The organism is Embleya australiensis, assembly GCF_051903075.1.
In the GTDB taxonomy this organism is placed as follows: Bacteria; Actinomycetota; Actinomycetes; order Streptomycetales; family Streptomycetaceae; genus Embleya.
In genome coordinates this window covers 2,982,923-3,040,593 of the sequence record NZ_CP182422.1, presented here as the reverse complement: position 1 = coordinate 3,040,593, position 57,671 = coordinate 2,982,923, and the positions used below count along the sequence as shown (strand labels likewise).

Genomic DNA, 57,671 nt, shown 5'->3' with positions numbered 1-57,671 from the left:
GGGCGAGCAGATCCGCGATCGCCTGCCGCTCCGCGGCCAACGCCTGTACCCGCTCGCGGGCCCGGGTGAAGCGCCGGACGGCCTGCTTCCAGGTCTCCCGACCCAGTGGCGCCACCGCGTCGGCTTCGGGATTCGGGTCCGGGGTGCCCGGAGCGTTCGGAGCGTTCGGTGTGAACGGGGAGCGGTGATAGCCATGGAGATGTTCGCTCTGTAACTGCAGCATCTTCTGCAGGCCCAGAGGCGGTCGTTCCTCGCCCGCGTCCGGCCTCGGCCCCGGCTTGCCATTGCCCTTGGCCTGCTTGCCCCACCAGAAGCGCTCGACGAAGTCGGAGCGATTGCTGCGCCGCCCCAGGCGGGCGGCGATCGCGCCCCACGCCTCCTCCTCCAGTGCCAGCCCGGCCGGCCCGGCGAGGTAGTCGGCGCGTCCCCGCCATGCGTCGCCGATCGCCCGCGCCCCGGGGACTTCCAGGGTGACGTTCTCCACCGCGCCGTTGTTGGAGGAGGCGATCACGATTTCGAAGCCGGTCAGCTCGGGGATCAGGGGGTGGATGATGCGCGGGTGGGTCTTGCCGGCCGTCTCCTCCGTGCGCCAGGTGCGCGGCTTCTTGGCGAAGGCGTCCTCCGGCCGTTTCAGGGCCGCCAATCGTTCGGCCCGCCGCACCACCACGGCCGCGATCAGGTCGCGCAGCATGGTCGTCTTGCCGGTTCCGGGTGGCCCGTTGACCGCGTAGAGGCCGCGGCCCTCATCCTGTCCGAGACTCGTCATGATGCGGTTGACCGCGAACTGCTGGCTGAGTACGAGCGGCTTGTCGCTGTCCGCCGGCCACCGACCGAGGGGCATGCTCGACGGCTGCACGCCGTCCAGCACGACCTCGGGCAGGCGTCGCACGTCGAAGCGGCTCATCGCGTCCAGATCCGCCTCGGCCGTCAGGTAGTCCCGGAGGGCCGTACCGGCCGCTCCGGATCCGACGACCTTCGCGACACGTTCCAGATCGTCGGCGTAGAAGCTGTTGAGGAAGGTGTCCCCACCCACCTCGTCCGCGTGCCGGGCCGAGACCTGATAGCTCTTGACCCGGATCGCGTCGGGTCGGAGCGCCCCCGCGACGCCGAGCCGCTCGGCCACCCACCGGGTGATGGCGGCCAGGTCGTACACGTCCAGGACCTTCGTGCCCACCTCGGCGGGAGGACTCTCCGACTCCTCCCGCGCGCCGCCGTCCGGATCCGGGTCCGATACCGCGCCGTCGCCGTCGGTGCGGTCGCCGAACCGGGAGGCGGCCGCGTCGATCAAGGCACCGCCGACCTGCTCGATCACCTGCGCGGCCAACGCCCCGGCCACCGGCCCCAGCCCGCCGCTCACCGCGCCGAGCCCGGTCTTCGCCGCGTCGACGACGAGGCGGGACGTCAGCCCCGCGACCGGCCCGAGCCCCGAAGGCACCGACGGGGAGCCCGTGACGGGCCGCGGATCGACGTCGATCTTCCCGTCGCCGAGGTCCAGCAGCCACCGCAGCAGTTGTGTGCAGTCCTCGTCGAAGCCGGTCAGCCACCGCTCGTGCTGCGGTCCGAGGCTCAGGGTCCGCCCGACCGCCCAGGCACACGAGGACAGGGTGGCACTGTCCTTGATCAGGAGCCCGTCCTGGTTCACGGTGAAACAGAGCACGGCGCTGTCGCCGCCGATCCGGCCGTCGAAGTCCTCCTCGGAATCCGGCGTCCGGAACGCCTGCAACAGGACGTCACGTACCTTGTCGACCGCGAAGATGCCCGCGTAGACGGTGTGCTGCCACACCAGGTTCGACCGGGACCGCGTCCGACCGAGGTCCGAGCCGGGTTCCCAGGGCAGCGGCCGGTTCGGCCGCACGGCGAAGAGATTCTTGCGTGGATTCACCGGATCGACCTTGGGCGGGGAGAAATACTCCACGGCCCGCCAGTAGCGCAGAATCCGCGCCCGACGCCGCCGCTCGCCCGTCGATCGATTGACGGCCCCCACGCGTTCCCCCCGAGATCGCCGATCCCGGGCACCGTAGCAGAGCCGAAAGCTGCGCGATCCCGTTTGCCCGGGAACGAATCGGGGTCCGACTCCGACGGTGCCCCGGCCCGACCGCCGCCACCCGCAGGTCGGCGACTACCGCGCCACGGCCTGCGGAAACGTTGTCCGCCCAAGCGGTCAGTAGTGGTACCGAGCCGCGAGGACGACGATCTCCTTGTCCGTGACCAGGTAGACGAGGCGGTGTTCGTCGTCGATCCGGCGTGACCAGGCCCCGGGCAAGTGATACTTCAGTGGCTCGGGCTTGCCGATGCCGGTGAACGGGTTCCGCTCGACGTCCTCGATGAGCTTGTTGATCCGGGCGAGCACCTTGCGGTCGTGCCTGAGCCAGGAGGTGTAGTCGTCCCAGCCCTGATCCTCGAAGACGAGCCTCACTCGGCGCTCTTGCCGGTGTCCGGTGACTCGGGGTCGAGCAGTTCTCGCTCCGACACATCGACGTGAGCCAGAGCGTTCTCGTAAGCCTTGAGCAGTCGACGGGCGTTCGCCGGTGAGCGCAACAGGTACGAGCCCTCGCGTAGCGCCGCATAGTCCTCGGCCGATACGAGCACGGCGTTGCCATGCTTGGACACGATCTCGATCGCCTCGTGGTCGTCGTTGACCTTCTTGATCAGCGGAAAGAGCGCCTTACGGGCCTCGCTCGCAGTTATGGACACGGCTGACTCCCAGCATCAAGTGGTACCGAATAATGTACCACTCATGGCTCGTGGGCACGCCAAAGGCCGGCCTCCACAGAGGCCGGCCCGCTGACCTGCGAACTCGACGAAGCGATCGGCGCGCGGCGCCGAAGCGCGGTCAGACGTTGAAGCGGAATTCGACTACGTCGCCGTCCTGCATGATGTAGTCCTTGCCCTCCATGCGGGCCTTGCCCTTGGTGCGGGCTTCGGTGCGGCCGCCGGCTTCGACCAGGTCGGCGAAGCCGATCACCTCGGCCTTGATGAAGCCGCGTTGGAAGTCGGTGTGGATGACGCCGGCGGCCTCGGGGGCGGTGGCGCCCTTGGCGACCGTCCAGGCGCGGGCCTCCTTGGGGCCGGCCGTCAGGTAGGTCTGCAGGCCCAGGGTGTCGAAGCCGACGCGGGCCAGGATCGACAGGCCGGATTCCTCCTGGCCCAGGCTCTGCAGCAGCTCCAGGGCCTCGGCCTCGTCCAGCTCGATCAGCTCGGACTCGATCTTGGCGTCGAGGAAGATCGCCTCGGCCGGCGCGACCAGCTCGCGCAGCTCGGCCTTGAGCGTCTCGTTGACCAGCTCTTCCTCGTCCACGTTGAAGACGTACAGGAACGGCTTGGCGGTCAGCAGGTGCAGCTCGCGCAACGGCTCGGGGTCCAGGCCCGCGGCGAAGACCGTGGTGCCGGCCTCCAGGACCTCCTTGGCCTGCTGCACGGCGGCGGCGACGGCGATCTTGTCCTTCTGCAGCCGCGAGTCCTTCTGCAGGCGCGGGAGCACCTTCTCGATGGTCTGCAGGTCGGCCAGGATCAGCTCGGTCTCGATGATCTCCTTGTCGTCGGCCGGCGAGATCTTGCCGTCGACGTGCACCACGTCGGGGTCGGTGAAGACCCGGATGACCTGGCAGATCGCATCCGACTCGCGGATGTTGGCGAGGAACTTGTTGCCCAGGCCCTCGCCCTCGGACGCGCCGCGCACGATGCCCGCGATGTCCACGAAGTCGACCGTGGCCGGGATCTTGCGGGCCGACCCGAAGATCTCCGCCAGCTTGTCCAGTCGCGGGTCCGGTACGCCCACCACGCCCACGTTCGGCTCGATGGTCGCGAAGGGATAGTTCGCCGCGAGCACGTCGTTCTTGGTCAGGGCGTTGAAGAGGGTCGACTTGCCGACATTGGGCAGGCCGACGATTCCGATGGTGAGCGACAACTGGATTCCCTGGCTTCTCGGCGATCGATGTGGCGCGCTGCGGACATACAAGCGCCTCCGGGAAGTGTAGGCGGTGGCCCGCGGCCAGTAGCATCCCTGGTTTCGTACGCCGGACACTCGACGACGGGGACATCGATGAGCCGCACCTCGAACATCAACCTCAACCGCAGGCAGCTCATGGACGGCGTCCTGTGGGAGGCCAAACCCATGCGGGTCCTGCTGGTCACCGCGTTCGTTCCGATCGGGCTCGGCCTGCTCGACCTGGCCGAACTCGGCCTGTCGACCCTCTGGAGCGTCGCGCTGTGGGGCGGGCTGACCCTGTTCGCACTCCTGGGCTACGCGCTCTATCAGTACCGAAAGTTGTCGATCGGCCCCAACGGCCTGGTCTTCCACGGGCTGTTCCGCACCCGCGGTCTGCGCTGGGAGGAGATCGGCGCGGTGGAGGCGAAGCTCAAGGTCGGTACCGCGGACACCCACAGCTATGCGGTGGTGCGCTGCACGATGCGCGACGGCTCCCGGAAGCAGCACACGATCAACTTCCTGGACAAGGACACGTTGGCGTATCTGGCGGTGGACCTGCGCTGGTACGCCGCGCCGCGTGGCATCGCGGTCCGGGTGCTGAGTACCGACGAGGTGGTCCGCGCCGTCGACCTCGTGGAGAGCGGCGCCCGGGGGTGACGGGCCACCCGCCCGATTTCGCCCGTCCGCCGAATTGGTCGGCCGATTCCGCCACCGATTCCCGCCCCGCGAGCGTCCTCCCTGGTGAGCCCGCCCGGATCGGGGGCACAAGCACAACGATCCACGATGATTCACGACGATCGAGGACGGACAATCGAGGACGAAACGGCGACCGGGCGCACGGTTCGACACGGGCGGGGTGAGGTTTTTCGTGTTCTTGGACGGTTTTGACCGTGATGCGGCAATACCTTGTGGGGATGGAACAGCGCAGCCGAGCGGGAGTGCGTCCCGTCCCGCCCCGGAACCCACCGAAGCGGTCTCCCGTGCCGGCGCCGGGACGAGGTGAGCCGGTGCGTCGTCGACCGCCGACCGGACCGCCCCCACCCACCGCGGGCCCACCGCCGGCCGAGCGCGGGCCGGTGGAACGCGCCGCCCAGCCCCGACGCGCCCACCCGCAGCGGGCCGCCCGCCCACAACCGCGTCCCGGCCCGTCCCGGCGCCCGCCCGGTGCCCCCGGCGCGTACCGACCGGCCCACACCGGCGGCCTCACCGCCGCGGGCGCGGCCGTGTTCGGCCTCGGCGGCACCCTGCTCGGCGGCCTCGTCGACCACCTGGCGACCGACGGCCTCGGCGTCGTGTTCGGCCTCGCGTTCCTGATCAGCTCCGTGTTCGTGGCCTGGAAGGTACGCGCGCAGGACTGGATCGCGGCCATCATCGCGCCGCCGATCGCCTTCGCCGTGACCGTCGTGCTGGTCAGCACCCTCCTCGGCGGCGACACGCACGAGAGCTACCTCACCCGGGTCGGCCTGGACCTGCTCACCGCGCTGTCCTTCAAGGCCGGCCTGCTGTGGGGCGGCACCGCCCTGGCCGCCGTCGTGGTCCTGGCCAAACGCCGCCTGACCGCCCGCACCTGAGCACGGGCCCCGAGCGCCCCGCCCGCGCCTGCCGAGCCCGCCACCCAAAAGGGCCCGCCCGAGCGCACCCGGACAGGCCCCACACCTCGCGCCCACACGCCACCGCTCAGGAGTTGCGCAGATCCCGCCGCAACTCCTGCGGCAACGCGAACTGCAACCGCTCCTCGACCGACCGGTGGATGTGCACATCGCCGAAGCCGCGCTCGGCGAGCCAGGCCAGCACGCCGTCGACCAGCACCTCGGGCACGGAGGCCCCGGAGGTGACGCCGACCGTGCCGACCCCCTCCAGCCACTCCTCCTTCAGCTCCTCCGCGTAGTCGACCAGATACGACGCGCGCGCACCCGCCTCCAACGCGACCTCGACCAGCCGCACCGAGTTGGACGAGTTGGTCGAGCCGACCACGATCACCAGGTCCGACTCGGCGGCGATCTGCTTCACCGCGACCTGGCGGTTCTGCGTCGCGTAGCAGATGTCGTCGCTGGGCGGGTCGATCAGCAGCGGCAGCCGCTTGCGCAGCTCCTTGACGGTGGCCACGGTCTCGTCCACGGACAGCGTGGTCTGGGACAACCAGGCCACCTTCGACGGGTCGCGCACCTCGACGTTGGCGACGTCCTCGGGCCCGTCCACCAGGTGGATGTGGTCGGGCGCCTCGCCGGAGGTGCCGATCACCTCCTCGTGGCCCTCGTGGCCGATCAGGAGGATGTCGTAGCCCTCCTCGGCGAAGCGCACGGCCTCCTTGTGCACCTTGGTCACGAGTGGACACGTGGCGTCGATCGTGCGCAGCGAGCGGGCCGCCGCCTCCTCGTGCACCACGGGGGCCACCCCGTGCGCGGAGAAGACGACCGTGGCGCCCTCGGGCACCTCCGCCGTCTCCTCCACGAAGATCGCCCCACGCTTCTCCAGCGTCTCGACGACGTATTTGTTGTGCACGATCTGCTTGCGCACGTACACCGGCGCACCGTACAGATCGAGGGCCTTCTCGACGGTCTCGACGGCTCGGTCGACGCCCGCGCAGTAGCCCCGGGGGGCGGCGAGCAGGACGCGGCTGGTTGACGACATGGGTCCATCGTACGGGCGCCGATCGGTGATCCATCGGCGTCCGAGCGGCAAAGCGCGCGTAATAGGGTCCTTTGGTCGGGGCCGGTCGCGGATCTGCCGTACCCGTGCCCGCCCACGCCGTCCACGGGAAGACGTCGGATGCCCTTCAGCTCAGCGGAACGGCCCGAAAACGACACCTCGGCCGATCGGACACCCGCGAAACGGCGCCGGGTCAGCTGGGATCTGCTGCGGGTGGCGTTCGTGTCGCTGGTCCTGCTCTTCCACGGCACCTACCTGGCCCGCCAGTGGCATCCCGAACTGGTCGCCCGCCCGATCGTGTTCCCGTACCAGCTCGGCGCGAGCCTGCTCCTGGTCGTCTCCGGCTACTTCGCGGCGCACTCGCTGCGCCGGGGGGACGTGGTCCGCTGGTGGGTCGGCCGGATGGCGCGGATGGTTCCCGCCTTCCTGGTCGGCGTCCTGGGCACCTCGCTGTTCCTGAGGTTGGCCGCGCCGCCGGGGTGGTACGCGCCGGACCTGCGCGACGTGCTGGCCAATCTGGCCATGTTGTGGAACTGGAAACCGCAGACCTACACCTATGTGGACGCGGCCTATTGGACGATTCCGCTACAGCTCCTCTGGTTCACCGCGATCTTCGCGCTGTGGCGTTGGCGCCGGGTGCACGGCGACGCGACGGCCCGGGCGTTGTGGACGGTGCTGCTGATCGAGATGTTCCTGCTGCCGATCCGGCTGCACCTGCAATCGGAGGCGTTCCGCACCCTCTACGACGGCTTCGGCCTGTACCGCGTGCACCTGTTCGTGGCGGGCATCGTGGTGCACCTGTGGTCGCGGCGGCGGGTGCGCGGCGCACACGCGGTACTCCTGCTCGGCACCTGTACGTTCGCGCATCTGTGCCAGACCCGGCAGGTGTCCTGGAGCGTCGGACTGGCGGTCGGCATCGCCGCGATCTGCCTGGCGGCGCTCGGCCCGGACTGGAACCGCTTCCTGCCCGGATGGGCCGGCCGCGTGCTCGAATGGACCGCCGGCATCACCTACGCGGTCTACCTGGTGCACCAGTCGATCGGCTACGTGGTGATGCGCCGCCTCCAGGACCACGGGGTCGGCGCGTGGGGCCAACTCCTGGCACTCGGCCTGGTCGCGATCGGCCTCGGCTGGCTGCTCACGGTGCTGGTGGAGCGCCCCGCGCATCGGGCGATCATGCGGGGCTTCGACCGGCTGCGCCCGCAGTCCTCAACCTGACCGCCCCGCGCCGCCTCACCGCGTGCAGCCGCCTCACAACGAGTACTTGGCGAAGAAGGCCCACATCAGGTCGTTCGCCGAGATCTCCTGGTTGATCCGCCCGAAGCCGCGCACCTCGACACCGGCCGCGCCCGGCCAGGTGTGCCCCGCGTCGGACTGGGTGTACAGGACCACCGTCGTGCCGCCGGCGCAGTCGCCGTACGTCGTGCGCTCGACGTGCCGGGACACGCGCGTGCGCACCGGCTTGCCCGGGCAGCCGTCGATCCCGGCCCAGCGCCGCGCCGCCTCGGGCACCGCGTACGTCCAGCGCGAGGCGGGCCCGCCGTCGTAGGGGTTCGCCTGGTCGGCCAGCCCGTGGAAGGTCAGCACGGGGACGGGCCGGATCGGCCGACACGGCGCCGGCCGGGCCCCGTCCGTGCCGTCGGCGCGCAGACCCGCCACGGGGGCGATCGCCGCTATCCGCCGACTGAGCGTGCACCCCAGCAGCGACGTCATCCGCGCACCGCCGGAGAACCCGGTCGCGTACACCCGCCGATCGTCCAGGCACAACGAGCGGTCCAGCGCGTCCAGCGCGGCGCCCACGAAGCCGACCTCGTCCCGACCGCCCGCCGCGGCCGGATGCCCGCCGTACAGCGGCACGCCGGGGATGTTCCAGGCCCGCCCGGGACCGCTGCCCGGATACTTCAACCCGCCCTCGGGGATCGCGACGACGAAGCCGTGGCGCTCGGCCGACGCGCCCATCCCGGTGATCGCCATCTGCGCCGCGCCGGTGCTGTTGCTGCCGTGCAGGTTGAGCACCAGCGGCCGGGGTTCGGTGCCGTCGTAGCTCTGCGGCAGGTACGCCTGGACCCGAAAGGTCTCGCCGGAGAAGGACACGGGAACGCTCACCCACCCCTGCCGGTCGCGCCCGTCGCAGCCGACGTCCACCGCGGCGGAGCGGGCCCGCGCGGCGGGATCGCTCGCGTGCGCGGTCAGCCGGGACAGCGCGAACACGGCGAGTACGGCGGCGACCGCGGCGAACACCGCGAGCGCGCGACCCACCCCCCGCAGGCCCGGGTACCGGGATCCCGCCACAGCCCACCCCACCTCGCTCGGCGACCCGGGTCCGGATCCGGTCCGTTCGGGAAGCATGTCCCCGAAGACAGACGCTCGCGAACCGACAAAGGTTGCCTGCTGCGGCGCCCGCGCGGCACGTAGAGTTGTCCGCCATGACCGGGACCCGCATCGTCGTCGGCGCCGCGATCCTCCACCGGGGACGCCTGCTGGCCGCCTGCCGCAGCGCGCCCGCCGCGTTGGCGGGCGGTTGGGAGTTCCCCGGCGGCAAGGTCGAGCCTGGCGAGGACGAGACCGCCGCGCTGGTGCGCGAATGCCGCGAGGAGCTGGGCGTGACCGTGCGCCCGGTGCGCCGGTTGCCCGGTGCGTGGCCGCTCGGGAAAGGGTACGTGTTGCACGTATGGCTCGCCGATCTGGTCTCGGGTGTGCCGCGCCCGCTCCAGGACCACTCGGAAGTGCGCTGGCTCGCGCCGACCGCGGTGGCGGACCTGGACTGGCTCGCGGCGGATCGACCGGCGGTGGACCTGGTCGTGGCGGTCATGGCCGAGTCGGCTACCGGAAAGCAGGTCATAGGCGACGAATCGCTGCCAATGCCTGGATAAGGTCGACGTGGCCGTGCCCGGGGGCCGGGCTTGAGATGGTGATCAATCGGGAAAACGGTCCGGAGTAGCAGCGACAAAGGAATCCGCCGTCCATGGAGCAGCGCCGAGAAGTCGACCGGAATCCGGGGGACCCGGCCCGGCGTTCGACGGCGCCCGGATCCCTGTTCGATCTGGTCCCGTCGGCCACCTGGGTACTCGACGCCGAGGGCCGGATCGTGATGTGGAGCGCCGCCGCCGAGCAGCTGTTCGGCTACCGGCGCGAGGACATCCTCGGCGCCCGCGCGGTCGACCTGGTGCATCCGCCGTTCACCCCCGAGCAGCAGGCGGCCACGACCGACGCGGTGGCCGGCGTCGACGTGTTCGCCGGGCTGTACACGATGCGTCGAGGCGACGGCACACTGTGCACGGTCGAGTCGCGGGCCGCCTTCGCCGAGGACCTGGACGGCAACCGGTTCGTGCTGATCACCTCGATGGACTCGGCGGTGGTGCACAAGGTCGAGGCCGACCTCGCGATCCGCGAGGCGCTGTTCGACCAGTCGCCGATCGGGGTGGGTATCTTCGACGCCGACCTGCGCTACGTCGCGGTCAACGACGCGCTCGCCGCGATCAACCGCATGCCGGTCGAGGCGCACATCGGACGCCGCCTCGAAGAGGTCCGCCCCGGGATGGACACCGAGCGGGTGCGCACCATCCAGCAGCGCGTCCTGGAGACCGGCGAGCCCGTGGTCGACTCGCGCATCTTCGGCCCGATCCCCGTCGACGGCAGCCCGCGCACGGTGTGGTCGATGTCGTACAACCGCCTGGAGGCGCCCGGCGGCCGGATCCTGGGTATCAGCTGCTCGCTGATCGACGTGACCGAGCGGCACTACGCGATGGTCAAGGTCGACGCCGCGCGCAAGCGGCTCGCGCTGCTGAACGAGGCCGGCACCCGGCTCGGCGCCACCCTCGACATCCCTCGGATCGCGGAGGAGCTGACCGCGTCGGTGGTGCCCGGATTCGCCGACCTGGCCGCGGTGGACCTGCTGGAGGCGATCGTGCAGGGCGAGGAGATCCCGCCCGGCGCGCACGCCGAGAAGGCCCGCCTGCAGCGCGTCGCCTCACGCGGCGCGCGCCCGGGGCGGTACACCGACGAACTGCTGCGCCAGGGCAGCACATTGGTCTACGCGGCCGACTCCACGTTCGGCCGCTGCCTGCGCACGGGCGGCTCGTACCTGATGCGCAACGTGCAGGACGAGATGTACGACGAGCTGATCCACGACCCGACCCGGGCCGAGGCGGCGCGGGCCCTCGGGCTGCATACGATGATCGTGGTTCCGCTCAGCGCCCGGGGCGTGGTGCTGGGCACGCTGTTGCTCGGGCGCGGTGAGGGCCGACCCGCCTTCGACCCCGACGACCTCACCCTGGCCACCGAACTGGGCTCGCGCGCGGCGGTGTCGGTGGACAACGCGCGGCTGTACCACCACCAGCGCGAGACCGCGGTGATGCTGCAGCGCAGCCTGCTCCCGCAGAACCTCCCGGACCTGCCGGGCATCGCGGTCGCGCACCGCTACCTGCCGGGCAGCTCCGTCACCGAGGTCGGCGGCGACTGGTACGACGTGATCCCGCTGTCCGGCGGCCGGATCGGGCTCGTGGTCGGCGACGTGATGGGCCACGGGGTGCACGCGGCGGCGGTGATGGGGCAGTTGCGCACCGCCGTGCGCACCCTCGCGGGACTGGAACTGCCGCCCGCCGAGGTGCTGGGGCATCTGGACGACATCGTGGTGGGGCTCGGGGAACTGCACTACGCGACGTGTGTCTACGTGGTCTACGACCCCGTCGCGCGTACCTGCGAGTTCGCCAGCGCGGGCCACATGCCGCCGATCCTGGTGCCGCCGACGGGTCGGCCCAGGGTGGTCGACAACCCGCCGGGCACCGTGCTCGGCGTGGGTGGACTGGGCTTCGAGCAGGGCGACTTCGCGGTCGAGTCGGGCAGCACGCTGGTGCTGTACACCGACGGCCTGGTGGAGACCCGGGACCGCTCGCTCGACGTCGGCATCGGCCTGCTGTGCGACGCCCTGGCGGGGCCGCCGGGGACCCTGGAGCGCACCGCCGACCGGATCGTCGCGGACGTGCACGAGGAGCCCGGATTCGACGACGTGGCCCTCCTGGTGGCCCGCCTGGACGCCCTCGCCGAGGACTCGGTCGCCTCGTGGTGGTTGCCGGCCGAACCCGCCGTGGTCTCCCGGGCCCGCGAGCTGAGCCGCAAGACGCTCACCGAGTGGGGCCTGGACGCCCTGGTCGACATCACCGAGCTGCTGGTCAGCGAACTCGTCACCAACGCCCTGCGCTACGGCGCGGGCCCGATCCGGCTGCGCCTGCTGCGTGGTCGCGCTCTGTTGTGCGAGGTCGCCGACGCGGGCACCACCCTGCCGCGCATGCGCGAGGCCGACGACACCGACGAGGGCGGCCGGGGCCTGCAACTGGTCAACCAGCTCGCCGAACGCTGGGGCAGCCGGAAATCCGGCCACGGCAAGACGGTCTGGTTCGAACTCCCGCTCCCCGAATAGCGGTTGCCGCACCCCGGGAGCGTCGCCCACACCGACCGTACCGGCGCGGGCGACGCTCCCCTCAGGCCCGGCGCGGTTCCGGAGTCGACTCGCGCATCCGGGCGATGCCCCGGACCAGGGCCCGGTTCAGGACCCTCGCCAACGGGCGTTCGACCACGCGGTGCAGGAGCCACGCGGCCACGATCATCACGAGGGTGACCGCGCCCAGGACCACGAAGGCCGAGCGGCCCGGGCGGTCGAGGGCGTGGATCAGGGTCCAGCCGATGTCCTCGTGGAGCAGGTAGAGCGGATAGGTGAGGGCGCCGAGCGCGGTCAGGCCGGACCAGGTGATCCAGTCGAGCAGACCCAGCGCGAGGGCGATCATCACCCCGTAGAAGGCGGTGACCACGCCCATGCAGATCGTCGCGGACAGGTGCGGGTGGTTCGCGTCCACCTGGCGCGGGATCTCCACGACGATCGAATGCAGGGCCAGGAACCAGGACATGCCCACGATGCCCCACAGCAGCGGGTCCGGGCCGAACCGGCGGACCAGGTAGAGCGCGACGCCGCCGATGAAGAACGGGGCGAACTTCGGCTGGACGACGGACTCCAGGAGTTCGTCCCCGGTCGAGGTGACCACCACCGCGGCCACCGTCCACGTCACGCAGAACAGCACCGTGCGCCGGTAGGTGACGCCGCGGCCGAGCCCGACCACGAGGGCGAAGAGCAGGTAGAAGCGCAGTTCGGCCCACAACGTCCAGTACACGCCGTCCACATGCCGCACGCCCAGCGCCTCGTGCAGCATCGTCAGGTTGGTCAGCACGTCGCCCGACTTGGGCGCGCCGCGCACCGTCGGCCACAACCGCAGTACCACGGCCGTCACCAGCACCGCGGCCCAGTAGGCCGGGTAGAGCCGGACCACCCGCGAGCGGAAGAAGTCGCCCAGGGCGCGCCCCCAACTGCTCATGCAGATCACGAAACCGCTGATCAGGAAGAACAGTTCGACCCCGAGCCAGCCGTACGCGGCGATCCCGGACACGGTCGGGAAGAGCACCGCCGTGGACTTGCCGTTCCAGGCCCCGTTCCCGATGCCGCCCGCGTAGCCGGCGTAGTGGTACAGCACGACCATGAGCGCGGCGAGGAAGCGCAGCCCGTCCAGGGCGGCCAGGCGCCGCGGGGATCCCGGCGTCGCGAGCGGGGCGGCCGGCGGGCCGACCGGGCCGGGGGCGGTGGCCCCGGTGGCCGGCCGCGGCCCCCGGGAATCCGGTCGGAGTCGAAGCGACTCGGCTATTTTCACAACCTGGAAACGTACACACCCGTTCGATCCGTTGTGCGAGTGGCCGTGTCGGTGCCGAGCCGCCCGTCCCGCCTCAGTCCCCGGCCCCCCGCCGGCGGATCTTGTTGCCCAGCCAGACCAGCGGGTCGTACTTGCGGTCGGCGACCCGTTCCTTCATCGGGATCAGCGCGTTGTCGGTGATGTGGATGTGCTCCGGACACACGTCCGTGCAGCACTTGGTGATGTTGCACAGGCCGAGCCCGTGCTCCTCCTGCGCGGCCTTTTGCCGGTCCGCCACGTCCAGCGGGTGCATGTCCAACTCGGCGATCCGCATCAGGAAGCGCGGACCGGAGAACGCCGCCTTGTTGTCCTCGAAGTCGCGGATGACGTGGCAGGTGTTCTGGCACAGGAAACACTCGATGCACTTGCGGAACTCCTGTGAGCGCTCCACGTCGACCTGCTGCATCCGGTACTCGCCCGGCTTCAGCCCCTCCGGCGGCGTGAACGAGGGCACCTGCCGGGCCTTCGCGTAGTTGAACGACACGTCGGTGACCAGGTCGCGGATCACCGGGAAGGTGCGCATCGGGGTGACCGTGACCACCTCGTCCGGCGCGAACGTGCTCATCCGGGTCATGCACAACAACCGCGGCCGGCCGTTGATCTCCGCGCTGCACGAACCGCACTTGCCCGCCTTGCAGTTCCACCGCACCGCGAGGTCCGGGGCTTGGGTGGCCTGGAGCCGGTGGATGATGTCGAGGACCACCTCGCCCTCGTTCACCTCGACCTTGAAGTCGCGCAGCTCGCCGCCGTCGGTGTCGCCGCGCCAGATGCGGAAGTCCGCCTTGTGGGTCATCAGCCGTCCTTCCCGGGAAGCTCCGCGTCGGTCAGGTACTTCGTCAGCTCGTCCCGCTCGAACAGCTCCAGCAGGTCGGCGCGCATCGGCACGGCCTCGCTCCTGGTCAGCCGCACGGACAGGGTTTCCGCGTCGGGGTCGACGATCGAGCACGCCAGCACCACCCGACGCCACTCGGCGGACATCGCCGGGAAGTCGTCGCGGGTGTGCCCGCCGCGGCTCTCCTGCCGCTCCAGGGCCGAGCGCGCCACGCACTCGCACACCAGGAGCATGTTGCGCAGGTCCAGGGCCAGGTGCCAGCCCGGGTTGTACTGCCGGTGGCCCTCCACGCCCGCCTTGGCCGCGCGCGCCTTGAGCTCGTCCAGGCGGGTCAGCGCCTCGGTCATCTCGCCCTCCCGGCGGATGATGCCGACCAGGTCGTTCATGGTCTGCTGGAGCTCCTGGTGGACCGTGTACGGGTTCTCCGCGCTCTCCACGGCGAACGGTGCCAGTGCCTCGGCCTCGGCCGCGTCCAGCTGCTCCTGCGGGGCCTCGCGCCGTGCCTCGCCGATCTCCTCGGCGTAACGCGCCGCGTGTTCGCCCGCCCGGCGGCCGAACACCAGCAGATCGGACAGCGAGTTGCCGCCGAGCCGATTGCTGCCGTGCATGCCGCCGGCGACCTCGCCGGCCGCGTACAGGCCGAGCACGCCCGGGGTGGCCGCGGTGTCCGGGTCCACCGCGATCCCGCCCATCACGTAGTGGCAGGTCGGACCCACCTCCATCGCCTCGGCGGTGATGTCCACGTCGGCGAGTTCCTTGAACTGGTGGTACATCGACGGCAGTTTGCGGCGGATCTCCTCGGTGCCGCCGGCCATCCGGCCGACCACGGTCAGGAACACCCCGCCGTGCGGCGAGCCCCGACCGGCCTTGACCTCGGAGTTGATCGCCCGCGCCACCTCGTCCCGGGGCAGCAGCTCGGGCGGACGCTTGTTGTTCTCCTGGTCGGTGTACCAGCGGTCGCCCTCGGCCTCGGTCTTGGCGTACTTCTCCTTGAACACGTCCGGGACGTAGTCGAACATGAAGCGTTTGCCCTCGGAGTTGAGCAACACCCCGCCGTCGCCGCGCACCGACTCGGTGACCAGGATCCCCTTCACCGACGGCGGCCAGACCATCCCCGTCGGGTGGAACTGGATGAACTCCATGTTGATCAGCGGCGCGCCCGCGAGCAACGCGAGCGCCTGCCCGTCGCCCGTGTACTCCCACGAGTTCGAGGTGACCTTGAAGCCCTTGCCGATCCCGCCCGTGGCCAGCACCACCGCCGGCGCGTCGAAGACGGTGAACCGGCCCGACTCGCGCCAATAACCGAACGCGCCCGCGATCCGGTTGCCCGCCTCGGAGCCGGCGTCGGGCACGGTCAGCAGCCGGGTGATCGTGCACTCCTGAAAGACCTTCAGCCGCGCCTCGGCGTCGCCGAACTCGCGTTCGTCCTCCTGCTGGAGCGCGACGATGCGCTGCTGGAGGGTGCGGATCAGCTCCAGTCCGGTGCGGTCGCCGACGTGCGCGAGGCGCGGATACTCGTGGCCGCCGAAGTTGCGCTGGCTGATCCGGCCGTCGGCGGTGCGGTCGAACAGCGCACCCCAGGACTCCAACTCCCAGACGCGGTCCGGGGCTTCCTTGGCGTGCAGCTCGGCCATCCGCCAGTGGTTGAGGAACTTGCCGCCGCGCATGGTGTCGCGGAAGTGCACCTTCCAGCCGTCCTGCGAGTTCACGTTGCCCATCGAGGCGGCGATGCCGCCCTCGGCCATCACCGTGTGGGCCTTGCCGAACAGCGACTTGCAGACCACGGCGGTGCGCAGGCCGCGCGTGCGGGCCTCGATGGCGGCCCGCAATCCGGCGCCGCCCGCGCCGATCACGACCACGTCGTACGAATGACGTTCCACTTCGGACACGAGTGCCACTCCTGTACTGGGCTGGGACGTTGGTGCCGGGGGCGAAGAACCGTGCGGGGGGATCGCTCAGAAGAAGCGGGGATCGTGGAAGACCTCGCTCGCGACCAGGTACACGTACAGGTCGGCGAGCGCGACGCCGAACAGCGAGGCCCAGGCCAGTTCCATGTGCCGGCCGTTGAGCCGGCTGACGAAGCCCCAGAGGCGATAGCGCACGGGGTGCTTGGAGAAGTGCTTGAGCTTGCCGCCGACGATGTGCCGACACGAGTGGCACGACAGCGTGTACGCCCAGATCAGCAGCACGTTCGCGAGCAGCACCAGGGTGCCGAGCCCCATGTGCCCCCAGGCGCCGTGCTCGTCGCGGAACGCGATCAGCACGTCCCAGGTCAGGATCACCGCCACCACCGCCGCGAACCAGAAGAAGTAGCGGTGGATGTTCTGCAGGATCAGCGGGAACCGGGTCTCGCCCGAGTAGGAGCCGCGCGGCTCGGGGACCGCGCACGCCGACGGCGACGCCCAGAATCCCCGGTAGTACGCCTTGCGGTAGTAGTAGCAGGTCAGTCGGAAGCCGAGCGGGAAGATCAGGATCAGCAGCGCCGGGGACAGTCCCCACCAGTCGCCGAACAGCGGCGCGTTGGCGCTCATCGGCATGCTGTCGCACTTGGACGCCAGACAGGGCGAGTAGAACGGCGACACGTAGGGCTCGGCGAAGTAGTCGTCGTTCGCGAACGCCCGCCACGTCGAGTAGACGATGAACGCGGACAGGATGGTCACGGTCACCGCGGGCGAGAGCCACCAGCGGTCCGTGCGCAGATGTCGCGCCGGGATTTGTGCGCGGCCCGGCGCGTTGGTGCCGGTGCTGCCCGCCGGCCCCGTCGTCCCTGTAGCCAAGACGTCACCTTCCTGTCCGGCGCTGCGGTCGCATGCCGCCCACGCCTTCGTCGTCCGCGTCCGCGAAGATGACCGGGTCGTACGGCAGATCGGACATCACTTCGCTCGGCGTGGGGACGGGCACGATCACGGGTTCGGCCTCGGCGATCGTCTCGCCCACGAAGCCGAGACTGCTCCGAGCCCGCTCCACGTCGTCGCAGAGCCGACGGACGCCGTACGTATCGCCGAGAGTGCGGCGCAGAGTGCGCACCGCGCGTGCCAGTTCGTCGAGCCTGCGCCGGGCAAGGGCCAGGTCCTCGTGCGCCCGAGTCGTCAAGATCGCGCTCACCTCCTGCTTTTCCGGCGCCACGTCGTCGGGGGCCGGGGGATGGGGATGGTGTTGCGGACTTGCCATGGATTCCCGAGGTGGGAACGTCGGCAGTCTGGCGCGAACGATCAATCGATGGAAAGTGTTTCGCGGATCTCGTCGGTCACAGATCGGGAAAACGTGATCGGGGACGGAAAGATCACCGGAATTCGATCTTCGGGAAAGAAGATCGAATTCCGGTGATCAGGGGGGATGGGCGATAAAGATCTTCGCTCGGGCCGGCCGATCGAGGTTTAACGATCTTGTCGATGTCCGCCGATTGCCGAGTTCGGTGATCGGGTGGACTCAGCGATCGTCGAGGCGCATCGTGGCGGCCGGGCTGGATTCCACCCGGGCGCGGGTCGCGGCGATCCGGGGCCGGCCGGGAAGAATACGTTCCGCCTCGGCCAGCGCCTCCCGGGCGGAGACGATGTCGCCCTCGGCGCATACACACAGCGCGAATGTGCACAATGCGTCGGCATGCCCGGCGCGGGATGCCCGCTTTTCGGTGTCCACCAGGCGTTTGGCGGCGCGTACCGCTTTCGCGGCGTTTCCGTGCAACACCATCAGCAGCGGCTCGTCGTCCTCGGCCTCGAAGCGGATCGTCGCGCCCGACGGGTGCAGGTACGAATCGCCCGGCTTGCGCAGCGCCTCCTCGGCGGCGGCCAGGTTGTCCGCGAGCGGCACCGTGCCCATGATCAGCGCCTGCACCATGACCTCGCCGAACAGCGCGCGGGCGGTGTCCCAGGCCGGATGGCTCGGGCCGATCCGGTCCAGATAGGCCCGGGCGACCGCGGCCGCCGCGGCGTCGTCGGCGTGCGCCTCCAGGGACTGGACACGCGCGAAAGTGCGATAGGGCTCACTTTCCGGCCCGTCGGGGATCAGATCCGCCAATTGTTCGACCAGGGCGACATCTCCGTCGCGATAGGCCTCGGTGGCCCGCTCGTACAGCACCCGCGCCCGCCCCTCGGGGGTGCCCTGATCCGACGGGGCGGGCGTTTCGTCCGCCCCCATATCGGTCGGAACGGGCCCAAAGGTTCCGTCCCGCCGTTCCGCGGCCCGCCGGGACCACCGCTTGCGGATGCGTTCGTTGAAGGACTCGCCAGACTCGCTCACACCTACGGATTGTGCCCTGTACGCCCCCCGAACGGCTTCTCGCGGGCGCCGGCACCGAGCGGCGCGCGTTACTCCCCGTACGATTGACCTTGGCGCCGAGGAGGCAGGCCGGTTCGCGCGATGCCCATCGCACGACCGAGGAGGCCCGCGGTCGCCGGCCGTCCGTAGCATCCCCGACCGAAGCCGAGAGACACGCAGCCGTGCCCACGCGCCATGACATCCGCAACGTCGCCATCGTCGCCCACGTCGACCACGGCAAGACCACCCTCGTCGACGCCATGCTGAAGCAGGCGGGCACGTTCAGTGCCCACCACCAGATGGACGACCGGGTGATGGACTCCAACGACCTGGAGCGCGAGAAGGGCATCACCATTCTCGCGAAGAACACCGCCGTCGCCTATCACCCCAAGGACGGTGGCCCCACGGTCACCATCAACATCATCGACACGCCCGGCCACGCCGACTTCGGCGGAGAGGTGGAGCGCGGCCTGTCGATGGTGGACGGTGTCGTGCTGCTCGTCGACGCGTCGGAGGGACCGCTCCCGCAGACCCGCTTCGTGCTCCGCAAGGCGCTCGCGGCGAAGATGCCGGTCATCCTGTGCATCAACAAGGTCGACCGTCCCGACTCGCGCATCTCCGAGGTCGTCGACGAGACCTACGAGCTGTTCATGGACCTGGACGCCACCGAGGAGCAGATCGAGTTCCCCATCGTCTACGCGTGCGCGCGCGACGGTGTGGCCACGCTCGTCCGCCCCGCCGACGGCACCGTGCCGACCGACAGCGACAGCCTGGAGCCGTTCTTCCAGGCCATCCTCGACTCCATCCCCGCCCCGGAGTACGAGGAGGGCGCGCCGCTCCAGGCCCACGTGACCAACCTGGACGCGTCCAACTTCCTCGGCCGCATCGCGCTGTGCCGCGTGCACCAGGGCACCATCCGCAAGGGCCAGCAGGCCGCGTGGTGCCGGCACGACGGCACCATCGAGCGGGTGAAGATCACCGAGCTGCTGATGACCGACCAGCTCGAGCGCAAGCCCGCCGAGGAGGCCGGCCCCGGCGACATCATCGCCATCGCCGGCATCCCGGACATCATGATCGGCGACACCATCGCCGACCCCGAGGACCCGCGTCCGCTGCCGCTGATCACGGTGGACGAGCCCGCGATCTCGATGACCATCGGCACCAACACCTCGCCGCTGGTCGGCAAGGGGGGCAAGGGCCACAAGGTCACCGCCCGCCTGGTGAAGGACCGCCTGGAGCGCGAGCTGGTCGGCAACGTGTCGCTGCGCGTGCTGCCCACCGAGCGCCCCGACACGTGGGAGGTCCAGGGCCGCGGCGAGCTGGCGCTGGCGATCCTGGTGGAGACCATGCGCCGGGAGGGCTTCGAGCTCACCGTCGGCAAGCCGCAGGTGGTCACCCGCGAGGTCAATGGCAAGATCCACGAGCCGGTCGAGCGGCTGACCATCGACTCGCCCGAGGAGTACCTCGGCGCGATCACCCAGCTCCTGGCGTCCCGCAAGGGCCGCATGGAGACGATGACCAACCACGGCACCGGCTGGATCCGGATGGAGTTCGTGGTGCCCGCCCGCGGTCTGATCGGGTTCCGTACCGAGTTCCTCACGGACACCCGCGGCACCGGCATCGCGCACAGCGTGCACGAGGGCTACGAGCCCTGGTTCGGTGAGATCCGGACCCGCAACAACGGCTCCCTGGTGGCCGACCGCGCCGGCGTCGCGACGCCGTTCGCGATGATGAACCTGCAGGAACGCGGCCAGATGTTCGTCGAGCCGACCACCGAGGTGTACGAGGGCATGATCGTCGGCGAGAACTCGCGCGCCGACGACATGGACGTCAACATCACCAAGGAGAAGAAGCTCACGAACATGCGCTCGTCGACCTCCGACGAGACCGAGAAGCTGATCCCGCCGCGCAAGCTGTCGCTGGAGCAGGCCCTCGAGTTCTGCCGCGAGGACGAGTGCATCGAGGTGACCCCGGAGACCGTGCGCATCCGCAAGGTCGTCCTCGATCAGAAGGAGCGGGGCCGCTCGGCCTCGCGTGCCAAGCGCTGATCACGCGAAGGGCGCCGTTCGGCGACCCGAAACGAGCCGGTGACCTGCGGTCGAACCCGCAGGTCACCGGCTTTTCGCATGCTGAGACCAACTCGATATCTTTGCCCGGTTATATTCGTTATGTTTCCAATGCGAGTAACATTTTCGAGCAAAAATCGATCAGATGCGAAAGTTCTAACAAACATAAATGACGAATATCTTTCGCTCTCGGGTTTAGTATGACTGTCCTCTTGACGACACGGTAATTGGGTTGCGAGAGTCCGTGCGGCCACCAAACCAAACGGAATCCGGTCGCACTCGACCGCGACTCGGGGGTATTTGCAGTCATGACCATGCAACCCCAGCTGGTCCCGGAGGCGGGAGGATCCCCGAATCCGGGAACGCCCGACTCACCGCTCTCCGAAGCGGGGGTCGCGGCGGCACCGCAAGAGGTGGTCGGGCGATCGCCCGGCCAGCTCGCCTGGCGGCGTTTCCGCAAGGATCGCAGCGGCGTCATATCCGCGTCGATCGTGATTTTCTTTTTCTTGATCGCTTTCGCTGCGCCATTGATCGAAAAGCTGTACGGAAAGGACCCGTACACACGTTACGGGCAGATCCACCCGGGCCTGCTCAACGAGGTCGGCGCGCCCATCGCGCCCAACGGCGGCATCTCGGGCGAGCACTGGTTCGGCATCGAACCCGCGGTCGGCCGGGACGTGCTGATGCAGCTCGTGTACGGGATCCGTACCTCGCTGCTGCTGGCCGTGGTCGTGGTGATCATCGTGACGGTGGTCGGCACCGTCCTGGGCATCACCGCCGGATACCTCGGCGGCAAGGTGGACTACGTGATCAGCCGGGTGATCGACACCCTGCTGGCGATGCCCTCGCAGTTGTTCTTCATCGCGTTCACCCCGATCGTGCTCGCGCTGTTCGTCAGCGAGCGCGAGACGACACCGACGATGCTCCGGGCGACGGCCCTGATCATCGTGCTGTCGTTGTTCGGCTGGACCCGGATCGCCCGCATCCTGCGGGGCCAGGTCCTGTCGATGCGCGAACGCGAGTACATCGAGGCGGCGAAGGTCAGCGGGGCGGGATCCGGGCGGATCATCTTCAAGGAGCTGCTGCCCAACCTGTGGACCCCGATCCTGATCGTCGCCACGCTCGACCTGCCGACATACGTGACCACCGAGGCGGCGCTGTCCTTCCTCGGGGTCGGCATGACCGAACCCACCCCGGACTGGGGTCGGATGATCAACAAGGGTTTCGAAGGCATGCAGAGCGACGTCACCTACCTGGCCTTCCCGGCCATCGCGATGGTGATCTTCGTGCTCGCCTTCAACCTCCTCGGCGATTCGGTACGCGACGCGCTCGACCCCAAGTCGAACCGATGACCGGCCGGGGTCCACGCGCGGGCCGATCGTGCCCGTCGTGACCCCGGAGCCTGCGCAACCGCTCCTGCGTACGTCCCACCCGCCGCGGCACCTGGGCCCGGTGAACGGTTTCTTGATGAGGGGATCACATGACATCGACGGGGAAGCGCCGATTCGTCGCGCTGTTCGCGGTAGGGGCCCTCGCGGCCTCGGCCTCCGCGTGCAGCAGCGGCGGCGGAGACAAGAAGGACAACACGGCGAAACCCTCCGCCAAGACGGCGTCCGTCGTGATCGGCACCGCAGCCGACTCGAAGGGCCCGGCGGCCGAGGTACCGGGCGCCAAGAAGGGCGGCGTGGCCGGCGTCCTCAACCGCACCGGCTTCTCGCACCTGGACCCGGGTCGCGCCTACGTCAGCAACCTGATGACGGTGTCCGAGCTGATCTCGCGCCGGCTGACCACCTACAAGCGCGAGGGTGACAAGACCACCCTCGTCGGTGACCTGGCGACCGACACCGGCACCACCACCGACGGTGGCAAGACCTGGAAGTACACGCTCAAGGACAACCTGAAGTACGAGGACGGCACGCCGATCGTGGCCGCCGACGTCAAGTACGGCGTCGAGCGCATGTTCAACAAGGCGTGGAACGAGGGCCCGGTCTGGATCCAGGGCTGGCTGACCGGCTCGGACAAGTACTGGGAGGCCTACCCCGGTCCGTACGACGGTGCCGAGCTGCCGAACGACAAGATCGAGGTGCCGGACGCGAAGACGATCATCTTCCATCTGGTCTCGCCGCAGGGCGACTTCCCCTTCGCCGCCGCGATGGGCACCACCGCCCCGATGCCCAAGGCGAAGGACACCAAGGAGCAGATCGACACCAAGCCGTTCGCCAGCGGCCCGTACAAGATCACCACGCACGAGCCGGACAAGCAGCTGATCCTGGACAAGAACCCGAACTGGGACCCGGCCAGCGACTCGGTGCGCCACCAGTACGTGGACCAGTTCAAGTTCGAGATGGGCATCCCGGGCGCGACGCAGTTCCAGCGGCTGACGGCCGCGGCCGGCAGCGACGCCGCCGCGTTCACCCTGAACGAGCGTCCCGACGCCAACTTCGCCCAGCAGATCGCCACCGACCCGGCGCTGAAGAACCGGGTCACGGACGGCATCGGCCCGTACGCGAACCGGTTCGACATCAACAACCTGCGGATCACCGACGTCAACGTCCGCAAGGCGATGGCGATCGCGTTCCCGCGCCAGTCCGCGCGACTGGCCGAGGGCGGCCCGACCGCGGGCGACTTCTCCACCACGATCGCCTCGCCCACCCAGCTGGGCTACGCGCCGTACAAGAGCCTGTTCGACGGTCTGCCGCCGGACGGCGACCAGGCCAAGGCCAAGCAGATGCTGGAGGCCGCCGGCAAGGTCGGCCAGAAGGTCGTGCTGTGCATCAACACGACCAAGGTCCAGCAGGAGCGCGCGCTGCCGATCATGGACATGCTCGGCAAGGCCGGCTTCCAGATGGAGCGCAAGGAGATCTCCGACAAGGAGTACTACGACGTCATCGGCAAGCTCGACACGCCGTGTGACCTCTACTGGGCCGGCTGGGGAGCGGACTGGCCGACCGGATCGACCGTCTACACCCCGGTGTACGACAGCCGCCAGGTGCTCGACAACGGCCAGAACTACGCCAAGTACAAGAACCCGGCCGTGGACGCGGAGATCGACCGCATCCTGAAGATCACCGACACCAACGCGCAGGCCGTCGAGTGGATGAAGCTCGACGAGAAGATCATGCAGGACGTGCCGTCCATCCCGTACATCTACCAGCGTCACCGCCTGGTGTACGGCCCGCAGATCGGCGGCGCCGCGCTCAACTCCAAGGGCGCGATCGACCTGAACAACATCTTCATCAAGTAGCCGTCAGGCCCGTCGGCGGTCGATCCGCCCGTCGGTCGGTCGGTCCCGGGAGTCGTGCATTCGACTCCCGGGACCGACCGGTCCGACCGGATCGATCGCCGGGGGCACATCGCGGAGGAAGACCGGCCTCATGCTTCGATTCCTGGTCCGGCGGCTGCTCGGCGTAGCGGCGATCCTGCTTGTCGTCAGCCTCATCACGTTCTACCTGTTCTTCGCCGCCTCCGGCGAGGACTCGGTCGTGCGCCTGTCGTGTGGCAAGAACTGCACGCCAGAGATGCGCGAGACGGTCCGGCACAACCTCGGCCTGACCAAACCGCTCCTGGAGCAGTATTGGATCTTCATATCCGGGATCTTCGCCGGCCGTAACATCGGTGAGAAAACCTGCAACTTCCCGTGTCTGGGCTACTCGTTCGCCAACAACCAGAACGTCGCGCACACGGTGGCGGATCGCTTCCCGACCACGGTGTCGCTGGCCATCGGCGCGGTTGTGCTGTTCATGACGCTGGGTATCGGCCTGGGCATCCTGGCCGCGATGCGGCGGGGCAAGAAGACCGACAAGGTCGCCACGGGCTTTGCGCTGCTCAGCGGTTCGGCACCGATCTACGTGCTCGGGCCCCTGTTCATCTATCTCTTCGTCCAGCAGTTGGGCTGGATGGATCGACCGCAGTATCACCAGTTCACCGACGATCCGTTCCAATGGGCGTCGGGACTGCTGTTGCCGTGGATCTGTCTGATGACCATCCACATGGCCATGTACGTCCGCCTCACCAGATCCACGATGGTGGACGTGTTGTCCGAGGACTACGTACGAACACTCAAGGCCAAGGGCCTGTCCGGACGCAGCGTGTACATCAAACACGCCTTCCGGGGCGCGCTCAGCCCGATCGTCACCGTGCTCGGCGTGGACATCGGCGTGCTGATGAGCGGCACGATCATCACTGAGAGCACCTTCAGTCTGCACGGCATCGGCATGCTCGCGGTCACCTCGGTGACCGACTCCGACCTGCCGATGATGATGGGCGTGGTGGTCATCGCGGCCAGCTTCACGATGCTCGCGAATCTCGTGGTGGACCTGTTGTACGCCGTCATCGATCCACGGGTCCGGCTCGCGTGAGAGGGCGGCGTCCGATGAGTCAGCGTCACCGTCCACCAGCCGCAGGGGCCGAGGAGCAGGGCATGGCCGCGAGTACCGATACCACCGCCGATCAGCCGACCGGCAAGGCCGAGACCGCCGGGAAGGCGGGGGCTTCCGCCCGCGCCGACGGCTCGGACGCGTTCTTGTCGGTGCGCGATCTGCGGGTGCACTTCTCCACCGACGACGGCGTGGTCAAGGCCGTGGACGGGTTGTCCTTCGACGTCGAGAAGGGCCGCACGCTCGGCATCGTCGGCGAGTCCGGCTCGGGCAAGTCGGTGTCCTCGTTGACCATCCTGGGGCTGCACAACCGGGAGAAGACGAAGATCGAGGGCGAGATCCGGTTCGACGGCCGCGAGCTGATCACCATGCCGGAGCGCAAGCTGCGCGACCTGCGCGGGCGGCGGATCTCGATGATCTTCCAGGACCCGCTCACCGCGCTGTCGCCGTTCTACACGGTGGGCGAGCAGATAGCCGAGTCCTATCGGCGGCACCTGGGCGCCAATCGCAGCGACGCGCACGCGCGGGCGATCGAGATGCTGGACCGCGTCGGCATCCCGAATCCCAAGACCCGGGTGAACGACTACCCGCACCACTTCTCCGGCGGCATGCGCCAGCGCGCGATGATCGCGATGTCGCTGGTGTGCGACCCGGACCTGCTGATCGCCGACGAGCCGACGACCGCGCTCGACGTGACGGTCCAAGCGCAGATCCTGGATCTGCTCCGCGACCTCCAGGACGAGTTCGGCACCGCGATCCTGTTCATCACCCACGACCTCGGCGTGATCGCCCAGATGGCGCACGACGTGCTGGTGATGTACGCGGGACGCAGCGTGGAGAAGGGCACCGTGCGCGAGGTGCTGAAGAATCCGCGGCACCCGTACACGTGGGGGCTGCTGTCCTCGATGCCCAATCTCTCCGGTGACGTCGACATTCCGTTGCGGCCGGTGCGCGGTACGCCGCCGAGCCTGCTGGCGCCGCCGTCGGGTTGTCCCTTCCATCCGCGGTGCGACTACGCCGACGTGGTGGGCGGCGAGCGGTGCCGGACCGAGCCGCCGGTCCTGGCGCTGTCCGAGGGGCGCGGGTCGGCCTGTCACCTGAGCGCCGAGGACAAGCAGCGGATCTTCATCGACGACGTCCGCCCGCTGCTCGGTTGATCGCCGAGGCTCGGCCGACGGCAGAAAGCAGGAGAACGACGATGACCGAGACGATCAGCGAGACCCCGGCGCCGGCTCCGGACCCCGCGCCGAAGTCGCCCGGCGAACCGCTGCTCGACGTACGGGGGCTGGTCAAGTACTTCCCCGTCAAGGGCGGCGGCCTGGTCCGTCGCAAGATGCTCAACGTGCGCGCGGTGGACGGGATCGACCTGTCCGTCGCGGCGGGGGAGAGCGTGGGCCTGGTCGGCGAGTCCGGGTGTGGCAAGTCCACCACCGGTCGGCTGATCAGCCGGTTGCTCGAACCCACCGGCGGCACGATCCACTACGACGGCAACGACATCACGCACGCGACCCGCAAGCAGATCGCCCCGATCCGCAGCCAGATCCAGATGATCTTCCAGGACCCGTACTCGTCGCTGAACCCGCGACAGACAGTCGGCGCGATCGTGAGTTCGCCGATGGAGGTCAACGGGATCAATCCCGAGGGTGGCCGGAAAAAGCGGGTGCAGGAGCTGTTGGAACGTGTCGGTCTCAACCCCGAGCACTACAACCGTTTCCCGCACGAGTTCTCCGGCGGCCAGCGGCAGCGGATCGGGATCGCCCGCGCGCTCGCGCTCCAGCCCCGGTTGATCGTGGCCGACGAGCCGGTCTCCGCGCTCGACGTGTCCATCCAGGCGCAGGTGGTCAACCTGCTCCAGGGCCTGCAACGGGACATGGGCATCGCGTTCGTGTTCATCGCGCACGACCTCGCGGTGGTCCGGCACTTCTCCCAGCGGGTGGCGGTGATGTACCTCGGCAAGATCGTCGAGATCGCCGACCGCACGTCGTTGTACGCGAACCCGCACCACCCGTACACGCACACGCTGCTCGCCGCGGTGCCGGAGACGGACCCGGACAAGAGCGGAAACCGGACACGGGTGCACGCCTTCGGCGACATGCCCAGTCCGATCAACCCGCCGTCCGGCTGCCGCTTCCGGACCCGCTGTCCCAAGGCGCAGGACGTGTGCGCGAACGAGGAGCCCCCGTTGATCGGGATCGACACGCTGCTCGCGGGCCACCGGGTGGCGTGTCACTTCCCCGGTCCGCTGGAGGCGACCGCCAAGGCGGAGGAGACGATGCCCGAGGAGCGGATCGAGGCCGCGCTGGAGGCGGGCATCACGACCGACCCGGAGTAACGACGCGTCGCCGCGACGGCGGATCGTCATACCGCACCCGAGAACGGGATGCCACCGATTTGGTGGCATCCCGTTTTTCGTGCTTTCCTGCAGGTCAGCTACGCGCGTTGAACCCCATGCGACCGGTCGGTCCGCGCCATCTCGGCCGAGCGAGTGCCGTCACGCTCCGTAGCGTTTCTCGCTTTGTGAGACGAGGTAGGGGCGTCTTATGGGTGTTCGTTCATCGGACTGTATGCTCCGGGCAGCGGTACATGGTGTCCGTTTGATACGGCTTCGTTACTGGTCTCATATGTCTGGGTTTCGAGATTGATCACGGATTTACGTGATCAAACTGAAACCTGCAGGGGATTGGTCGCGGCCAATCGGTGACGGATAGTGGATCCGCTTGTGCTCGGAACCTGGTCACGCGCTCGGGGGCGCCGACTCTACGAGCAGCTGTGACGGATGCTTCCCGCTCGGGTGGCCCCGTTGCACTTCACTTCGGTAGTGATTCCATGAGGAGGCAACCCATGCGCGGAACAACGCGCGTGAAGTGGGTCGTCGGTGTGGCCGTTCTGGGCCTGGCCGCGACTGCGTGTGGCAGCAGCAGCGACGACAAGAAGGACGACAAGGGCGGCGGTGGCGGCAACAACGGCCTGCCCGCCGGCTACTACTCGGCCTACAGCACCGAGCCGCAGAACCCTCTCCAGCCCGCGAACTCGAACGAGAACGGCGGCTTCTACCCGCTTCAGCTCATGTTCCGCGGCCTGTACACGTACGACTCCAAGACCGGCCAGCCCGTGCCGGCCATGGCGGAGTCGGTGGAGTCCACGGACTCGATCAACTACACGGTGAAGATCAAGTCCGGGTGGACCTTCCACAACGGCGAGCCGGTCACCGCGAAGTCCTACGTGGACGCCTGGAACTGGGGCGCCGTCTCCACGAACAAGCAGATCAACGCGAGCCCCTGGTTCGAGAAGATCGAGGGCTACGAAGCGACTCACCCCAAGGAGGGTGAGCCCACCAGCAAGGAGCTGAGCGGCCTCAAGGTCGTGGACGACAAGACGTTCACGATCAAGCTGGTCCAGGCGTACTCGTCCTTCAAGGCGAGCCTCGGCTACGTGGTCTACTCGCCGCTGCCGCAGGAGTTCTTCAAGGACCCGGCGAAGTACGGCGAGGCGCCGATCGGCAACGGTCCGTTCCAGCTCGACACCGCCAACGGTGGCTGGAACCACAAGAAGTCGCTGACCGTGAAGAAGTACGACAAGTACGCCGGTACGGACAAGCCGAAGTCGAACGGCGTGCAGCTCCAGTTCTACACGTCCTACGACGCCGGTTACACCGCGCTGCGTGACAACAAGCTCGACGTGATCGACCAGATTCCGACGTCGGCGATCGGCAGCTTCAAGAAGGACCTGGGCGAGCGCGCGATCGAGGCCCCGCAGTTCTCGATCCAGAAGATCGGCTTCCCGCTGTACGACGCCGGCTGGGGCGCGCCGGGCAAGGAGAAGGTCCGTCAGGGCCTCTCCATGGCGATCGACCGGGCGAGCATCGTCAAGGCGATCTACAAGGGTGCCGAGCAGCCGGCGACCGACTGGCTGGCCCCGAACATCCCGGGTTACAGCAAGGACATCACCGGCGAGCTGACCAAGTACGACCCGGTCAAGGCCAAGCAGTTGGTCAAGGACGGTGGCGGCATCCCCGGTGGCAAGCTCACCATCGCCACCAACGCGGACGGCCCGCACAAGGAATGGGTCACCGCGGTCTGCAACAGCATCAACGAGGTCATCGGGCAGGGCTCCTGCGAGCCGAAGCTCTACCCCGAGTTCGGTGTCGCGCGCAAGGACATCTCGGGTAAGAAGATGACGGGCGCGTACCGTACCGGCTGGCGCGGCGACTACCCGTTCCCGGACAACTTCCTCGCCGACATCTACCAGACCGGTGCCGCGTCCAACGACGCGGGCTACTCCAGCCCGGTCTTCGACGACCTGGCCAAGCGCGCGAGCGCCGCTTCCGACCAGACCGAGGCCATCAAGCTCTGGCAGGACGCCGAGCGGCAGTTGGCGAAGGACGTCCCGTCGATCCCGCTGTGGTACTACGTGACCAAGGGCGGCTCCTCGACCAAGGTCTCCAACGTTCAAATCGACCCGTACGGCAACCCGGTCTGGACCGAGGTCACCGTCAAGTAGCGATCCGGATATGACCCGGCATCGTCCACGGTCCGGCCGCACCGCAATCGGTGCGGCCGGATCTTGGCGGTGACGGGCCGGGCCGGCGACGTGCGATCCACGACGCCGGCCTGGGTCCGATCCTCGCTTCGGGCCGACGACGACAGCAGGAGGCTGGCATGGGGCGATATGTCGTACGGCGACTGCTCCAGATGATCCCGGTGTTCATCGGGACCACGTTCTTGATCTATTACATGGTGTACCAGCTGGGTGGCGACCCCATCTCGGCCATGTTCGGCGACAAGGGTGCCGACCCTGTCTTCGTGCGCCTGAAGCGGGAAGAGTTCCACCTGAACGACCCGCTGATCGTGCAGTACTGGTACTACATCACCGACCTGCTCCAGGGTAATTTCGGGACCAGCTTCAACGGTCGTCCCGTCTCCGAGGAGCTGAAGCGCGCCTTCCCGGTGTCGATCCGACTCGCCATGATCGCCTTCGCGATCGAGGTCGTCCTCGGTGTCGGCCTCGGCCTGCTGTCCGGCCTGCGCCGCGGCAAGCTGGCGGACACCGTGGTCCTCGCGGGCACCCTGGTGGTCATCTCGATCCCGGTGTTCGTGCTCGGCACCGTCGCGCAGTTCTGGCTTGGCAGCGAGTGGGGCATCTTCGAAGCCACCGCAAGTGTGGGCGACCCGACTTGGAGTCAGTTGGTCCTGCCCGGCATCGTGCTCGGTTCGCTCTCGTTGGCCTTCGTCGCCCGACTGACCCGAACCAGCGTCGCGGAGAACATGCGCGCGGACTACGTGCGTACGGCCACGGCCAAGGGTCTCCCGCGCCGCCGCGTGGTCACCCGCCACCTGCTGCGCAACTCGCTCATCCCCGTGGTGACGTTCCTGGGCGCCGACCTCGGCGCGCTGATGGCCGGCGCGATCGTGACCGAGGGCATCTTCAACGTCGACGGCGTCGGCCGCCTGATCTACCTCGCGGTCACCAAGCACGAGAGCTCGACAGTGGTCGGCGCGGTGGCGGCACTGGTGATGATCTATCTGGTCATGAACCTGATCGTCGACCTGCTGTACGCCGTCCTGGACCCGAGGATCCGGTATGCCTGACATGAACAAGCAGCAGCGCGAACAGCTGCCGACGGCGAGCGACGAGCAGCCCCAGTTCGGCTCGATCGAGAACCCCGGCCTGATGTTGGCGGACGAAGAGGGCACGACGCTGGAGAAGCGCGGCGCCTACGCGGCCCCGGATGTCCAGGGCCCGCAGAGCAAGCCCCGCGGTGCGTGGGGCGAGGCGTGGCGCGAGCTGCGGCACAACCCGAGTTTCTACGTCTCCGGCGTGCTGCTGGTGTTCCTGATCTTCATGGCGTTCTTCCCGGGCGTGTTCACCGACATCGATCCGCGGCACTGTCCGATTTTGGACACCAACAAGGACCCGTCGGGAGACCACTGGTTCGGCACCAACGTGCAGGGTTGCGACGTCTACGCCCGCACCGTGTTCGGTGCCCGTGCCTCGATCATCGTCGGTGTCGCCACGACCGCGTTGATCGTGGTCATCGGCGGCCTCATCGGCGCGCTGTCCGGCTACTTCGGTGGTTGGCTGGACACCATCCTGGCCCGCGTGACGGACATCTTCTTCGGCATCCCGCTGCTGCTCGCGGCGCTGGTGTTCATGAGCGCGTTCAAGGACCGCACCGTGTGGACCGTGGTGATGGCGCTCGGCATCTTCGGTTGGATGCAGATCGCGCGCATCATGCGTGGTTCGGTGATCACCGTGAAGAAGTCCGACTATGTGGTGGCCGCCAAGGCGCTCGGCGCCGGCACCGGTCGCATCCTGGGTCGGCACGTGCTGCCCAACGCGATCGCCCCGGTGATCGTGGTCGCGACCATCTCGCTCGGCACCTTCATCGCCACCGAGGCGACGCTGTCGTTCCTCGGTATCGGGTTGCCGCCCACCGAGATCTCGTGGGGTGCGGACATCAGCTCGGCGACCACCGCGCTGCGCGACTCGCCGTACCAGCTGATCTTCCCGTCGATCTTCCTGTCGGTCACGGTGTTCAGCTTCATTCTGCTCGGCGACGCGGTGCGCGACGCCCTCGACCCGAAGCTCCGCTGAGGGAGGGGACAGACAAGTGACGACGATCGACACGAAGAACAAGCCCGAGGGACCGGGCTCGGCAGCCACCGCGCCGCTGCTCGAAGTGGACAACCTGCACGTCGAGTTCCGCACCCGCGAGGGTGTGGCCAAGGCGATCAACGGTGTCTCGTACGACGTCAGCGCCGGCGAGACGCTCGCCGTGCTCGGCGAGTCCGGCTCGGGCAAGTCGGTGACCGCGCAGACGATCATGGGCATCCTGGACATGCCGCCGGGGCACATCACCGGCGGCGAGATCCGGTTCCACGGCAAGGACATGCTCAAGATGTCCAAGGAGGAGCGCCGGAAGATCCGCGGCCAGAAGATCTCGATGATCTTCCAGGACGCGCTCTCCGCGCTCAACCCGGTGTATTCGGTCGGCTTCCAGCTGGCCGAGATGTTCACCGTGCACCGCGGCATGTCCCGCAAGGACGCCAAGCTCAAGGCGATCGACCTGATGGATCAGGTGCGCATCCCGGCGGCCAAGGATCGGGTGAACGACTACCCGCACCAGTTCTCCGGCGGTATGCGCCAGCGCATCATGATCGCCATGGCGCTCGCGCTCGACCCCGAGCTGATCATCGCGGACGAGCCGACCACCGCGCTCGACGTGACCGTCCAGGCGCAGGTCATGGACCTGCTCGCGGAGTTGCAGCGCGAGCGGAACATGGGTCTGATCCTGATCACCCACGACCTCGGCGTGGTCGCCGACGTCGCGGACAAGATCGCGGTCATGTACGCGGGCCGGATCGTCGAGCAGGCGCCGGTGCGGGAGCTGTACCGCCAGCCCACGCACCCGTACACCAAGGGTCTGCTGGAGTCGATCCCGCGCCTGGACCACAAGGGTCGCGAGCTGTACGCGATCAAGGGTCTGCCGCCGAACCTGATGCGTATCCCGTCCGGTTGCGCGTTCAACCCGCGCTGCCCGTACGCGCAGGACATCTGTCGCAGCGACGTTCCGCCGCTGCACGAGATCTCGGTCGGTCGGGGCAGCGCGTGCCACTTCTGGGAGACCGTGATGGAGGGAGAAGTCCGTGGCTGAGTCCCCGAACGGCGCGACCGCCGCCGATGTGCGCAAGGCCGTTCAGCCGGTGGCGAGTGGCGAGCCGATCCTTCAGGTGCGGGGGCTGGTCAAGCACTTCCCGATCACCCAGGGCATCCTCTTCCAGAAGAAGATCGGCGCGGTCAAGGCTGTCGACGGCGTCACCTTCGACCTGATGAAGGGCGAGACGCTGGGCCTGGTCGGCGAGTCGGGTTGTGGCAAGTCCACGGTGGCCCGACTGCTGATGAACCTGGAGTCGATCACCAAGGGCAGCGTCCTGTACAAGGGCGACGACCTGGCGAAGTTGTCGGGGCGCGCGCTCAAGGCGGTGCGCCGCAACATCCAGATGGTCTTCCAGGACCCGTACACCTCGCTGAACCCGAGGATGACGGTCGCCGACATCATCGGCGAGCCGTACGACATCCACCCGGAGGTCGCCCCCCGCGGCGACCGCAAGCGGCGTGTGCAGGAACTGCTCGACCTGGTCGGGCTGAACCCGGAGCACATCAACCGGTACCCGCACCAGTTCTCCGGCGGCCAGCGCCAGCGCATCGGGATCGCCCGGGGCCTCGCGCTCAACCCGGAGATCATCATCGCGGACGAGCCGGTCTCCGCGCTGGACGTGTCGGTGCAGGCGCAGGTGGTCAACCTGCTGGAGAAGCTGCAGAACGAACTGGGTCTGTCGTACCTGTTCATCGCGCACGACCTGTCCGTGGTGCGGCACATCTCGGACCGGGTCGCGGTGATGTACCTGGGTCGGATCGCCGAGATCGGCACCGACGCGCAGATCTACGACCACCCGACGCACCCGTACACCCAGGCGCTGCTGTCCGCGGTGCCGGTGCCGGACCCGGATGGGCGCGAGCACCGCGAGCGGATCATCCTCACCGGTGACGTGCCGTCGCCGGCGAACCCGCCGTCGGGCTGCCGGTTCCGTACCCGGTGCTGGAAGGCGCAGGACATCTGCGCCGAGCAGGAGCCGCTGCTGCAGATCCGCACCGGCCTGGACGGACTGGCCGCGCACGACAGCGCGTGCCACTTCGCCGAGGAGAAGGACATCGTCGGCGCGGCCTGAACCGCGCGCCGACCGACGACGCCCGCCGTTCCCGATTCGGGGACGGCGGGCGTCGTCGTGTGTGGCGGGTGTCAGTCGCTCGCGGGGCGGGCGAGCGAGCGGTGCAGGAACTCGACCTGGAACAGCAGCAGGTTCTCCGCGACCTGCTCCTGCGGGGTCATGTGGGTGACCCCGGACAGCGGCAGCACCTCGTGCGGATAGCCGGCCGCGAGCAGCGCGCTGCTCAGCCGCAGCGTGTGCGCCGCGACCACGTTGTCGTCGGCGAGGCCGTGCACCAGCATCAGCGCCCGTCGGGTCGACGCCACCTCGCCCAGTTCGGAGCCGGACACCAGGGAGCCGCGCCGGTACGCCTCGACCTGCTCGGCGGGCATGCCGTAGTAGCGCTCGGTGTAGTGCGTGTCGTAGAGCGCCATGTCGGTCACCGGCGCGCCGGCGACCGCCGCGTGGAACACGTCGGGGCGGCGCAGCACGGCGAGCGCGGCCAGGTAGCCGCCGTAGGACCAGCCGCGGATGCCCACCCGTGTGGTGTCCAGCCACGGCCGCTCGGCGGCGACCGCCTCCAGGGCGTCCACCTGGTCCTGGAGGCTGATCGGGCCGAGGTCGAGGTGGACCGACTTCTCCCACTCGGGGGAGTGGCCCGGGGTGCCCCGGCCGTCGGCGACCAGCACCGCGAAGCCCTGGTCGGCGAACCACTGCGAGGTCAGGTGCGGGTTGCGCGCGGCGAGCACGCGCGGGCCGTGCGGGCCGCCGTACGGGTCCATCAGGATCGGCAGCCGCTCGCCGGACGCGGGGTCGAACCCGGTCGGCAGGATCAGTGCGCACGGGATGCCGCGGGCGCCGGCGCGGAGCAGTTCGACCCGGGGGGTGAGCACCGGGGTGGCCGCGTGCGAGGTGACCGTGGCGATCTCGGCGCCGCCGCGCAGCACCGCGACCCGGGTGCCGAAGCGCTCCGGCGTGGCGGAGACCAGGACCGTGGTGTCGCCGGCGCGCACCGCGGTGTGCACGCCGGGTTCGGCGCTCACCCGGGTGACCCCGTCGGGGGCGACCCGGTAGACGTGGACCTCGCCGATCTCGGGCGCGCTCGCGTCGGTGCCGGCCGACGCGGTGATCAGCACGTCCTCGTCGGCCACGTCCAGAATCGAGCGCACGAACAGGCGCCGGTCGGTCAGCTCCTTGTCGGCGACCACCACACGCCGCGCGCCGTCGGCGTCGACCAGGCGGACCAACCGGCCGTCGGGCGTCCAGGCGGGCACGCCCGGAACCAGGTCGATCCACACGTCGTCGTGCTCGCGGTGCAGCTCGCGGGTGGTCCCGGCGGCCACGTCGACGGCGAGGGTGAGCAGCACCTTCTGGTCGCGCGGTTGCAGGCTCAGGAGCGGGTCGCCGCCGGCCGACCAGTGCACGCTCGCCAGGTAGGGGTAGGCGTCGTGGTCCCAGGTCAGCTCGGTCCGGGCGCCGTCGAGGCCGATCAGCCACGCGGTGACCTCGGCGTTGGCGGTGCCGGCCGCCGGGTAGGCCACCTCGCTCGGCGCCGCGGCCGGGTTGGCCGGGTCGCTGATCCACCAGCGGTCCACGGGCGCGTTGTCCACGCGCGCGGCGATCAGCGCGGAGCCGTCGGGGGCCCACCAGTAACCCCGGAAGCGGTTCATCTCCTCGGCGGCGATGAACTCGGCGAGGCCCCAGGTGACGTCGTCGCCGTCGGGCTCGGCGAGCGCACGATCGCCCGAGCCGTCGGCGGCCACCACCCGCAGCGTGCCGGCGGACACGTAGGCGATCCATTCGCCGGTGGGCGAGGGGCGCGGATCGATGACCGGACCGGGTACGGCCAGCTCGCGCGGCGCCTCGCCGGCGGACAGGGACACGGCGAACAGCCGGCCCGAAAGGGTGAATACCGCCAGATCCCCGGCACTGTCGAGCGCGTAGCCGACGATGCCGGCCGCCCCCTCGCGACTGCGCTCGCGCCGGGCCCGCTCCTCGGCGGACAGGTCCTCGGCCGCGCCGCCGAGCAGTGTCGCGGGGTCGGCCACCAGGCGTTCCTCGCCGGTGTCCGGATCCAGGATCCACAGGCAGGTGGTGGAGTCGTCGGGGGCTTTGGACCGCAGGAATGTGATCCGGCCGTCGGCGAAGCCGAAGCTGCGTGGAGCGCCTTGGGTGAAGCGCTGCGTGCGGGCGTATTGCCGGGGAAATGTGATCTCCGAGCTCATGTGCCACAGCGTACGGGGACGTACGCACAGGGGGAGGGGAGACCGGGGGGAGAGTGCGGACAGCCGTGCGAACACCACCTCGCGCCCGCTGAACGAGTGAACGCGGTTCGTGACCATTGGCTTACATTCTGTGTGTAGACATGTCCCTTTGGATCCACAGGCCGGCTTCCCCGAGCACGAACTGCGGGTCCCTGCGCACAGGAGGTGCGTGACTGTGGTGGTGTCCGTCTCCGCCGTGCTGCTGCTCGGTGTCACCGTCGTCTTCTTCGTCCGGAAGTCGTCGCTCAAGCCGATGCACGCGATCATCTGCGCCCTGCTCGGCTTCTATCTCTCCGCGACGTCGATGGCCCCCTCGATCCGCGACGCGGGCACGAGCTTCGCGGGAGTCGTGAACGGGATCCATTTCTGACCCGGGCAGCGCGGGCGGGGCCGTGAGGTCGCTGCCGGGTCGGCTGTGGGCCGGGGTTTGTAGGCTGGTCTGTCATGACCAATCGATGGCTGGCCAACACCGGTGGCACCCGTGGGCCCGAATACGCCGAGCGGTTTCGCCGGCTCGCGGCCGAGGGGCGTGACCTGCACGGCGAGGCCAGGTTCTGCGACGACCTGCTGCCCGAGCCCGCCCGCGTCCTCGACGCGGGATGCGGCACCGGGCGCGTGGCGATCGAGCTGGCCCGGCAGGGCCACGAGGTGGTCGGCGTCGACCTGGACGCGTCGATGCTGGCCGAGGCCGAGGCGGCGGCGCCCGGTCTGACCTGGGTGCTCGACGACCTGGCCGACCTGGACCCGCTGCCGCTCGGCGGGCGCGGGAGCTTCGACCTGGTCGTGGCCGCGGGCAACGTGATGATCTTCCTGACCCCCGGCAGCGAGGCCGACGTGGTGCGCGCGCTGGCCGCGATGTTGCGCCCGGGCGGGATCCTGGTCAGCGGATTCAGCCTCGCGGGCGGCCCGGACGGAGTCGGGGCCACGATCACCGCCGCCGAGTACGAGGACGCGTGCGCGGCGGCCGGCCTGGTGCGCCGCACCCGCTACGCCGGATGGGACCGCGAGCCCTGGGTGCCCGGCGGCGACTACCTGGTCGCGGTGCACGCGGCGCCGCCCGGTCGCGGGGCCTGAACGGGCGGTCCCGGGGGTGTCCGCGGGCGCGCGTAGGCTGTCGCACATGACCGAACGCACTACCGAGAGCCCGCTGCGACTGCTGCTCGTCCACGCCCATCCGGACGACGAAGTGATCAACAACGGCGCGTCCATGGCGCGGTACGCGGCCGAGGGTGTGCACGTCACGCTCGTCACCTGCACGCTCGGCGAGGAGGGCGAGATCCTGGTGCCCGAGCTGGCCCACCTGGCGGCCGACCGCGAGGACCGGCTCGGGGCGCACCGGATGACCGAGATCGCCGACTCGATGAAGGCGCTGGGCATTTCCGACCAGCGGTTCCTGGGCGGTCCGGGCCGCTACCGCGACTCCGGGATGATGGGTGTGCCGAGCAACGCGCGGCCCGACTGCTTCTGGCAGGCCGACGTGGAGGAGGCCGCCGCGCATCTGGTGCCGGTGATCCGCGAGGTGCGGCCGCAGGTGCTCGCCACCTACGACGAGCGCGGCGGTTACGGCCACCCCGACCACATCCAGGCCCACCGGGTGGCGCTGCGCGCGGCCGAGTTGGCCGCCGACCCGACCCACGCCGAGGGCGAGGGCGAGTCGTGGACGATCGCGAAGATCTACTACAACGTGATGCCCCGGTCGATCCTCAAGGCCGGCATCGAGCGCATGATCGAGGCCGGGCAGGACGTACCGTTCACCGCGGTCGAGGTGGACGAGTTGCCGTTCGCGGTCGACGACGACCAGGTCACCACGGCGGTGGACGCGGGCGCCCACCTGGAGGCCAAGTTCGAGGCGCTGCGCGCCTATCCCACCCAGGTCTCGGTGGAGGACGGCTTCTTCGCGCTGTCCAACAACATCGGCCAGAGCATCATGGCGGTCGAGCACTATCGACTGGTCCGCGGCGACCTCGGGCCCACCGGCCCGGACGGCCGCGAGGACGACCTGTTCGCCGGACTGCGCCCGTAAGGTAGCCCTCGTGCCAGAGAAAGCCGGCCGCGTCGCGGCATACGTCGTGCTGTTCCTGCTCGGCGCGGTGATCGCCTTTATCGGGGCGTTCACCCAGGCGGCCTACCCGCCCGCCGGGTTGATCGTCTCGCTCGCGGGCAGCGGCGGCCTGTTCGTCGCCGGCGGCTCGCTGCTGAAGGCCAAGGCCGGGGCCGCGGTGCCGGTCGGCGCCTGGATGCTCACCGTGTTGTGGCTGGCGAGTTGGACGAAGCCGGAGGGCGACTGGATCTTCGTCAGCGGCGTCCTCTCGTACATCTACCTCCTGGGTGGCACCATCTTCGGTGTCGCCGCCGCCACTTACCCCTGGGGCGGCATCAAACCCGTCCTTCTTTCGGGTGAATCGGTGAAGACGCGGACGAGGTGAACCCCTTGCGCCGCCATGCTTGCCGACGGCGCGTACCGGGAGGCACGCGACGGTGCGGGGTAACGGTGTGGCAGGAGCGCAGTATTGTGGGTGCCGAGGTGCGGTACGTGTCATGCCCTGTCCATGGGGTCGTCGCGACCGACTCCTCCGGCCCGTCGTACCGGGCAACCTCGGTGGCCGAGTTCGCCCACGTGCCTTCGGCGGGGAGCACCAGATCCCTCGAAGGCCGTGTCACGACCCGCACGCGGCGGGTGTCAACGCACCGCCGTCGCACTTTCCCGGATACCGTCCGATCCCGGGCGGGGGCGGCCGTGCGCCGCCACGCAACCTTCAGCTGTCGGAGAGCTCGTTCTTCGTGAGTAACGACCAGCCCCCCACGCCCGACGACCCGGGCGCGCAGCCGCGCCGCGACGATCACGATGGTGATCCGCATCCGTTCTTCGGACGCGGGCGGCCGTCGTCGGCGGCGCCCGCCGCCCGCGAGCGATCCGCCGCGCCCGCGTCGTCTCCGCATCCGTCTTCCGATCCGTTCGGGGACGACGACGAGTTCGCGTCGTGGTTCGACGACGAACCGCCCCGGCCCGCGCCCGTCGCGGGGCCGCCGGGAGGTTCGTCGTGGCCCAGCGCGGACGACGATGTGCCGCCCGTCGCGCAGCCGACCCGGCAGCCGGCCGTGCCGCCGCCGGGACCGGGCGGCCTGCCGCAGCGGGTACCCGGCGCCTCCGGAGCCAGGAGCCTGACCACCGAGGGCACCGGTGCGCCCGGACCCGTGCCGTTCGCGGACGCGCCGGCCACGCCGTATGTACCGGGACAGCACGGACCGGCGCCGGCGCACGGGCAACAACGGCCGCTGCCGCCAAGCACCGCCTACGGCGTCGCGGGCGAGCACGGCGCGGGAGCGTCGGGGCCGGGTCCGGACGAGGCTGGTCGCGGGGTGCCCACCGGTGTCGAGCCGGTCGTACACCCGATCGATCCGGGCGCCTCGGATGCGGCCCGGTCGGCGCCCGAGGGCGGCGCGCTGCCGAACCGAGTGGGCCGGCGTCGGCTGATCGCCGGCTTCGGCACGCCGGAGGCCGGCCCCGCGCCGACCCCGCCGGCCGGGGGCGGCACGGATGCCGAAATGCCCGCCGACTCGGGTGATTCGGGCGACCAGACGATGACCACCCGGGTCAGCATCAAGATCCCGGGCTCGCGGCCGATCCCGCCGGTGGTGCTGCGCGGTCAGGCGCCGCTGCCCTCGCAGGAGGCGCCGCGATGGACCCTGGACGGCGACTCGGACGGGCCGTACGAATACCGCACGATGCAGGAACAGGACGCCGCCGACCACGGGTTCCCGCAGTACGGCACGACCGACGCGGCCGGGACCGCCGCGGAGCACCCGGTCGGCGCCGAGGAGCGGACCGAGGAGGCACGCCCGGCCCCGGCCCCGCCCCGACGGCGCAGGCCGAAGGCGCTGATCGCGTGCGCGGCCGGGATCGCGGTCCTCGGCGGCGTGTACGGCGCGTCGCTGGCCTACGCCGGCGGCGGGGTGCCGCGCGGCACCTCGGTGCTCGGCGTCAACATCGGCGGCCAGTCCCGCGACGAGGCGGTGCGTACGCTCGAACAAAAGCTCGGCGACCGCACCACCAAGCCGATAATGCTCGACCTCGGCGGCAAGGAACTGCGGCTGGAGCCGGCCGCGTCCGGACTGCTCCTGGACGCGCGCGCGACCGTCAGCGAGGCGAGCAAGGGCGGGATGAACCCGCTCACCTCGGTGCCCGCGATGTTCGGCAAGACCCGGGAGACCCAGCCGCGCACCGTGGTGGACCCGGTCAAGCTGGGCGCCGCGCTGGAGGCGCTGGCCGCCGAGGCCGGCGGTGCGCAGGTCGACGGCGGGATCTCGTTCGCGAGCGGTCAGGCCACCGCGGTGCCGCCGGCCAAGGGCAAGGTGCTGGACACCCCCGCCGCGATCAAGCTGGTCGAGGCGGCCTTCCTGCACGGCGGCGGTCCGGTCGCGTTGCCGACCAAGGCCGCCGATCCCAAGGTCACCCAGGCCGAAGTGGACCGGGCGATGCGCGAGTTCGCGGTGCCCGCGATGTCGGGGCCGGTGACCCTGACGGCCGGTACCAAGTCCTTCAAGCTGAACCCGCCGGCGCTGGCGAAGTACCTCACCATGGTCCCGGACGCCGCCGGCAGGTTGCAGCCCAGGATCGACGCGAACGGCCTCCAGGAGGAGCTGGGTCAGACCTTCTCCTCGGTCGGCGAGAAGCCGAAGAACGCCACGTTCAAGGTGGAGGGCAAGCTCGCGGCCGGCGCCAAGGTCACCGTCGTGCCGTCCGTGTCCGGCAAGGGCGTCTCCGGCGCCACGGCGGCCGAGGCGGTGTTGTCCGTGCTGACCAAGTCCGGCGCGGCGCGCACCGCGAAGGTCAACCTCGGCCCGGTCGAGCCCGCGCTGACCACGGAGGCGGCGAACAAGCTGGGCATCACCGAGGTGATGTCGACCTACACCACGAACTACCCGTACGCCGCGTACCGGTTGACCAACATCCACCGGGCCGCCGATCTGATCACCGGATCGGTGATCAAGCCGGGCGACACCTGGAGCCTGAACAAGACGGTCGGCGAGCGCACCGCGGAGAACGGCTTCGCCAAGGGCACGATCATCAACAACGGGCGCTTCCAGACCGACTTCGGCGGCGGCGTCTCGCAGGTGGCCACGACCACGTTCAACGCGGTGTTCTTCGCCGGGCTCAAGGACGTGATGCACCGCCCGCACAGCTTCTGGATCGACCGCTACCCGCCCGGTCGCGAGGCCACGGTGGCCTGGCCGTCGCTGGACCTGAAGTTCCAGAACGACTCCGGGAAGAACGTCTACCTGGAGTCCACGTACACCGATTCCACGGTGACCGTGACGCTGTTCGGCACCCGCAAGTACGACGACATCAAGGCCGAGCCGGGCAGCAAGTACGACGTGGTCAAGCCCAAGTCGGTGGTGGACAAGTCGGCGGGCTGCGTGGAGCAGGCCGCGTCGGACGGGTTCAAGATCGACGTGACCCGGGTGTTCATCCAGGGCGGCAAGGAAACCGCCCGGGAGAAGTTCCACACCAAGTACGACCCGGCCGACAAGATCACGTGTGACAAGAGCGGCGGCGCGGGTGAGGGCGAGGGGCAGGGCCGCACGGCCGACTCACCCCCGCCGGGCGCACTGCCGGTACGGATGTCGGACGACTAGCGGCTGCCGAGGCGGGGCCGGATCGCACGACAGGCGATCCGGCCCCGCCTTCGCCGTGTCGGCCCGGCCCCGCGACGCTCTCGCCTCAGGAGTCGGTCCGGCCCACGTCCCGTGACAGGTCGAGGGCCAGGAACCGGTCGACGTGTGCCAACGCCTCGAAGCGCGCCCCCGGTGCCACCTTCTCGTCGCGGGCCAGCTCGACCAGGAGCCGGATCGCCGTGCGGGTGTCCAGGTCGGCGTCCAGCGCGGCGTGGATCGGCCCGATCGCCTCGGCCGGCATCGGCGCGGACGGGGACTCGGCGCACGTGGCGGTCCGGGCGCGCAGTTCGGCGAGGACGGCCGTCGCGTCGGCCGCCCCGTGATACCCGGCGTGGTCCGCACGCAGCGGCTCGTCGGCGGCCAGCGAGAGCAGGATCAGCCGCAGCACGAGCGGATCCTCGGGATGCGGGACGGGTCGGCGGGGCGCGGCGTCGACCACCGCCGCCGGATGCAGCACGTGCACCCGGGCGCGCGGCCCCTCGTCCCCGTCTTCGCCGAAGTACAGGTCGATCGCGCCGTCCGGCTGCCCCATGGCGGGCAGCGGCATGTTGTACCGGCCGTAGCCCGCCGCGTGCGCCACCTGCGCGCGATAGGGCAGGTGGTGGACGGTCACGGTCAGGTGGTGTCGGCCGGCGACCCGGCGGAAGGTGTCGGCGATGATCGCCGCGCGTAGCGAACGGCTCGGGTAGGCCACCCGTACCCGCCTGCCGATCGAGGTGGTCACGAGTTCGGACTTGCCGGTCTGGGAGTCGGTCAGTCGCACCATGGCGGCCACGCTAGTGCCGGGAGGCCCGTCCGCGGCGCGGCTCCGCGATACCCCATGACATCTGTCATGCCCTGATCAGGAGGTTTCCCACTTCGCCGGCCGAGGGTGGTCGGCCAGGCTGGGGGGCATGACGATCACGGCTGGGAAACAGACGACCGCGCCGGCCGTCGCGCTCGGCGGGGTGAGCAAGTGCTTCGGTGAACTGCGCGCCGTGGACGGGCTCGACCTCGAACTGCGCCAGGGGGAGACCGTCGCGCTGCTGGGGCCCAACGGTGCCGGCAAGTCGACCACACTCGACCTGTTGCTCGGACTGAGCCGGCCCACCGAGGGCACGGTCGCGCTGTTCGGCGGCGATCCGCGCGACGCGATCCGGCGCGGTCGGGTCGGCGCGATGTTGCAGACCGGTGGCCTGATGCCGGACGTGACCGTCGGCGAGATGATCGGCCTGGCCCGCGACCTGCATCCGCGCCCGCTGCCGCGTGCGGACGTGCTGCGTCGCGCCGGCATCGAGGACCTGGTCGACAAGAACGTCGACAAGCTCTCCGGCGGCCAGGCCCAGCGGGTGCGCTTCGCGATGGCGATCGCGGGTGAGGTGGACCTGATCGTCCTGGACGAGCCCACCACCGGGATGGACGTGGACAGCCGGCAGCGGTTTTGGGTCAGCATGCGCGAGCAGGCCGAACTGGGCCGCACCGTGTTGTTCGCGACGCACTACCTGGAGGAGGCGGACAACGTCGCCGACCGGGTGCTCGTGCTGCACCGGGGGCGGCTGCTCGCCGACGCGAGCGCCGCGCAGATCAAGGCCCGGGCCGGGCTGCGCCGGATCGCGTTCGACCTGGACCGGGCGGTCGAGCAGGACGAGGCGGTGCTGCGCGCGCTGCCCGGCATCGCGCACATCGAACTGAGCGGCCACACCGTGCGCATCCGCAGCGCCGACGCCGACGAGACGGTGGCCGCGATCTACGCCGCCGGCCTGCGTCCGCGCGGCCTGGAGGTCGCCGGTCTCGGTCTGGAGCAGGCGTTCCTGGCGATCACCCAGCAGGCGGACGAGGCGGAAGGAAAGGGCATCCCGGCATGAGGACGTTGATGAGACTCGAAGTGCTGAGGATGTTGCGCAACCGGCGCTACCTGCTCTTCACGCTGGCGTATCCGGTCGCGATGTACCTGATCTTCGGCAGCCAGTCGGGAGACGTGGACGGCACCGACGTATCCGCGTACGTGATGGTGTCGATGGCCTCGTTCGGCGCGGTCGGCGCGGTGCTCAGCGCCGGTGTGCAGCGGATCGCGGCGGAGCGGCAGAGCGGCTGGACCCGGCAGTTGCGGCTGACCACGCTCACCGGGCGGCAGTACGTGATCTCCAAGCTCGTCTCGGCGGCGGTGGTCGGCCTGCCCGCGATCGTGCTCGTGCTGGGCACCGGCTTCCTGCGCGGGGTGCGGCTGGACGCGTGGCAATGGGGCGTGATCGTGATCGCGCTGTGGTTCGGCTCGTTCGTGTTCGCCGTGCTCGGGATCGGGCTCGGCTACCTGGTCGCCCCCGACTCCGCGCAGCCGCTGTTCATGCTGGTCTACCTGGGCATGGCGGTGCTGGGTGGCATGTGGGTCCCGCTGAGCGGGTTCCCGCAGGTCCTCCAGGACATCGGCCACGTGATGCCGACGTATCGCTACGGGCAACTGGGCTGGGAGGTGCTGGCCGGGCATCGGCCCCGGGTCGCCGACGTGGTGGTGCTCGCGGTGTACCTGGTCGCGTTCACCGCGCTGGCCGCGTGGCGCTACCGTCGCGACGAGCAGAAGGTGGCGGCCTGATCCGGGGCCGTTCGCCCGACGGGATGGTCCCGAGGCGTGGTGGGATCCGTTCCCGAGAAGGAGCGCGTGACATGCGGTGGTCGGACGCGACAGCGACACGGCAGGACTCGACGCGTGGGCGGGCCATCCGGATGTCGTGGTCGTTGCTCTGGTTGTTCTTCCTGACCCCGGTGGTGCACGACCTGGCCACCGGGGGGTACGGGCCGGTGCGCCTGACGGTGGGCTCGATCGGGCTACTCGTGGTGGTGGTCTGCTACGTCGCGCTGGTGTTCGGCGGGGTCGGCTGGTTCGGCCTGTTCGGTCGGGTGGAGGTGGTGCTGCGCCGCGCGCTCGACACCGAGCGGGCCCAGTCGGGGGCCTGCCTGCTGCTGTGGGCGACCGCGGTCGGGCTGATCCTGACCTTCGACGACGCCTGGCTCGGCCTGATGGTCTACGTCGCGGTGTCGGTCGGGGCCGGGCTGCGCTTTCCGCGGTCGATGTGGGGGATCCTGGGCTGCGTGGCCTCCGGGCTCGGGCTCGGTGTGCTGCTCGGCGCGGCCGGCAACGACCTGCTGGTCCTGGCGTTCGTCACGGTGCTCACCGGCGGGGTGATGATCGGGGTGCGCCGACTCCTGGAGACCCTGGTCGAACTGCGTGAGGCCCGGGAGATCGTGGCCCGGCTCTCGGCCAGCGAGGAACGCCTGCGGATGGCCCGCGACCTGCACGACGTGCTCGGCCACTCGTTGTCGCTGATCACCCTCAAGAGCGAACTCGCCGGCCGCTTCCTGCCCGAGCACGTGGATCGCGCGGCCGAACAGGTCGCCGACATCGAGCGGGTCGGCCGGCAGGCGCTGGTGGACGTGCGCGAGGCGGTGAGCGGCTACCGGCGGCCGACCTTCGCGGTCGAGCTGGCGGGCGCCCGGATCGCGGCGCGCGCGGTGGGCATCGAGCTGACCGTGGTGCCCGAGCAGTGGCCGCAGTGCCCGGACCCGGAGGCGGAGGCGGTGCTCGCCTGGGCGCTGCGCGAGGCGGTCACCAACACGATGCGGCACAGCGGCGCGCGGCGCTGCACGGTGCGCCTGGACACCGGCGCGATGTGGCGACTGGACATCCGCGACGACGGGCGCGGCACGACGGGTGGCGAGGGCAACGGGCTGACCGGGCTGCGCGAGCGATTCGCCCTGGCCCACGGCACCATCGAGGTCGGCGGCGGGGAGCACGGGCGCGGGTTCGGGTTGACCGCTTCGGTCCCGGTGCTTCCCGGAAAGACCGCCGAGCGCCGGATTGCCCCCGGAGCGCCGGAAGCGACCCGCTAACGTTCGGGCCGTGATCAACGTACTGCTCGCCGAGGACCAGGCCATGGTGCGCGAGGCGCTGGCCGCGCTGCTCGGCCTGGAGGAGGACATCCGGGTCGTCGCGCAGGTCGCGCGCGGGGACGAGGTGGTCGAGGCGGTGCGGGCGAGCGGCGCCGACGTGGCGCTGCTCGACATCGAGATGCCGGGACGGGACGGCTTGGCCGCCGCCGCCGAGTTGCGCCGGGCGCTGCCCGGTTGCCGGATCGTCATCCTGACCACGTTCGGCCGCCCCGGTTATCTGCGCCGGGCGATGGAGGCGGGCGCGGACGCGTTCCTGGTCAAGGACGCGCCCGCCGCGCAACTGGCCGACGCCGTACGCCGGGTGTTGCGCGGCGAGCGGGTGATCGACCCCACGCTCGCGGCCACCGCGCTCTCGGTCGGCGCCGACCCGCTGACCGAGCGCGAGCGCGACGTGCTGCGCGCGGCGTCGGGCGGCTCGACGGTGTCCGAGATCGCGACCCTGCTGCACCTGTCCGAGGGCACCGTGCGCAACCACCTGTCCTCGTGCATCGGCAAGACGCACGCCCGCAACCGAGCGGACGCGGTGCGCATCGCGCACGACAACGGCTGGCTCTGACCGGCGCCGGTACGGGTGTCCGGATCGCGCGGTCGCCCCGGTGGCGTACGGGTCGCCGACGGAATGTGGGACCGGGATCCCTCGTTGTGGGACAACGGATCTTTCCCACCGGTCGCCCCTGAGGATCGATGGGACCGGGGCCCGAAGGCCGGTAGAGTCCTCGTGCCCGGCGGCCCGAGTGCCGTCGGAGAGGATGTCGGAGGAATGGGCATGGGGTCGCACCGGGCAGGCGGTCCCGAACCGGGCACCCGTCGTCCCCGTCGGGAACGCATCCGCTGGGCCGCCGCGAGCGCCGTGCTCGCCGCGTTGCCGGCCGCCTTGGTGGTGGCGCTGTCCGGGGACTCGTCCGACGCCGATCACGTGCTCAGCGCCGACTACGTGCGCACCGGATCCTGGCCCAGCGGCTACAGCGGCCAGTACGTGCTGCGCAACACCGGGTCCGACACGGTCGAGGGCTGGACCCTGCGCTTCGACCTCCCGGCGGGCACGCGGATCGCCACCGTATGGAACGGCCGGCTCGAACCGGCGGCCGGCCGCTACACCGTGCGCAACGAGAACTGGAACCGGGCGCTGCGGCCGGGCGAGAGCATCGTGGTCGGCTTCGAGGTCCGCCGGGACGGGGTCGGCGTGCCGACCGCGACCGAGCCGGTCCGCGCCGACGGGCCGACCGCGTGCACGATCAACGACAAGCCCTGCGGCGGGTCGGCCGGGACCGGGCCCGACGAGCGGGCCGGCCCGTCCGGGTGGACGCCGACCGCGAGCCCGTCCGCCGGCCTCGACCGGCACACCGGCACCCCGACCCCGACCGGCACCGGTCGGGGCGGCGGGACGACGTCGCCCCCCTCGGCCCCGCCGGTGACCGCGTCCCCGACCGACGCCACGCCGCGCGCGGGCACGGTCGAACACCTCGCGCCCTACCTGGACATGACGCTCGACCCCACCCGGGCCGGATCGTCCGGCGTGCGCGACCACACCCTCGCCTACGTCGTGGACGGCGGTGGTTGCCGGCCGATGTGGGGCGGGGTGACCCGCCTCGACGACCCCGCGACCGCCGCCCGGATCGCCGCGCTGCGCGAGGCCGGCGGATCGATCAGGGTCGCCTTCGGCGGCGCCGGCGGCACCGACCTCGCGGTGTCCTGCGGCAGTCCGGAGGAACTGGTGGCCGCCTATCGGCAGGTCCTGGACGCCACCGGGACCGATGCGATGGATCTGGACATCGAGGGCCGGGCGCTGGTCCGCCCCGATGTGGTGCAGCGGCGCAATGCGGCGCTGCGGCTGCTCCAGGAGGACGCGCGGCGGACGGATCGGCGGGTGGACGTCGGCTACTCGCTGCCGGTGCATCCGCTCCAGGGCCTGGGCGACGAGGCCAAGGCGCTGCTGCGGGACGCCGCCGCGCAGCAGGTCGACGTGTCCTACGTGAACATCAAGGCGATGAACTACGGCGCCGGGGTCGCGCCCCGGCCGCAGGGACGGATGGGCCGCTTCGCCGCCGACGCCGCGCACGCGCTCCAGGCGCAGATCCGCGAGGTGTGGCCGCACCTGACCCAGGAACAGGCCTGGCGGCGGGTGTCGGTGACGGTGATGATCGGCCGCAACGACGTGCCGGGGGAGGTGTTCACCCTGGACGACGCGCGCCGGTTCGCCGATTTCGCCCGGCAGAACCACCTGGGACGGGTCGCGTGGTGGTCCGCCGCGCGGGACCGACCGTGCGCCGACGGCACCGCGACCGAGACCGGCGCCGACCCCACGTGCAGCGGGGTGGCCCAGGAGCCGGAGGCGTTCCTGCGCGCACTCGGCGGCTGAGCGCGCGGGCCCGGGCGTGGAGCCGGTCACCGGTCCGATGCGGTCGCACGGCACTCGGGGCCGGTCCGCGTGCCGGGTGAGGGTGGCTGATTTCGATGGGTCGGGTCGGATTGGTCGCCGCCGGGCGCCGGTGAATCGAAGAGGCAACCTCATGGTTGTTCGATTCGAGGACTTTTCTCGATGCGGCGACCGCGGCGAGGCTAGTTCAGCCGGGCCCGGGCCGCCTTCGCCTCGGTGAGCATGCCCTCTGCGGCCTTGGGGTCGATGTGCTTGACCAGTTCGGCGTACTCCTCCAACTGCCGTGCGCCGGCCGCGAATTGGCCGGTTCTGGCGAGGAGTGTGCCGCGTTCGTGGCGCAGCGCCGCCGGGTGGCGCGGCAGCAGCAGGGACAGCTCGACCGCCCACAGCCGGGTCCAGGCGCCCTCGATGCCGCGCTCGGGTTGTGCCGCCCAGGCGCGGATGTTGTTCAACATCCGGAGCAGGATCGCGGTCGGCCGCGCCGGTTGCAGCAGTGTCGGATCGCCGGGCCGGCCACCCGCCTCCGCGGCCAGTCGGCGGGCCCGGGACACCGACAGCGGCACCCCGCCGTGGAACGGGTCGGCCAGCTCGAACTCGCCGTCGGGATCCCCGATCCCGACCACGAAATGTCCCGGCAACGCGACGCCGTACACCGGCAGCCCGGCCCGGCGGCCGACGTCGATCCACACCACCGACAGCAGGATCGGCAACCCGCGCCGGCGGCGCAGCACCTCGTGCAGCAGCGACGAGCGCAGGTCGGCGTAGTCGGACTGCTGCCCGAGGAACCGGGCCCGCCCGCCGAGCACCCGCGCCAGCGCCGCGGCGGCCCCCGGCGGGTCGAAGCCGGGCCCCGCCTCGGCCCGCACCGCCGCCGCGAGCCGCTCCAACTCGGCGATCCCCACGGCCGGATCGAACGCCGGATCGACCTCGGCGCCCATCAGCAGCGCGGCCTCGGCCAGATCCACCTCGTCGGCCCGCACGACCGCCGCGAACCGGTCGCGGGGATTCCCGGGAGCGCTCACGTGGCGGCCGGGGAGCGGCGGTAGTGGTAGCCGTGGTGGTCGGTGTAGCCGAGCGCGTCGTAGAGCTCGCGCGCCGCCCGGTTGTCCGACTCCACCTGGAGCCAGCCGGTGACCGCGCCGCCCGCGAGCGCCCGGTCGGTCAGCGCCTTGACGATCGCCCGCGCGTGGCCGCGTCTGCGGTGCGCCGGGTCCACCTCCAGGCCGGCGAAGCCCGCGTAGCGGCCGAGCACGCACACCCGGCCGATGGCGACCGGCCGGCCCGACTCCGGGTCGGACACGGTCGCGAACAGCGTCCCCGGCGGCCCCTGGAGCACGTGCCGCTCGGCGCCGCCGGCGTGTTGCGCGACCCGGTGGTAGAGCGACACCCACCCGTCGGTCAGGGTGGTCCCGATCTCGACCCGGCGCGCGTCCACGTCGCGCAGCACGTCGGCCGCGCGCACCAGGCGCCCGGTGCGCATCAGCGCGTCACCCTCGGCCGGCCACCCGGCGGCGTCGAGGAAACGGTCGAACGGGTCCTCGTGCGCGACCTGGAACAGCGTCGGCAGGTCGCGCGCCGAATACCAGGCATTCACTCGATCGAGTGCCTCCGGGAAGGGCATGTCGGGCTCGCCCAGGACCAGCACCGAATTGGCCCGCCGGGTGAATCCGCCGGCCGCGCGCAGCAGCCACTCGCCGAAGGCGGCGACCTCGGGGGCGGGCCAGGACCGACTGGCCACGTCCTGCAGGCGGGCCGGGGTGAGCCGCCGTACGGGTGGCGGGACGACCTTGGCGGCGACGATGCTCGCTTCCGCCACCCGGGCGATACTGCCGTCCCTGCGGGTGATTGTCAGCACACCGTCGCGCCAATCCACGAGATCGCCCACGACGTCGGAATAGCTCGCCTCGGCGTCCTCGGGCGGCAGTTCGCGGCGCACCGACACGCGTCTGCCCACATCCCGCGGTGTGATCCTCTTCACCTGTCCGGCATCCCCGATCCGTGCTGACCTCGTCCGCCCACGTCTGCTGACATGTTCCCGGCCCACAGGTAAGGGCCACCTGCTAGGAGTAGGCCCCGGCCCACCGCGATACTAGTTGCGGGCACCGACGTTGCCGCGCTCCCGCGCACCCTGTACCGCCCGCATGAGGAGGAACCCGACGTGACCTACGTCATCGCGCAGCCCTGCGTCGACCTGAAGGACAAGGCATGCATCGAGGAGTGCCCCGTCGACTGCATCTACGAGGGTGAGCGTGCGCTGTACATCCACCCCGACGAATGCGTCGACTGTGGAGCCTGCGAGCCGGTCTGCCCGGTCGAGGCGATTTTCTACGAGGACGACACCCCGGAGCAGTGGAAGGACTACTACAAGGCGAACGTGGAGTTCTTCGACGACCTCGGCTCCCCGGGCGGCGCCTCGAAGATGGGTCTGATCGCCAAGGACCACCCGCTCATCGCCGCGTTGCCGCCGCAGGCGACCGGCGAGTAGAGCGTCGTGACCGCTTCGCACAACGGTGCGCGGCCGCTTCCCGACCCCGCCGACGCGCGGGGCCGGGAAGCACGTCGCGTCACCGACCTGCTCCCCGTCTTCCCCTGGGACCGGCTCGAGCCGTTCGGCGCGAGCGCGCGGGCCCATCCCGACGGCGTGGTCGACCTGTCGGTGGGCACCCCCGTCGACCCCACGCCGGAGCTGATCCGCGCCGCGCTGTGCGCCGCCGCCGACGCGCCGGGCTACCCGACCGTGTTCGGCAAGCCGGAGCTGCGCGAGTCGATCGCCGGGTGGTTGCGCCGACGGCTCGGCGTCACCGGGGCGAGCGCGGACGCCGTGCTCCCGGTGATGGGTACGAAGGAACTGGTCGCGGCACTGCCCAACCAGCTCGGGCTCGGCCCGGGCGACATCGTCGCGCACCCGGCGCTGGCCTACCCCACCTACGACGTGGGCGCGCGGTTGGCCGGGGCCACCCCGCTGCCGGTGGTGGACGGCGCGCTGCCCGATCCCGCCGGGGTGCGGATGATCTGGCTGAACTCGCCGGGCAACCCGCACGGCGCGGTGCGCACGCTCGAGGAGACCCGCGCGATCGTGGCGTGGGCCCGCGAGCACGACGTGCTGGTCGTCTCCGACGAGTGCTACATCGAGCTGTGCTGGGACACCCAGGCGGTGTCCGTGCTGCACCCCGACGTCTGCGGTGACTCGCACCGGGGTCTGCTCGCGGTGCACTCGTTGTCCAAGCGCAGCAACCTGGCCGGCTACCGTGCCGGGTTCGTCACGGGCGACCCCGCGGTGATCCGCGAACTGCTCGCGGTGCGCAAACACTCGGGGCACATCGTGCCCGGCCCGGTACAGGCGGCGATGACCGTCGCCTTCGCCGACGACGCGCACGTGGCCGAGCAGAAGGCGCGCTACGCGGCCCGGCGCGCGGCGCTGCGCGGCGCCCTGGAGTCGGCGGGCTTCCGGATCGAGCACTCGCAGGCGAGCCTGTACCTGTGGGCCACGCGCGACGAGGACTGCTGGGACACCGTGGCCTGGTTCGCCGAGCGCGGCATCCTGGTCGCGCCGGGCGACTTCTACGGGCCGCTGGGCGATCGGCACGTGCGGCTCGCGTTCACCGCGACCGACGAGCGCGTCGCGGCGGGCGTGAAGCGGCTGCACGAGGTCTGAGCGCGTTCGCGGGCCCGGCGTCGGGTCGAGGGCCGCGTTCGGGGACGGGGATAGGCTGCTCGGCATGACCGTGAAGCTCGATCTGTCCCAGGACGCGGCATCGCTCACCGCGCAACTCGTCGACATCCCGTCGGCCAGCGGCGACGAGCGGGTGCTCGCCGACGCGGTGGAGGAGGCGCTGCGCGCCTTCCCGCACCTGACCGTGTACCGGGACGGCGACTCGGTCGTCGCCCGCACCGAACTCGGGCGCGCCGAGCGCATCCTGATCGCGGGTCACCTGGACACCGTGCCGATCGCGGACAACCTGCCGTCCCGGATCGAGGGTCCGCTGATGTACGGGTGCGGCACCTCCGACATGAAGAGCGGCGTCGCGGTGCAGCTGCGGCTCGCCGCGCACCTGCCCGAGCCCAATCGCGACGTGACCTACGTGTTCTACGACTGCGAGGAGGTCGAGGCCGCCCGCAACGGGCTGCTGCGGCTGGCGAACAACCACCCCGAGTGGCTGGTCGCCGACTTCGCGGTGCTGATGGAGCCCACCGGCGGCGCGGTCGAGGGCGGTTGCCAGGGCACGTTGCGGGTCAAGGTGACCACCACCGGCACCCGCGCCCACTCGGCCCGCTCGTGGCTGGGCGACAACGCGATCCACGCGGCGGCGCCGATCCTGGCCCGGTTGCAGGCGTACGAGGGCGCGCGGGTGGAGATCGACGGCCTCGAATACCGCGAGGGGCTGAACGCGGTGAAGATCGAGGGCGGCGTCGCGGGCAACGTGATCCCGGACGCCTGCGCGGTGACGGTCAACTTCCGCTTCGCGCCCAATCGCAGTGTCGAGCAGGCGCTGGCGCACGTGTGCGACGTGTTCGCCGGGTTCGACGTGGTGCTCACCGACGAGGCCGCGGGTGCCCTGCCCGGCCTGGACCGCCCCGCCGCGGCGGCGTTCGTGGCGGCGATCGGGACCCCGCCGCGGGCCAAGTTCGGCTGGACCGACGTCGCGCGCTTCTCCGCGCTCGGCATCCCGGCGGTGAACTACGGGCCGGGCGATCCCAACCTGGCGCACAAGCGGGACGAGCACGTGGAGATCGCGCTGATCGGGGACAGCGAGGAGCGGCTGCGGCGCTGGCTCGGCTGACCCGGGCACGCGGAAATGCGATCGGGCCCCGGCTCGGCGTGACAGGGTGGCCGGATGGACGCGCGATTCGCTCCGGAGGAGCCACCCGAGTTCGCCTCGCCCAGCGAGGTGGAGGAACAACATCCCGGCATGGGGCACCTCGGCACCGAGGCGTGGCGGGTACTGCGGATCCAGACCGAGTTCGTGGACGGGTTCGGCATGCTCGCCGACCTCGGCCGCGCGGTCAGCGTGTTCGGCTCGGCCCGGACCAAACCGGGCTCGGCCGAGTACCGCATCGGCGAACGTGTCGGGCGGGCCCTGGCGGAGGCCGGCTACGCGGTGATCACCGGTGGCGGCCCCGGCGCGATGGAGGCGGCCAACAAGGGCGCCCGGGACGCCGGCGGGCAGTCGGTGGGCGTCGGCATCAAGCTGCCGTTCGAGTCCGGGCTGAACCCGTACGTGGACCGTGGCATCACGTTCCGCTACTTCTTCGCGCGCAAGACGATGTTCGTCAAGTACGCGCAGGGCTTCATCGTGCTGCCCGGCGGGATCGGCACGCTGGACGAGTTGTTCGAGGCGCTCACCCTGGTGCAGACCGGCAAGGTCACACACTTCCCGGTGGTGCTGATCGGCCGCGACTACTGGACCGGACTGGTCGACTGGGTGCGCGACGTGGTGATTGCCCAGGGCAAGGCGTCGCCGGCCGACCTGGACCTGATCCGGATCACCGACGACGTGGACGAGGCGGTGCGGATCATCCGCGACGCCGATCTGGAGTGCTCGAAACTGGAGGCCGAGGCACGCGCGGACAAGGCCGCCGCCGAAGGACGCGCCGCCGGCGGGTCGATTGCCACCTGACGGGCATGCGGGGGCCCCGTCGTGTTCACTCGGACGACACCGGCGGGCGAAAGCGTAGGGGCGTCCCGATATCTCCCCGCCTGTCACAGGAGAAAACCAGATGTCGCTGTCCCGTAGGGGTTTCCTCGGTCGCACCGCCACCACCGGTGCCGGTGTCGCCCTCATCGGCAGCACCGGCATGCTGCTGGCGCCGAACGCCTCGGCCTCGTCCCGCTCCGGCGACCGGCGCCCGCCGGCCCAGGTCGGCTACGGCCCGCTGGTGGACGACCCCGCCGGGCGCCTGGCGCTGCCCAAGGGTTTCTCATACCAGATAGTCACCGAGGCCGGTGTCACCAAGCTGGAGTCGGGCGAGTCCACCCCGAGCAACCACGACGGCACCGGCGCGTTCAAGCTGCGCGGCGGCGGCACCGTCCTGGTGAACAACCACGAGCTCGGCGGTTCGTTCAAGGACACCCCGCTGCCGGTGCCGCACCTCGCGGGCCTGGTCTACGACGAGGGCCTGCCCGGTGGCTGCACCGTGGTCGAGGTGAACCGTTACGGCAGGCGCATCCGCGAGTACGTCGGCGTGGCCGGCACCGCGACCAACTGCGCGGGCGGGGTGACCCCGTGGGACACCTGGCTGACCTGCGAGGAGACCGAGCAGCTGGCCGGTCAGGGCACCGCCACCAAGGACCACGGCTACGTCTTCGAGGTCGACCCGTACGACCGCCGCGCCAACCGCGACCCGAAGCCGATCAAGGCGCTCGGCCGGTTCGCCCACGAGGCGGTCGCGGTGGACCCGCGCCGCGGCCACCTGTACCTGACCGAGGACGCGAGCAACCCGAACGGACTGCTCTACCGCTGGGAGCCGCCGCGCCACTGGGACGGCGGACGCGGCCGGCTGCGCAAGCTGGCCGACGACGCGGGCATCCTCGCGGCGATGCGCTGCGTGGACGCGAGCGGCAAGCACGTGGACGACCTCTCCCGGGCGACCGAGGTGGGCACCACCTACGCGGTGAACTGGGTGGCCGTGCCGGAGCGCGACGCGCGCACCACGTCGATCCGCAAGCAGTTCCAGAACACCGACATCACCCGCGGTCGCAAGATCGAGGGCATCTGGTGGGGCGACGGCGGCGCGTACGTGGTCACCAGCTTCGCCCGCAAGGAGAGCCCGGGCACCCCGCACGACGGGCAGATCTGGTTCTACGACCCGCGCCGCGAGCGGCTGACGCTGAAGCTGCGCTTCGGCGTCAACACCACGCCGGACGTGGACGGTCCGTTCGACGGCCCGGACAACATCAGCGTGTCGCCGCACGGCGGCGTGATCATCGCCGAGGACGGCGAGGGCGTGCAGCACCTGCTCGGCGCGACCGACGACGGCAAGACCTACCCGGTCGCCCGCAACGACGTGGACGGCGACAGCGAGTTCACCGGCCCGGTCTTCTCCGAGGACGGCCGCACGCTGTTCGCGAACGTGCAGACCCCGGGCACCATGTACGCCATCCAGGGCCCCTGGAAGCGCTGCTGAGGCACCGAGTCGGCGGCCGTCGCCGTCGTCGAAGCCCACTTTTCGGCGTCCGCGCCCACCTTCGAGGTGGGGGCGGACGCCGAAAGGCGTTCTCCGGGGGGCCTGAAGACACGCGCTGGGGGCGGGGTCTTCGATCGGGGGCTCGAAGACCCGCCCCGGGTCCGTCAGGCCAGGGCGCGACGGGCCACGGCGGGCTGCCGGGTGCCGTGGATCGAGGACACCATGTCGAGCACCTGGCGGGTCTCCGCCACCTGGTGCGCGCGGTACACCCGAGCCCCGAGCCACGCGCTGACCGCGGTGGTGGCCAGGGTGCCGAGCAGCCGCTCGTTCACCGGCTTGTCCAGCGTCTCGCCGACGAAGTCCTTGTTGGACAGCGAGACCAGGACCGGCCACCCGGTGTCGACCATCTCGCCGAGCCGGCGGGTGGCCTCCAGCGAGTGCCGGGTGTTCTTGCCGAAGTCGTGCCCCGGGTCGATCAGGATCGCGTCCCGACGCACGCCGAGCCGCGCGGCGCGCTCGGCCAGGCCCACCGTGACGTCCAGGATGTCGGCCATCACGTCGACGTAGCCGATCCGGTGCGGCCGGGTGCGCGGCTGCGCCCGGCCGGCGTGCGTGCACACGATGCCCGCGTCGTACTTCGCGGCCACCTCGGCCAGCTTGGGATCCACCCCGCCCCACGCGTCGTTGAGCAGGTCGGCGCCCGCGTCGCAGACCGCCTCGGCGACCTCGTGGCGCCACGTGTCCACGCTGATCACCACGTCGGGGTGGCGGCGGCGCACCTCGGCCACGAAGGACACCGTCCGGCGGATCTCCTCCGTGACATCCACCTCGGCCCCCGGACCGGCCTTCACGCCCCCGATGTCCACGATTCCCGCGCCCTCGTCGATCGCGCGGGCGACCGCGTCCAGGGCCGGTCGATCATCGAACGTCGCGCCCTTGTCGAAGAACGAGTCCGGTGTCCGGTTGATGATCGCCATGATCACCAACTCGTCCCCCTCGAACTCCCGTCGTCCCAGCCTCAGTGTCGTCACCCCGTCGACCTCCGCCCAACACCCTGCACGTGCCACCTGACCCCCTGATCGTGGCACGATCGTCCCGTGCGACGAGCCGGGGGCTTCCCGAAACGGCCCGGAGCCGACACCGTTCCAGCGCCTGCACCACCGTCGAAGGGGAGCCGTCCGTGTTCTGGATCCAGCTTGTCGTGGTGATCGGGGTGGTCCTCGTCATCGCCGCGGTCGTGCTCGGGGCGGGTGGCTCCCTTCCCGACGCCTACCGCGAACAGCCCGAGCTGCGGATGCCCGGCGACCGCCCGCTCACGAGCGCCGACATCGATCGGATCCGCTTCCCGGTGGTCTTCCGGGGCTACCGGATGAGCGAGGTGGACCTGGTCCTGGACCGGCTCACCGGCGAACTCGCGGCGCGCGACGCGCGCATCCTGGAGCTGGAGTACCGGATCGCCGGCACCACGCCGGTCGGCGTCGCGTCGGCGATGCCGGGCGTGGCCGCCGCCGGGGCGAGTGCGTTCGGCGCGAGCGGGCACGCCCCGTCGCCGCGCGGCTCGGGGACCACGCTGTCACTGGAGAAGCCGGAGCGGGCCGAGGCCGCGGGCTCGACGCTGGTCGACACCGAGGCCGCCGAAGCGGCGGTCGAACCGGCCGCCGACGCGGACGAGACACCGGAGTCGAAGGCGGACGAGACGCCGCAGACGAAGGTGGACGCGTCGGCTGAGGAGGCGGCGCCCGAGGCCGCTGTGGACGAGGCCGAGGACGTGCCGAAGGGCGACGACGGGAGCAGGGGCGACTACGCGAACGAGAGCGACGAAGCGAACAAGAGCGACGAAGCGAAGGGCGACCCGAAGTCATGACCGCCGCCACCGTCCCCGTCGTCGGTGGTCCGGTCCCGGGACCGGACGGACTGCTGCGCTGCCCGTGGGGCGCCACCGGTCCCGAGGACTACCGGGAGTACCACGACACCGAATGGGGCGTCGCGGTGCACGGTGACGACCGGCTGTTCGAGCGGCTGTGCCTGGAGGCGTTCCAGTCCGGTCTGTCGTGGTTGACCATCCTGCGTCGGCGCGAGGGTTTCCGGGCCGCCTTCGCCGACTTCTCCATCGCGCGGGTGGCGGCCTTCGACGACACGGACCGCGCGCGGCTGCTCGCCGACGAGGGCATCATCCGCAATCGGGCCAAGATCGACGCCGCGATCGCCAACGCACACGCGGCACAGGCCCTCCAGGGCGGCCTGGACGCCCTCGTGTGGTCCTTCGCACCTTCCGGCCGCCGGAAGGCCCCCGAGGCCCTCTCGGACGTCCCGGCGGTCACCGACGAGTCCACCGCCCTGGCCAAGGAACTCAAGCGCAAGGGTTTCCGCTTCGTCGGCCCGACCACGGCGTACGCGATGATGCAGGCCTGCGGCCTGGTCAACGACCACCTCAGGACCTGCATCTCCCGCTGACCCGCCCCGCCCGCCCCGGCGGGCCGCGTGGGCCCTGCCGGGTGGTGGGGATCAGCGACCGAGGAAGGTGGGCTTCTCCTTGGCGACGAAGGCGGCCACCGCGATCCGGTGGTCCTCGGAGGAGCCCGCCCGCAGTTGCAGTTCGTCCTCCTTGGCCAGGGTGTCGAGCAGGGAGTGGGAGGCGCCGTAGGCGACCGATTCCTTCAGGGCGGCCAAGGCCACGGTCGGGCCTTCGGCCAGGCGGTGGGCCAGGTCGCGGGCGGTGTCGAGGACCTCCTCGGCCGGGACCACCCGGTGGGCC

Annotated in this window: 51 protein-coding genes (2 of these 51 running past the window's edge); 33 read left to right on the top strand and 18 right to left on the bottom strand. The window is 70.4% G+C overall.

All coding sequences use genetic code 11. From position 1 onward, the window contains the following. From ACMXN5_RS12815 to ychF, 4 genes are all read right to left on the bottom strand, one after another. Positions 1-1,984, bottom strand: the 5' portion of a protein-coding gene (locus ACMXN5_RS12815; protein ID WP_439675365.1) for an AAA domain-containing protein. The gene continues 1,868 nt to the left of window position 1, outside the view; 1,984 of the gene's 3,852 nt are visible here — the first part of the coding sequence; the start codon lies at positions 1,982-1,984; its stop codon lies beyond the left edge, outside the window. 177 nt (positions 1,985-2,161) lie between these two features. Beyond that, positions 2,162-2,416, bottom strand: a complete 255-nt coding sequence (locus ACMXN5_RS12810) for a Txe/YoeB family addiction module toxin (RefSeq protein WP_439675364.1) — start codon at positions 2,414-2,416, stop codon at positions 2,162-2,164. Next, positions 2,413-2,694: a type II toxin-antitoxin system Phd/YefM family antitoxin gene (locus ACMXN5_RS12805; RefSeq protein WP_395794351.1), complete on the bottom strand. Its 282-nt coding sequence runs from the start codon at positions 2,692-2,694 to the stop codon at positions 2,413-2,415. The genes ACMXN5_RS12810 and ACMXN5_RS12805 overlap by 4 nt, the downstream gene beginning before the upstream one ends. A gap of 139 nt (positions 2,695-2,833) precedes the next feature. Continuing rightward, positions 2,834-3,907, bottom strand: a complete 1,074-nt coding sequence (gene ychF / locus ACMXN5_RS12800) for a redox-regulated ATPase YchF (protein WP_395794353.1) — start codon at positions 3,905-3,907, stop codon at positions 2,834-2,836. A gap of 135 nt (positions 3,908-4,042) precedes the next feature. On the opposite strand from ychF, the gene ACMXN5_RS12795 reads away from it, so the two are divergent. Both ACMXN5_RS12795 and ACMXN5_RS12790 read left to right on the top strand, forming a co-directional pair. Continuing rightward, entirely contained in the window at positions 4,043-4,585 is a 543-nt protein-coding gene (locus ACMXN5_RS12795; protein ID WP_439675363.1) for a hypothetical protein, read from the top strand. Positions 4,586-4,935: 350 nt separating this feature from the next. Next, entirely contained in the window at positions 4,936-5,499 is a 564-nt protein-coding gene (locus ACMXN5_RS12790) for a DUF6542 domain-containing protein (protein WP_439675362.1), read from the top strand. 106 nt (positions 5,500-5,605) lie between these two features. Here the strand turns inward: ACMXN5_RS12790 and ACMXN5_RS12785 are convergent, their stop codons facing one another. Next, the gene (locus ACMXN5_RS12785; RefSeq protein ID WP_439675361.1) at positions 5,606-6,559 is read right to left on the bottom strand and encodes a 4-hydroxy-3-methylbut-2-enyl diphosphate reductase; all 954 of its coding nucleotides are present in this window, start codon (positions 6,557-6,559) and stop codon (positions 5,606-5,608) included. A 138-nt stretch (positions 6,560-6,697) separates the two neighbouring features. Here ACMXN5_RS12785 and ACMXN5_RS12780 point away from each other — a divergent pair, with 138 nt between their 5' ends. Further along, on the top strand, positions 6,698-7,795 hold the full coding sequence (locus ACMXN5_RS12780; RefSeq protein WP_439675360.1) for an acyltransferase family protein: 1,098 nt from the start codon (positions 6,698-6,700) through the stop codon (positions 7,793-7,795). Between the two features lie 33 nt (positions 7,796-7,828). Here ACMXN5_RS12780 and ACMXN5_RS12775 read toward each other — a convergent pair whose 3' ends face one another. Further along, entirely contained in the window at positions 7,829-8,869 is a 1,041-nt protein-coding gene (locus tag ACMXN5_RS12775; RefSeq protein WP_395794363.1) for an extracellular catalytic domain type 1 short-chain-length polyhydroxyalkanoate depolymerase, read from the bottom strand. A 134-nt stretch (positions 8,870-9,003) separates the two neighbouring features. On the opposite strand from ACMXN5_RS12775, the gene ACMXN5_RS12770 reads away from it, so the two are divergent. Both ACMXN5_RS12770 and ACMXN5_RS12765 read left to right on the top strand, forming a co-directional pair. Continuing rightward, entirely contained in the window at positions 9,004-9,450 is a 447-nt protein-coding gene (locus ACMXN5_RS12770; RefSeq protein WP_439675359.1) for a (deoxy)nucleoside triphosphate pyrophosphohydrolase, read from the top strand. A gap of 92 nt (positions 9,451-9,542) precedes the next feature. Then, positions 9,543-11,996 (top strand): SpoIIE family protein phosphatase, encoded by a 2,454-nt coding sequence (locus tag ACMXN5_RS12765; protein ID WP_439675358.1) that lies wholly within the window; start codon positions 9,543-9,545, stop codon positions 11,994-11,996. A 61-nt stretch (positions 11,997-12,057) separates the two neighbouring features. On the opposite strand, the gene ACMXN5_RS12760 is transcribed toward ACMXN5_RS12765, so the two are convergent. The 6 genes from ACMXN5_RS12760 to ACMXN5_RS12735 form a co-directional block, all read right to left on the bottom strand. Beyond that, positions 12,058-13,272 carry an acyltransferase family protein gene (locus tag ACMXN5_RS12760; protein WP_439675357.1) on the bottom strand — a complete coding sequence of 405 codons (1,215 nt, stop codon included), beginning with the start codon at positions 13,270-13,272 and terminating at the stop codon, positions 12,058-12,060. Positions 13,273-13,345: 73 nt separating this feature from the next. Further along, positions 13,346-14,104: a succinate dehydrogenase/fumarate reductase iron-sulfur subunit gene (locus ACMXN5_RS12755; protein WP_439675356.1), complete on the bottom strand. Its 759-nt coding sequence runs from the start codon at positions 14,102-14,104 to the stop codon at positions 13,346-13,348. Next, positions 14,104-16,032: a fumarate reductase/succinate dehydrogenase flavoprotein subunit gene (locus ACMXN5_RS12750; protein ID WP_439675355.1), complete on the bottom strand. Its 1,929-nt coding sequence runs from the start codon at positions 16,030-16,032 to the stop codon at positions 14,104-14,106. Before ACMXN5_RS12750 ends, ACMXN5_RS12755 begins: the two co-directional genes overlap by 1 nt. A 66-nt stretch (positions 16,033-16,098) precedes the next feature. After that, positions 16,099-16,920, bottom strand: coding sequence for a hypothetical protein (locus ACMXN5_RS12745; protein ID WP_439675354.1), 822 nt, complete (start codon positions 16,918-16,920; stop codon positions 16,099-16,101). 4 nt (positions 16,921-16,924) lie between these two features. Beyond that, positions 16,925-17,248, bottom strand: coding sequence for a hypothetical protein (locus tag ACMXN5_RS12740; RefSeq protein ID WP_439675353.1), 324 nt, complete (start codon positions 17,246-17,248; stop codon positions 16,925-16,927). Positions 17,249-17,572: 324 nt separating this feature from the next. Further along, positions 17,573-18,382, bottom strand: a complete 810-nt coding sequence (locus ACMXN5_RS12735) for a hypothetical protein (RefSeq protein WP_439675352.1) — start codon at positions 18,380-18,382, stop codon at positions 17,573-17,575. A gap of 200 nt (positions 18,383-18,582) precedes the next feature. Here ACMXN5_RS12735 and typA point away from each other — a divergent pair, with 200 nt between their 5' ends. The 11 genes from typA to ACMXN5_RS12680 all read left to right on the top strand — a co-directional run bounded on the left by typA (position 18,583) and on the right by ACMXN5_RS12680 (position 33,571). Further along, complete coding sequence (gene typA / locus ACMXN5_RS12730) at positions 18,583-20,448, top strand: translational GTPase TypA (RefSeq protein WP_078976865.1); 1,866 nt, start codon at positions 18,583-18,585, stop codon at positions 20,446-20,448. 326 nt (positions 20,449-20,774) lie between these two features. Further along, the gene (locus tag ACMXN5_RS12725) at positions 20,775-21,818 is read left to right on the top strand and encodes an ABC transporter permease (RefSeq protein ID WP_379999716.1); all 1,044 of its coding nucleotides are present in this window, start codon (positions 20,775-20,777) and stop codon (positions 21,816-21,818) included. A 128-nt stretch (positions 21,819-21,946) separates the two neighbouring features. Then, the gene (locus tag ACMXN5_RS12720; protein ID WP_439675351.1) at positions 21,947-23,710 is read left to right on the top strand and encodes an ABC transporter substrate-binding protein; all 1,764 of its coding nucleotides are present in this window, start codon (positions 21,947-21,949) and stop codon (positions 23,708-23,710) included. A 130-nt stretch (positions 23,711-23,840) separates the two neighbouring features. Then, on the top strand, positions 23,841-24,824 hold the full coding sequence (locus ACMXN5_RS12715) for an ABC transporter permease (protein WP_395794384.1): 984 nt from the start codon (positions 23,841-23,843) through the stop codon (positions 24,822-24,824). 62 nt (positions 24,825-24,886) lie between these two features. After that, positions 24,887-25,999, top strand: coding sequence for an ABC transporter ATP-binding protein (locus tag ACMXN5_RS12710; RefSeq protein WP_439675350.1), 1,113 nt, complete (start codon positions 24,887-24,889; stop codon positions 25,997-25,999). A 41-nt stretch (positions 26,000-26,040) separates the two neighbouring features. Then, complete coding sequence (locus ACMXN5_RS12705; protein WP_379999724.1) at positions 26,041-27,174, top strand: ABC transporter ATP-binding protein; 1,134 nt, start codon at positions 26,041-26,043, stop codon at positions 27,172-27,174. Between the two features lie 509 nt (positions 27,175-27,683). Continuing rightward, positions 27,684-29,342, top strand: a complete 1,659-nt coding sequence (locus ACMXN5_RS12700) for a peptide ABC transporter substrate-binding protein (protein WP_439675349.1) — start codon at positions 27,684-27,686, stop codon at positions 29,340-29,342. 158 nt (positions 29,343-29,500) lie between these two features. Then, complete coding sequence (locus ACMXN5_RS12695) at positions 29,501-30,430, top strand: ABC transporter permease (protein WP_395794390.1); 930 nt, start codon at positions 29,501-29,503, stop codon at positions 30,428-30,430. After that, positions 30,423-31,436 (top strand): ABC transporter permease, encoded by a 1,014-nt coding sequence (locus ACMXN5_RS12690; RefSeq protein ID WP_439675348.1) that lies wholly within the window; start codon positions 30,423-30,425, stop codon positions 31,434-31,436. The genes ACMXN5_RS12695 and ACMXN5_RS12690 overlap by 8 nt, the downstream gene beginning before the upstream one ends. A gap of 16 nt (positions 31,437-31,452) precedes the next feature. Continuing rightward, a complete protein-coding gene (locus tag ACMXN5_RS12685; RefSeq protein WP_439675347.1) occupies positions 31,453-32,496 on the top strand; it encodes an ABC transporter ATP-binding protein in 1,044 nt (347 codons plus the stop codon). After that, positions 32,489-33,571: an ABC transporter ATP-binding protein gene (locus tag ACMXN5_RS12680; RefSeq protein ID WP_439675346.1), complete on the top strand. Its 1,083-nt coding sequence runs from the start codon at positions 32,489-32,491 to the stop codon at positions 33,569-33,571. Before ACMXN5_RS12685 ends, ACMXN5_RS12680 begins: the two co-directional genes overlap by 8 nt. A gap of 71 nt (positions 33,572-33,642) precedes the next feature. Here ACMXN5_RS12680 and ACMXN5_RS12675 read toward each other — a convergent pair whose 3' ends face one another. Next, a complete protein-coding gene (locus ACMXN5_RS12675) occupies positions 33,643-35,775 on the bottom strand; it encodes a prolyl oligopeptidase family serine peptidase (protein WP_439675345.1) in 2,133 nt (710 codons plus the stop codon). Positions 35,776-35,989: 214 nt separating this feature from the next. On the opposite strand from ACMXN5_RS12675, the gene ACMXN5_RS12670 reads away from it, so the two are divergent. The 5 genes from ACMXN5_RS12670 (at position 35,990) to ACMXN5_RS12650 (ending at position 41,451) form a co-directional block, all read left to right on the top strand. Next, complete coding sequence (locus ACMXN5_RS12670) at positions 35,990-36,184, top strand: DUF2304 domain-containing protein (protein WP_380000028.1); 195 nt, start codon at positions 35,990-35,992, stop codon at positions 36,182-36,184. A gap of 74 nt (positions 36,185-36,258) precedes the next feature. Then, positions 36,259-36,888, top strand: coding sequence for a class I SAM-dependent methyltransferase (locus tag ACMXN5_RS12665; protein ID WP_439675344.1), 630 nt, complete (start codon positions 36,259-36,261; stop codon positions 36,886-36,888). Between the two features lie 46 nt (positions 36,889-36,934). Then, on the top strand, positions 36,935-37,837 hold the full coding sequence (gene mshB / locus ACMXN5_RS12660) for an N-acetyl-1-D-myo-inositol-2-amino-2-deoxy-alpha-D-glucopyranoside deacetylase (protein ID WP_439675343.1): 903 nt from the start codon (positions 36,935-36,937) through the stop codon (positions 37,835-37,837). Positions 37,838-37,847: 10 nt separating this feature from the next. Further along, positions 37,848-38,240 (top strand): DUF6113 family protein, encoded by a 393-nt coding sequence (locus ACMXN5_RS12655; protein ID WP_395794402.1) that lies wholly within the window; start codon positions 37,848-37,850, stop codon positions 38,238-38,240. A 355-nt stretch (positions 38,241-38,595) separates the two neighbouring features. After that, on the top strand, positions 38,596-41,451 hold the full coding sequence (locus ACMXN5_RS12650) for a VanW family protein (RefSeq protein ID WP_439675342.1): 2,856 nt from the start codon (positions 38,596-38,598) through the stop codon (positions 41,449-41,451). An 85-nt stretch (positions 41,452-41,536) separates the two neighbouring features. Here ACMXN5_RS12650 and ACMXN5_RS12645 read toward each other — a convergent pair whose 3' ends face one another. Continuing rightward, on the bottom strand, positions 41,537-42,256 hold the full coding sequence (locus ACMXN5_RS12645; RefSeq protein ID WP_439675341.1) for a hypothetical protein: 720 nt from the start codon (positions 42,254-42,256) through the stop codon (positions 41,537-41,539). Positions 42,257-42,383: 127 nt separating this feature from the next. Here ACMXN5_RS12645 and ACMXN5_RS12640 point away from each other — a divergent pair, with 127 nt between their 5' ends. From ACMXN5_RS12640 to ACMXN5_RS12620, 5 genes are all read left to right on the top strand, one after another. Beyond that, positions 42,384-43,334: an ABC transporter ATP-binding protein gene (locus ACMXN5_RS12640; RefSeq protein WP_439675340.1), complete on the top strand. Its 951-nt coding sequence runs from the start codon at positions 42,384-42,386 to the stop codon at positions 43,332-43,334. Between the two features lie 8 nt (positions 43,335-43,342). Then, a complete protein-coding gene (locus ACMXN5_RS12635; RefSeq protein WP_379999750.1) occupies positions 43,343-44,059 on the top strand; it encodes an ABC transporter permease in 717 nt (238 codons plus the stop codon). Positions 44,060-44,130: 71 nt separating this feature from the next. Next, positions 44,131-45,354: a sensor histidine kinase gene (locus tag ACMXN5_RS12630; protein WP_439675339.1), complete on the top strand. Its 1,224-nt coding sequence runs from the start codon at positions 44,131-44,133 to the stop codon at positions 45,352-45,354. A gap of 10 nt (positions 45,355-45,364) precedes the next feature. Next, positions 45,365-45,970 (top strand): response regulator transcription factor, encoded by a 606-nt coding sequence (locus tag ACMXN5_RS12625; protein ID WP_439675338.1) that lies wholly within the window; start codon positions 45,365-45,367, stop codon positions 45,968-45,970. A 210-nt stretch (positions 45,971-46,180) separates the two neighbouring features. Further along, positions 46,181-47,773: a glycoside hydrolase family 18 protein gene (locus tag ACMXN5_RS12620; RefSeq protein WP_439675337.1), complete on the top strand. Its 1,593-nt coding sequence runs from the start codon at positions 46,181-46,183 to the stop codon at positions 47,771-47,773. A 200-nt stretch (positions 47,774-47,973) separates the two neighbouring features. Here ACMXN5_RS12620 and ACMXN5_RS12615 read toward each other — a convergent pair whose 3' ends face one another. Together ACMXN5_RS12615 and ACMXN5_RS12610 are read right to left on the bottom strand one after the other, a co-directional pair. Further along, on the bottom strand, positions 47,974-48,813 hold the full coding sequence (locus tag ACMXN5_RS12615; protein WP_439675336.1) for a SirB1 family protein: 840 nt from the start codon (positions 48,811-48,813) through the stop codon (positions 47,974-47,976). Further along, the gene (locus ACMXN5_RS12610; protein WP_439675335.1) at positions 48,810-49,745 is read right to left on the bottom strand and encodes a GNAT family N-acetyltransferase; all 936 of its coding nucleotides are present in this window, start codon (positions 49,743-49,745) and stop codon (positions 48,810-48,812) included. Before ACMXN5_RS12610 ends, ACMXN5_RS12615 begins: the two co-directional genes overlap by 4 nt. Before the next feature lie 204 nt (positions 49,746-49,949). Here ACMXN5_RS12610 and fdxA point away from each other — a divergent pair, with 204 nt between their 5' ends. The 5 genes from fdxA to ACMXN5_RS12585 all read left to right on the top strand — a co-directional run bounded on the left by fdxA (position 49,950) and on the right by ACMXN5_RS12585 (position 54,916). Next, the gene (fdxA, locus tag ACMXN5_RS12605; protein WP_020556628.1) at positions 49,950-50,276 is read left to right on the top strand and encodes a ferredoxin; all 327 of its coding nucleotides are present in this window, start codon (positions 49,950-49,952) and stop codon (positions 50,274-50,276) included. Positions 50,277-50,363: 87 nt separating this feature from the next. Continuing rightward, positions 50,364-51,446 (top strand): succinyldiaminopimelate transaminase, encoded by a 1,083-nt coding sequence (gene dapC / locus ACMXN5_RS12600; RefSeq protein ID WP_439677997.1) that lies wholly within the window; start codon positions 50,364-50,366, stop codon positions 51,444-51,446. Positions 51,447-51,510: 64 nt separating this feature from the next. Beyond that, on the top strand, positions 51,511-52,572 hold the full coding sequence (gene dapE, locus ACMXN5_RS12595) for a succinyl-diaminopimelate desuccinylase (RefSeq protein WP_439675334.1): 1,062 nt from the start codon (positions 51,511-51,513) through the stop codon (positions 52,570-52,572). Between the two features lie 54 nt (positions 52,573-52,626). Then, positions 52,627-53,409 carry a TIGR00730 family Rossman fold protein gene (locus ACMXN5_RS12590; protein ID WP_380041134.1) on the top strand — a complete coding sequence of 261 codons (783 nt, stop codon included), beginning with the start codon at positions 52,627-52,629 and terminating at the stop codon, positions 53,407-53,409. Positions 53,410-53,509: 100 nt separating this feature from the next. After that, entirely contained in the window at positions 53,510-54,916 is a 1,407-nt protein-coding gene (locus ACMXN5_RS12585) for an alkaline phosphatase PhoX (protein WP_439675333.1), read from the top strand. A 164-nt stretch (positions 54,917-55,080) separates the two neighbouring features. Here ACMXN5_RS12585 and folP read toward each other — a convergent pair whose 3' ends face one another. After that, the gene (gene folP, locus ACMXN5_RS12580; protein WP_439677996.1) at positions 55,081-55,893 is read right to left on the bottom strand and encodes a dihydropteroate synthase; all 813 of its coding nucleotides are present in this window, start codon (positions 55,891-55,893) and stop codon (positions 55,081-55,083) included. A 203-nt stretch (positions 55,894-56,096) separates the two neighbouring features. On the opposite strand from folP, the gene ACMXN5_RS12575 reads away from it, so the two are divergent. Then, a complete protein-coding gene (locus ACMXN5_RS12575; protein WP_439675332.1) occupies positions 56,097-56,780 on the top strand; it encodes a DivIVA domain-containing protein in 684 nt (227 codons plus the stop codon). Then, positions 56,777-57,370 carry a DNA-3-methyladenine glycosylase I gene (locus ACMXN5_RS12570; protein WP_439675331.1) on the top strand — a complete coding sequence of 198 codons (594 nt, stop codon included), beginning with the start codon at positions 56,777-56,779 and terminating at the stop codon, positions 57,368-57,370. The genes ACMXN5_RS12575 and ACMXN5_RS12570 overlap by 4 nt, the downstream gene beginning before the upstream one ends. Positions 57,371-57,421: 51 nt before the next feature. On the opposite strand, the gene ACMXN5_RS12565 is transcribed toward ACMXN5_RS12570, so the two are convergent. Further along, on the bottom strand, positions 57,422-57,671 hold the end of the coding sequence (locus ACMXN5_RS12565) for an enoyl-CoA hydratase/isomerase family protein (protein ID WP_439675330.1). The gene runs 548 nt beyond the window's last position; only the last 250 of its 798 coding nucleotides appear in the window; its start codon lies off the right edge, out of view; its stop codon occupies positions 57,422-57,424.

What these genes read in the sequence shown, in the direction of transcription:
- ACMXN5_RS12795 (WP_439675363.1), top strand. Translation starts at nt 4,043, where the DNA reads ATGAGCCGCACCTCGAACATCAACCTCAACCGCAGGCAGCTCATGGAC.
- ACMXN5_RS12785 (WP_439675361.1), bottom strand. Translation starts at nt 6,559, where the DNA reads ATGTCGTCAACCAGCCGCGTCCTGCTCGCCGCCCCCCGGGGCTACTGC.
- ACMXN5_RS12780 (WP_439675360.1), top strand. Translation starts at nt 6,698, where the DNA reads ATGCCCTTCAGCTCAGCGGAACGGCCCGAAAACGACACCTCGGCCGAT.
- ACMXN5_RS12770 (WP_439675359.1), top strand. Translation starts at nt 9,004, where the DNA reads ATGACCGGGACCCGCATCGTCGTCGGCGCCGCGATCCTCCACCGGGGA.
- ACMXN5_RS12765 (WP_439675358.1), top strand. Translation starts at nt 9,543, where the DNA reads ATGGAGCAGCGCCGAGAAGTCGACCGGAATCCGGGGGACCCGGCCCGG.
- ACMXN5_RS12755 (WP_439675356.1), bottom strand. Translation starts at nt 14,104, where the DNA reads ATGACCCACAAGGCGGACTTCCGCATCTGGCGCGGCGACACCGACGGC.
- ACMXN5_RS12725 (WP_379999716.1), top strand. Translation starts at nt 20,775, where the DNA reads ATGACCATGCAACCCCAGCTGGTCCCGGAGGCGGGAGGATCCCCGAAT.
- ACMXN5_RS12720 (WP_439675351.1), top strand. Translation starts at nt 21,947, where the DNA reads ATGACATCGACGGGGAAGCGCCGATTCGTCGCGCTGTTCGCGGTAGGG.
- ACMXN5_RS12715 (WP_395794384.1), top strand. Translation starts at nt 23,841, where the DNA reads ATGCTTCGATTCCTGGTCCGGCGGCTGCTCGGCGTAGCGGCGATCCTG.
- ACMXN5_RS12710 (WP_439675350.1), top strand. Translation starts at nt 24,887, where the DNA reads ATGGCCGCGAGTACCGATACCACCGCCGATCAGCCGACCGGCAAGGCC.
- ACMXN5_RS12705 (WP_379999724.1), top strand. Translation starts at nt 26,041, where the DNA reads ATGACCGAGACGATCAGCGAGACCCCGGCGCCGGCTCCGGACCCCGCG.
- ACMXN5_RS12700 (WP_439675349.1), top strand. Translation starts at nt 27,684, where the DNA reads ATGCGCGGAACAACGCGCGTGAAGTGGGTCGTCGGTGTGGCCGTTCTG.
- ACMXN5_RS12695 (WP_395794390.1), top strand. Translation starts at nt 29,501, where the DNA reads ATGGGGCGATATGTCGTACGGCGACTGCTCCAGATGATCCCGGTGTTC.
- ACMXN5_RS12690 (WP_439675348.1), top strand. Translation starts at nt 30,423, where the DNA reads ATGCCTGACATGAACAAGCAGCAGCGCGAACAGCTGCCGACGGCGAGC.
- ACMXN5_RS12675 (WP_439675345.1), bottom strand. Translation starts at nt 35,775, where the DNA reads ATGAGCTCGGAGATCACATTTCCCCGGCAATACGCCCGCACGCAGCGC.
- ACMXN5_RS12665 (WP_439675344.1), top strand. Translation starts at nt 36,259, where the DNA reads ATGACCAATCGATGGCTGGCCAACACCGGTGGCACCCGTGGGCCCGAA.
- mshB (WP_439675343.1), top strand. Translation starts at nt 36,935, where the DNA reads ATGACCGAACGCACTACCGAGAGCCCGCTGCGACTGCTGCTCGTCCAC.
- ACMXN5_RS12645 (WP_439675341.1), bottom strand. Translation starts at nt 42,256, where the DNA reads ATGGTGCGACTGACCGACTCCCAGACCGGCAAGTCCGAACTCGTGACC.
- ACMXN5_RS12640 (WP_439675340.1), top strand. Translation starts at nt 42,384, where the DNA reads ATGACGATCACGGCTGGGAAACAGACGACCGCGCCGGCCGTCGCGCTC.
- ACMXN5_RS12635 (WP_379999750.1), top strand. Translation starts at nt 43,343, where the DNA reads ATGAGACTCGAAGTGCTGAGGATGTTGCGCAACCGGCGCTACCTGCTC.
- ACMXN5_RS12630 (WP_439675339.1), top strand. Translation starts at nt 44,131, where the DNA reads ATGCGGTGGTCGGACGCGACAGCGACACGGCAGGACTCGACGCGTGGG.
- ACMXN5_RS12620 (WP_439675337.1), top strand. Translation starts at nt 46,181, where the DNA reads ATGGGGTCGCACCGGGCAGGCGGTCCCGAACCGGGCACCCGTCGTCCC.
- dapE (WP_439675334.1), top strand. Translation starts at nt 51,511, where the DNA reads ATGACCGTGAAGCTCGATCTGTCCCAGGACGCGGCATCGCTCACCGCG.
- ACMXN5_RS12590 (WP_380041134.1), top strand. Translation starts at nt 52,627, where the DNA reads ATGGACGCGCGATTCGCTCCGGAGGAGCCACCCGAGTTCGCCTCGCCC.
- ACMXN5_RS12585 (WP_439675333.1), top strand. Translation starts at nt 53,510, where the DNA reads ATGTCGCTGTCCCGTAGGGGTTTCCTCGGTCGCACCGCCACCACCGGT.
- folP (WP_439677996.1), bottom strand. Translation starts at nt 55,893, where the DNA reads ATGGCGATCATCAACCGGACACCGGACTCGTTCTTCGACAAGGGCGCG.
- ACMXN5_RS12570 (WP_439675331.1), top strand. Translation starts at nt 56,777, where the DNA reads ATGACCGCCGCCACCGTCCCCGTCGTCGGTGGTCCGGTCCCGGGACCG.